Origin of the sequence: Pseudotamlana haliotis (assembly GCF_008806375.1) — a bacterium.
GTDB lineage: Bacteria > Bacteroidota > Bacteroidia > Flavobacteriales > Flavobacteriaceae > Pseudotamlana > Pseudotamlana haliotis.
Window position 1 is genome coordinate 1 of the sequence record NZ_WAAT01000041.1, and the last position, 42,999, is coordinate 42,999.

General features: G+C 34.9%; 27 protein-coding genes and 1 tRNA gene. 2 read left to right on the forward strand and 26 right to left on the reverse strand.

The features are described 5' to 3' along the window. Nucleotides 1–274 precede the first annotated feature (274 nt). The 22 genes from F6U93_RS07700 to F6U93_RS07805 all read right to left on the reverse strand — a co-directional run bounded on the left by F6U93_RS07700 (nucleotide 275) and on the right by F6U93_RS07805 (nucleotide 36,040). Nucleotides 275–1,039, reverse strand: a complete 765-nt coding sequence (locus F6U93_RS07700; RefSeq protein WP_150938492.1) for an SDR family NAD(P)-dependent oxidoreductase — start codon at nucleotides 1,037–1,039, stop codon at nucleotides 275–277. A 33-nt stretch (nucleotides 1,040–1,072) separates the two neighbouring features. Beyond that, on the reverse strand, nucleotides 1,073–2,362 hold the full coding sequence (locus F6U93_RS07705) for an MFS transporter (protein WP_150938494.1): 1,290 nt from the start codon (nucleotides 2,360–2,362) through the stop codon (nucleotides 1,073–1,075). A 187-nt stretch (nucleotides 2,363–2,549) separates the two neighbouring features. After that, a complete protein-coding gene (locus F6U93_RS07710) occupies nucleotides 2,550–3,257 on the reverse strand; it encodes a FadR/GntR family transcriptional regulator (protein ID WP_150938496.1) in 708 nt (235 codons plus the stop codon). 171 nt (nucleotides 3,258–3,428) lie between these two features. After that, the gene (locus F6U93_RS07715; protein WP_150938498.1) at nucleotides 3,429–4,355 is read right to left on the reverse strand and encodes a polysaccharide lyase family 7 protein; all 927 of its coding nucleotides are present in this window, start codon (nucleotides 4,353–4,355) and stop codon (nucleotides 3,429–3,431) included. Between the two features lie 41 nt (nucleotides 4,356–4,396). Further along, nucleotides 4,397–5,884 carry a PKD domain-containing protein gene (locus F6U93_RS07720; protein ID WP_150938500.1) on the reverse strand — a complete coding sequence of 496 codons (1,488 nt, stop codon included), beginning with the start codon at nucleotides 5,882–5,884 and terminating at the stop codon, nucleotides 4,397–4,399. A gap of 11 nt (nucleotides 5,885–5,895) precedes the next feature. Then, on the reverse strand, nucleotides 5,896–7,095 hold the full coding sequence (locus tag F6U93_RS07725) for a hypothetical protein (protein WP_225312613.1): 1,200 nt from the start codon (nucleotides 7,093–7,095) through the stop codon (nucleotides 5,896–5,898). Between the two features lie 13 nt (nucleotides 7,096–7,108). Next, nucleotides 7,109–8,653 carry a RagB/SusD family nutrient uptake outer membrane protein gene (locus F6U93_RS07730; RefSeq protein ID WP_150938504.1) on the reverse strand — a complete coding sequence of 515 codons (1,545 nt, stop codon included), beginning with the start codon at nucleotides 8,651–8,653 and terminating at the stop codon, nucleotides 7,109–7,111. Between the two features lie 7 nt (nucleotides 8,654–8,660). Next, a complete protein-coding gene (locus F6U93_RS07735; protein ID WP_150938505.1) occupies nucleotides 8,661–11,891 on the reverse strand; it encodes a SusC/RagA family TonB-linked outer membrane protein in 3,231 nt (1,076 codons plus the stop codon). A gap of 713 nt (nucleotides 11,892–12,604) precedes the next feature. After that, nucleotides 12,605–14,887, reverse strand: a complete 2,283-nt coding sequence (locus F6U93_RS07740; RefSeq protein ID WP_150938507.1) for an alginate lyase family protein — start codon at nucleotides 14,885–14,887, stop codon at nucleotides 12,605–12,607. A gap of 309 nt (nucleotides 14,888–15,196) precedes the next feature. Next, a complete protein-coding gene (locus F6U93_RS07745) occupies nucleotides 15,197–17,434 on the reverse strand; it encodes a heparinase II/III family protein (RefSeq protein ID WP_150938509.1) in 2,238 nt (745 codons plus the stop codon). Nucleotides 17,435–17,444: 10 nt separating this feature from the next. Beyond that, nucleotides 17,445–19,805: a chondroitinase-B domain-containing protein gene (locus F6U93_RS07750; protein ID WP_225312615.1), complete on the reverse strand. Its 2,361-nt coding sequence runs from the start codon at nucleotides 19,803–19,805 to the stop codon at nucleotides 17,445–17,447. 221 nt (nucleotides 19,806–20,026) lie between these two features. Then, nucleotides 20,027–20,944 carry a T9SS type A sorting domain-containing protein gene (locus F6U93_RS07755; protein WP_150938511.1) on the reverse strand — a complete coding sequence of 306 codons (918 nt, stop codon included), beginning with the start codon at nucleotides 20,942–20,944 and terminating at the stop codon, nucleotides 20,027–20,029. A 310-nt stretch (nucleotides 20,945–21,254) separates the two neighbouring features. Beyond that, nucleotides 21,255–23,924 carry a chondroitinase-B domain-containing protein gene (locus tag F6U93_RS07760; RefSeq protein WP_225312616.1) on the reverse strand — a complete coding sequence of 890 codons (2,670 nt, stop codon included), beginning with the start codon at nucleotides 23,922–23,924 and terminating at the stop codon, nucleotides 21,255–21,257. A 133-nt stretch (nucleotides 23,925–24,057) separates the two neighbouring features. Continuing rightward, entirely contained in the window at nucleotides 24,058–26,595 is a 2,538-nt protein-coding gene (locus tag F6U93_RS07765) for a chondroitinase-B domain-containing protein (RefSeq protein ID WP_150938513.1), read from the reverse strand. 322 nt (nucleotides 26,596–26,917) lie between these two features. Continuing rightward, nucleotides 26,918–27,160, reverse strand: a complete 243-nt coding sequence (locus F6U93_RS07770) for an MliC family protein (protein WP_150938514.1) — start codon at nucleotides 27,158–27,160, stop codon at nucleotides 26,918–26,920. Nucleotides 27,161–27,229: 69 nt separating this feature from the next. After that, nucleotides 27,230–28,603, reverse strand: coding sequence for a magnesium transporter (gene mgtE / locus F6U93_RS07775; protein ID WP_150938516.1), 1,374 nt, complete (start codon nucleotides 28,601–28,603; stop codon nucleotides 27,230–27,232). 21 nt (nucleotides 28,604–28,624) lie between these two features. Continuing rightward, nucleotides 28,625–29,419 carry a 16S rRNA (adenine(1518)-N(6)/adenine(1519)-N(6))-dimethyltransferase RsmA gene (rsmA, locus tag F6U93_RS07780; RefSeq protein WP_150938519.1) on the reverse strand — a complete coding sequence of 265 codons (795 nt, stop codon included), beginning with the start codon at nucleotides 29,417–29,419 and terminating at the stop codon, nucleotides 28,625–28,627. 54 nt (nucleotides 29,420–29,473) lie between these two features. Further along, nucleotides 29,474–29,797 (reverse strand): DUF4286 family protein, encoded by a 324-nt coding sequence (locus F6U93_RS07785; RefSeq protein WP_150938521.1) that lies wholly within the window; start codon nucleotides 29,795–29,797, stop codon nucleotides 29,474–29,476. Nucleotides 29,798–29,846: 49 nt separating this feature from the next. Further along, complete coding sequence (locus tag F6U93_RS07790; protein ID WP_150938523.1) at nucleotides 29,847–31,622, reverse strand: tetratricopeptide repeat protein; 1,776 nt, start codon at nucleotides 31,620–31,622, stop codon at nucleotides 29,847–29,849. An 833-nt stretch (nucleotides 31,623–32,455) separates the two neighbouring features. Continuing rightward, nucleotides 32,456–33,727 (reverse strand): serine--tRNA ligase, encoded by a 1,272-nt coding sequence (serS, locus tag F6U93_RS07795; RefSeq protein WP_150938526.1) that lies wholly within the window; start codon nucleotides 33,725–33,727, stop codon nucleotides 32,456–32,458. A 74-nt stretch (nucleotides 33,728–33,801) separates the two neighbouring features. After that, nucleotides 33,802–35,112, reverse strand: coding sequence for an HTTM domain-containing protein (locus F6U93_RS07800; protein ID WP_150938528.1), 1,311 nt, complete (start codon nucleotides 35,110–35,112; stop codon nucleotides 33,802–33,804). Beyond that, nucleotides 35,102–36,040 (reverse strand): bifunctional riboflavin kinase/FAD synthetase, encoded by a 939-nt coding sequence (locus F6U93_RS07805; protein ID WP_150938530.1) that lies wholly within the window; start codon nucleotides 36,038–36,040, stop codon nucleotides 35,102–35,104. Before F6U93_RS07805 ends, F6U93_RS07800 begins: the two co-directional genes overlap by 11 nt. A 69-nt stretch (nucleotides 36,041–36,109) precedes the next feature. On the opposite strand from F6U93_RS07805, the gene F6U93_RS07810 reads away from it, so the two are divergent. Then, complete coding sequence (locus F6U93_RS07810; RefSeq protein WP_150938532.1) at nucleotides 36,110–38,806, forward strand: zinc-dependent metalloprotease; 2,697 nt, start codon at nucleotides 36,110–36,112, stop codon at nucleotides 38,804–38,806. A 12-nt stretch (nucleotides 38,807–38,818) separates the two neighbouring features. Here the strand turns inward: F6U93_RS07810 and pth are convergent, their stop codons facing one another. The 3 genes from pth to F6U93_RS07825 all read right to left on the reverse strand — a co-directional run bounded on the left by pth (nucleotide 38,819) and on the right by F6U93_RS07825 (nucleotide 41,325). After that, nucleotides 38,819–39,385, reverse strand: a complete 567-nt coding sequence (gene pth / locus F6U93_RS07815) for an aminoacyl-tRNA hydrolase (protein ID WP_150938534.1) — start codon at nucleotides 39,383–39,385, stop codon at nucleotides 38,819–38,821. Nucleotides 39,386–39,693: 308 nt separating this feature from the next. After that, nucleotides 39,694–40,320, reverse strand: a complete 627-nt coding sequence (locus F6U93_RS07820; RefSeq protein WP_150938536.1) for a 50S ribosomal protein L25/general stress protein Ctc — start codon at nucleotides 40,318–40,320, stop codon at nucleotides 39,694–39,696. Nucleotides 40,321–40,383: 63 nt separating this feature from the next. Continuing rightward, nucleotides 40,384–41,325: a ribose-phosphate pyrophosphokinase gene (locus F6U93_RS07825; protein ID WP_150938538.1), complete on the reverse strand. Its 942-nt coding sequence runs from the start codon at nucleotides 41,323–41,325 to the stop codon at nucleotides 40,384–40,386. Between the two features lie 143 nt (nucleotides 41,326–41,468). Here F6U93_RS07825 and F6U93_RS07830 point away from each other — a divergent pair. After that, nucleotides 41,469–41,548 (forward strand) — tRNA-Leu (locus F6U93_RS07830). 442 nt (nucleotides 41,549–41,990) lie between these two features. Here the strand turns inward: F6U93_RS07830 and F6U93_RS07840 are convergent. Then, nucleotides 41,991–42,377, reverse strand: coding sequence for a hypothetical protein (locus F6U93_RS07840; RefSeq protein ID WP_150938540.1), 387 nt, complete (start codon nucleotides 42,375–42,377; stop codon nucleotides 41,991–41,993). Nucleotides 42,378–42,999: the final 622 nt, after the last annotated feature.

Genomic DNA, 42,999 nt, shown 5'->3' on the forward strand with positions numbered 1-42,999 from the left:
ATAAGGGACTTTTTACCAACCATTTTGTCTATTACATCGAAATATACTATTAAGGGTCCTACCATATTAGATACTCAACCTCTAAAACAATACTTAAGTCTCCCGAACGAATCGATTTATACGAGTTCTTTAATTTTCGTTAGACTAAATTAGAAATAGATTTGACAACCTATAATCATAAAAGCACTTATAGTTAGTGATATACCACTGAAAAGAATCGCATAAAAAAAGGCCACCATTTCTGGTAGCCTTCTTTAATAAACTTAATACTGAATTAGATACCTAATCCTTGTCCACCTGTAACTTGAATAGTTTCAGCTGTTAAGAAAGAAGCGTCTTTGCTCGCTAAGAAAGAAACCACAGAAGCAACTTCTTCTGGTTTTCCTAGTTCACCTAATAAGATATTATTTTTCCAAGAAGCAAAAACTTCTGGCTTAGTAGATTTAATTTGAGCGTGGAAAGGTGTATCAATTGTACCAGGAGATACAGCATTTACTCTAATTCCGTACTCAGCTAAATCTTTAGCTAAAGCTCTTGTAATTGCTTGTACACCTGCTTTAGAAGTACCGTATACTCCAGCTCCAGGTCCACCAGCATTCCATCCTGCAATAGATGTATAGTTGATGATAGATGCGTTATCAGACTTCTTTAAGAAAGGGATAGCCGCTCTTGAAGCGAAAAATGTAGAATCAAGGTTTAAAGCCATAACAAATCTGTAAAATTCAGTTGTCATATCTTCAAATCTAGATCTTCCACCTAAACCACCTGCATTGTTTACAAGCACATCAATTTTACCGTACTTCTCACCAATTTTAGTGATGTTAGAAGTTACTTCTTCTTCTTTTGTTACATCAAAGCCATAGTACTCTGCAGTAATTCCCTCTGCAGTTAGTTCTTTAATTCTTTCAGCTCCAGCCTCATCTTCAATACCGTTTAATACAACAGTATATCCGTCTTGACCTAGACGTTTTGCTACTTGAAATCCAATTCCTCCAGTAGCACCAGTGATAACAGCTACTTTATCGTTAACATTTCCCATTTTTACTATATTTAAAATTTTAATTAGTTCTAATTATTCTTCTACTGATTTAATTGTTCTTGCAAAATAGTAGATCGCACCCACACCTAGTGGCACAAATACGGCAATCGCAATAAAGATTGGGGTATATGAAAATTTCTCTTGTACAATAGGAACTAAGAAGTTCATAAGTATCACAGAAAATACACCAACCATACCAGCTAATCCAGCTAATGATCCTACAGATTTACCACTAAATAAATCACTAGGTAAGGTTTGTACGTTGCCAATTGCGAATTGGAAACCAAATAATACAAAGAAAACAATAGCAACAAAACGTTCTGGAGTATCACCAAACATAATGGTAGCAACTAAACCTAAGAACATAATGATACCTCCAATAAGGATTGTAAGTTTTCTACCTCTATCAATAGAATGTGTTTTTGCAATAATTCTACCGGCGAAAGACCCTCCAGCAATACTACCTAAGGCAGCCCCAACATAAGGTACCCACGCAAACATACCTACTTCTTTTACATCAAATCCGTAAACATCGGCTAAGTAAAGTGGCATCCAACCTACGAATAACCACCAAATTGGTTCAAGGAAGAAACGACCAATAACAATAGCCCATGATTCTTTATGAGATAAAATTTCAGAAAGCGATAAACCTTTTGTATCAGCAGTAGCTTCTTGATCGGCTTTACTCTGACCTTCTAAAATATATTTTCTTTCTTCTTCAGAAATCCAAGGGTGCGTTTTAGGACCTGATTTATTAATGATTAACCAAGGAATAATCCAAAGGATCCCAAAAGAACCAATCACCATAAAAGTTGTTCTCCATCCAAAAGCAACGAAAAGCGTTGCGATAAAAGGCGGAGCAATTACAGAACCAATAGAAGCACCTGCGTTAAACAAACCTTGTGCAAAGGCACGTTCTTTAATCGGGAACCATTCGGCGTTACTTTTAACCCCACCTGGCCAGTTACCAGCTTCTGAAATACCAAGTGTACTTCTAAAAAATGTAAGTCCAACCAAACCACGAACAGTAGAGTGTAAGAATGAAGATAATCCCCAAACACCAATACTAATTACGTATCCAATTCTAGTACCAACTTTATCAAATAACTTACCTGAAAATAATTGACCAAGTGCGTAGAACACCATAAAGATATTAAGGATCAACCCATAGTCATTCTTATCAAGACCTAACGATCCCGAAATAGAGTCAGCCTGTTCAGGGCTACCCCACATAATTGCTAAAGCACTCCTATCAATATAATTGATAACTGTTGCTAAAAAGATCAGTCCAATAATGAACCAACGTAAACCTTTTACTTTCATATTTTTGTTTATTTATAAATATTAACACCCTTATTTGGACTCGTAACAGCCTGTAAAGAGCAGCACCAATACAATCTGTATTAGCTTAATAAAATTTTATACAAAGAAATCTAAATAAACGACTTCTTTAGTTTACTACATTTTTAAACCCCTAATTTCATCTAAGTAAAACGAGCGATATAATGTTCTATTCTGTACTATAACAATACTGATACAAGAAATTAAAATGTTTTTTCATTTTTTCTCTTGCTTCAGCAGAGTTGTGACTTTTTATAGCATCATAAATAGCCCTATGTTCTTCAATACCTTGAACCGATTGATCTTTATCACAAACGTGATATTTCTCAAAATCCATAATAATTTGAGGAATAATAGTTAACATGAACATATTCATGGTGGCATTACCACTAGCCTTCGCAATAGCTAAATGAAACAGTAAATCTTCTTGAACAGCATCTTCGCCATTTCTAGCTTTTATCTCATAAGCATCTAATGCTATCTCAATATTCCTCAAATCTTTTTCTGTTCTTCTTAAAGAAGCCAGACTCACCGTTTTTAACTCTAGAAGAATTCTTGTTTCTACTAACGACTTAAAATCTGGCGATTCCAATATTAAAATATCATCTATCATCCCATTCATTGCAACAACCCCAATATTTGCAACAAATGTTCCACTCTGTGGAATGGATTTCAACAAACCGTAAAACTCTAACTTCTGGATGGTTTCGCGAATATTACTTCGTGTTACACCAAACTTTTCTGAAAGCATTCTTTCAGATGGTAGTTTATCACCAGGTTCTAAATTCTTATAATTTATTAATTCTTTAATTTGGCTAATGATAGCCTTTTGTGCTTTATTGTTGTTGTCATTGACAGTAAATACGTCTAATTTCATCTTCTAATGGGGTTTTAAATCACCTAGTTAACCTTATTAACACCTACAAATTCATCGTTATTAAAGAATATATTGTTGATTTTGTTACGGTTCCAGGTAACCATAAAATTTGGCAAAAATTAATATTAAACAACAACTCAAACAAATCTTAATTTTATTTCATAAAAAGTATTAATGGCTTACTTCAAGATCATAAAATTTAACTTTAGCAAATGCGTCATCATCTCTAGACTGAAAATAGTTTCCAGCTTTAAAATAATTCTCAAACACACCCCAACGTTGCATATGAATTCCCTCGTAAACTTTATACTCATTTCCATTTAAAACAATAACCATTTTCCCTTCAGAAATTTTAACCTCCAAAGTAAATTTTCTAAATCCAACTTCTTGCTCAAAGTAGAAACCATCATCATCTACCCAGGCATTTTCATGAAGAATCTCTTCATTAGAAGCAGATATGTCTTTTAAAACTTTTGTTTTAACTCTTACTTTACCATTTTGCCAGTAAATTTTAAGAATTGGAGGTGCATTATTATCATCTTCACCAATTAAGTCACGCTGTTCATTTGATAAACGTCCGTGGATTTGCATGATAATAACCTTATGATATTTACCATTAGAATCTTTTGACACCTGATCCATGGCTAAAGTCCCCTTCATGATTCCACCGTCCTTAAAACTCCAGTTTACATTATTTTTACCGGGTACCATTTGCTCTCTTAACTCAGATCTAGTATACTTAGTATTTTTAGTTGTTGATTTTGTAGGCATCGCATGAAAAACAATAGAGCCGTCTGTAGAATCAATATACATGTAAGGCCTAGCAATTTCATTGCTTGCAAAATCTAATATTTCAGGAGGATCGATCTCATAAGGACGCCCTTTCTCGTTTTGCACTGGTAAAGTGACTTTCCAGTGGCTTAAATCGATATCAGGTAACCTAACCTTACCTCTTTTTTTTCTTTTCTTCTTTTTAGACTTTTTCTCAGTCTTTGCTTTAGTATCTGAATCGCTACTTGTCTTTTCTTGACAAGTAGCGCTTACAGATATAAAAACTATAAGTAATAATCCTAAAATTTCTTTTCGAAAATTTTTCATATTTACTTTAATATTATAGTTGTATACACTCAATAAATTAATTAAAATCCAGGAGTGTTGATATCAATGTTATCAAAGAACACTTCGTTTGAACTATCAACAGCATCTAATGCTCTTACATAGATCACGATAAAATCACCCGAAGCTTCAAAAAGGAAGGTATTCGTAGTAAAAGTATCATTCCCTGCTGATGGTTTATCAGCATTGAAATCATTTGTAATCTCATAATAAGCATCCGATTCAGATAATGGGTCTGCGTCAATACCAGCTTCAGTAGTAATCTCATTATTAAGGATGAAAATCTCAGTGTTAAGACCTGCCACTTCTGAACGTGATTCAATAGTAAACTCATATTGAACACCTGGCTCAACCTTAACTTTTTGATATAAACGACGTGATGAGTTATAAAGCTTAACACCTCTAGTTTTAACACCATTCACATAATTACCATCACTAGTAGAACCCGGTTGTTCATTAGTACCATAAGTGGCATCGATATAATCGTTTAATGCTGAATTATTCCAAAGTGCAGCATATGGGCTAGGAATTTCACCTTGAACATCATCAATAACAGTACTATTAGGAGTCATATCCCAAGCATCTGCATTATCTCCTGTAGATGTTTGATACTCATCACCTGTACCATTTAAAACAATTGCTTTAAAAGTTGGTTTAACAGCTCCAACTGGAACAAATTGCGTAATACTTTTAGCAACACCTGCATCATTTGTTGTTGTTAGAGTAACTTCATAAGTATCGGCAACAGCATAAGTATGTGTTGGGTTAAGGTCTGTAGATGTATTACCATCACCAAAATCCCATGAATGAGATACAGCTAAAGTAGAAGCATCTGTAAATTCTGCAACTAAACCATTAACGTCAAACGTAAAATCTGGAATTGTAGAAAGCACTAATCCATCAATTTCTTGAGTAACTTCATACTCATCACCCGTAAAATTAGTAACCGTTAACGTTGCCTGATAAGGTCCAACATCTTTGTAAGTATGCACAGGGCTAAAATTAGCGTGTTGATCGCCATCTTCAGCGGCCCATTCTAAAACGGTATCATCTCCAAAATCCCATACTAAAGAACTAGCACCAGAACTTAAGTTATTAAAAGTAACTTCTGAATCAACAGTAGTATAATCATAATCTACTAATAAAGGTCCAACCTGAGTTGAATCAACGGCTTTTAAACCATCAGAACTTACGGTTGTTAATTTTACATCATACAACCCTCCATCAGCATAAACATAGTTAGGATTTGCTTCAGATGATGTATTACCATCACCAAAATCCCATGAATAAGAAGCAGCATCTGTTGAATAACTTCTAAATACAACCGCCAGTGTATTATCAGGATCTAAACTCGTAGTAAACTGAGTATTAGGTTGAATACCATTAATATTACCTGTTGGTGGCTCGTATGGTTCATAACCATCATCATAACATGACACTAGCCCCAAAAACATCACAAGTAAAGCAAAGCTACTTATCGGTTGGTTTTTAATTAATTTATAAATCTTCATAATTAGTTTTTTTATTGTTTAACTGATATCTGGAATGCATCTAATCTACCTTCAGCACCAGGAGAATTAGTAAGTAAAATAATTACTGACTCTAAGTTTCCTGCTTCAAAAGTGATCGCATTATTTGTGAAAACATCTTGAATAGTTTCAGTATTATCTGTTGTTCTAGAAGCTATGATATTAGCAGGTAATTGTGCTTCAGTTAAATCATTTGCAGCAGGATTGATAATAGAAACAGTGATATCACCGTAACTAGCACCAGGGTTTACAGTACTGAAATAAGTTAACACATAAGTGGCTCCAGGAGTTACTTCAATTTCTTGATATCCAACACGTGTTCCATCTGGTGGGAATTTCGCTGCCTGAAGACCATCAGGTAACACTCCTAAATCAGATTTAGAGTTAATTTGAAATACACTTCCCCATCTAGAACTACTAGGCGATCTCCAAGAATCTCTACCATCACCAGATCCATCAAATAAATCACCATCTTCAAATCCAGATTCACCAATTTCTGGTACTGGAATTGTTGGTACGGCTTGGTTTATAGTTATACCTCTTTCGGTAGAAGCGAATTTACCAAGGTTATCAGTAACTTTTAAACCAACATCATAACTACCTGGCTTAGGGAACCCGAAAATAACTTCTTGATCTTCTAATGACCCTGGAGGTAGCGCAGCAATTTGTGCCTCAAGATCAGCTATGGTCGCGATCGTTTCTGGCGTACGTGCCGCTTCAGCAGCCGCTAAAGCCACTTTAAGATCATCCACTTCCTTTTGCATCACCGCAACTTTAGCTGGATCAGTTTCACAAGGTATTTTAAATTCAATTTTATCTATTTCTGATTGAATAGCTACAACAGTAGCATCTGCATTCGCAATAGATTGTTCAAGAATAGGTAAATCTTTATTAATTATTTCAATATTATTTACATCTATATTTGGATCCTGAGATGATATAGTCCAATCATACATTGTACCATTAACTGCTAAATTAGATCCAGCTTGATAGAAATAATCATAATTAGCAGAAAGTTCATTATCATCACAGTCAAATTCCGAAGTAGATACATCACTGTAGCTATAAAACGGGTTTGGCCCAGTAAAATCTTCTAAATCACCTACATCTGGTAGATCATCGCTCACACAAGAGGCTAAGGACACTAATGCGCCTACAGCCACATACTTTAAATTAAACAAATTGTTTTTCATAATTTTATAAGTTTTAGTATCCATTATTTTGTTTATAGAAACCTGGTAGGTTGTCTAATTCTCTCTGAGGAAAAGGCAAGTATTTCTTTTCGTTCGTATAAAACAAACTGTTATTGTTAGAAAACTCTTGTAATACGCGATCAGCCTCTCCAAATCTAATTAAATCATATAAACGTTGGTTTTCATAAACAAACTCCATACGACGTTCATCTAATAAAATTTGTTTAGTCACATTAGCCTCATCATTAAGGCCAGCTCTTTTTCTCACTTGATTAAAAGCATCAACAGCTCTAGAATCAGTCGTACTATCACCACCAGCTAAAATCGCTTCAGTATAAAGTAATAAAACATCAGCATACCTTAATACAATCCAGTCATTATCTCCAATCTCACCAGGAGTTGGGAACTTGGCATTAAACGTATCGTTAGTTGGAATAGAAGGATTATAAGAAATCGCATCAATACTCGCGTAAAAACGAACTGGTTGTAACGCAGGAGTCATATAATCTAAGAAATCAAGAGATGCAATATTAACACCATTTGAAGGCCCTTGTAAAGTCATAGCGAAACTATGAGACTCTGAATCAGTTTGCACTTGATCACCTAAAGAACTATCACTTGTCACGTATTCATCACTACTCGCTAAGTCATAAGAAATTGAGAAGATTACTTCTTCATTAATTTCGAAACCATCATTGTTTGACCAAGATCCATCAGGAACCCCATCAGTAAAAGAACCAGAGATCTCGTTTCCAAATACACCACCATAATCTTGAATTAAGTTTGCAAAGTGTTCAGCATTTGAATTACTTCCTTGGTCACTAGCTAATAAACTAAATCCATAAGCATCATTATTATCAATAACTGAGGCTAATAAAAGTTCAGCTTCTGTATAATCAGGACTAGGCTGACTTAAATAAGCTTTGGCTGCTAAACAAATGGCAGCACCTGCAGATGGACGGTATCTATTTAATTCTACACCATCTAAATAAGCGATAGAAGTTTTAAAATCTTCGATGATTTTAGCATATACTTCAGCTTCCGGTAATTGCGGATAATCTTCAGCCTCATCATTAGTTACATCTAAAATTTTATCAACATAAGGTATGTTTTGATAAGCTCTTACTAAGTTAAAATGACATAAAGCACGCATGAAGTAAGCCTCACCAATAGTGTATTGTTGGCTTTCTGGGGCTAAAAATCGGTTATCAATAAGAGTATTAGCTACCTTTATAGTAGACATATTATTAGAATAATATGTTGCTACATCTCCATTATTAGGATCAATATTATAAGCATTAAAGTCAGGGTAGTTACCATTTTCAGAATTGGCTCTTACATTATCTGATCTTAATTCAGTTAATAAAAATTCATTTGCTGGAACTTTTTGGTAAGCATCAAGCACACCATTAGACAACAATATAAATCCATTGTTGGTTTGCAGCAACTCCTCAATTGAAAGTGCTGTTGGGTTATCAAGGTCAAGTTCTTCGGCACAGCCAGTAAGTAGGGCTGCCGCTGAAAAACAAACTATAATATTTTTATATATCTTTTTCATAATTTAATTAGAATTGAAAGTTAAGACCCGCTGAAATTGTTCTTACTACTGGACCATCACCTCTTTGGTAACCTGCAGTTAACGGCGTATTCGCATTAGATGAAGTTTGACCAGCAGCTTCTGGGTTAAACCCTTCGTAATCTGCAGCAGTAATGAAAATTAAGTTTTCACCAGTTACGTAAAATCTAAGTCTATCAATATTATACTTAGAAGTAAATGACTCTGGAATCGTATAACCAAACGTAAGGTTTCTCATAGTCACATAAGAAGCATCTTGAATATGATCATCAGTATATCTTCTGTGAACTAATAAATCTCTATCAACAAAACTAGGAACAGCATTAACAGCAGACTCACTAGCGTAGTACAACTGATCTAAATCAGCAACACGTACTTCAGCACCGTGAGAACCTTGCCATTGGAAACCAAAATCAAAGTTTTTATAAGTAAAATCAGAATTGAATCCCCAAGTAAAATCAGGATAAGGATTACCTAATTCAGTTCTATCTTCACCATCAATAATACCATCACCATTTAAATCTTTTACATAAACGTGAGCATAATCATTGTTAAACCTATTAAAAGGATTATCAACATATTCTAAAGGCATTTCTTTTTCGTAAACCCAACCGTAGAAAGATGTAATTGGCTGACCTACTCTTGCGATAAATTCTGTTGGTCTAGTATCTTGATCAATTCTAGAAAGAATTTGATCATTACGTCCTAAACTTACAACTTCATTTCTATTTAAAGCGAAGTTACCAGAAGCTTTCCAACTCATGTTTTCAGTAGTATAAATTCTAGAACTTACTTCAACTTCAACACCCTCATTCTTAACTTCACCAATGTTTTGTAACCAGTTATCAGCTCCATAAACACCAGATACTGGTGCGAAAAGAATTAAATCTTTACTACTTCTTGTATAGTAATCAACACCTAAGGTAAATAAACTTCTACCAAAGGTCATATCTAAACCAGGGTTAAACTCTACCAATTGCTCCCATCCTAAATCTTGGTTTGCTAAAGTAATGGCTTTTACACCGCTTAAACCTTGGTAACTAATTGTACTAAAAGATTCTTGGAATCTGTAAAGTGAATTAAATACATTATTATCAATTTCATTAGAACCAGAGATACCATAACTCGCTCTTAATTTTAAGAAGCTAATAACATCACTATTTGCTAAGAAATCTTCATTAGACATAATCCAACCAACAGATGCTGCCGGGAAAAACCCAAATCTTGTGTTTGTTCCAAATCTTGTACTACCATCAGTACGCGCAGACACTTGAACTAAATACTTTTCGTCAAAGCTATAATCAACTCTACCAAAATAAGACACTAACTTATCAGTACCATTATCTGTAAAAGTTGTACCACCATCAGCAAGTGCTATATTATTGTTAAAGTCATCTGTGTAACCTACATTTTCAGTTTCTTGAGTATAAAAATCTCTTTGAGTGAACTCAAAACCAAATACAGAATTAAAACTGTGCTTACCAAAACTTCTGTTGTATTTAAGAAGTGATTCAAACGCATATTGGTTTAATTCATCTCTTGATTCTAAACGAAATGATTCTTGATCTCTATTCTCTTGACCATATAAGTAATCAGCGTTATTATCTTTACTGTGTCTAAATACACCAGAAATAGATTGTCTAAAACTAAGTCCTTTTGCTAATTTGAAATCAATATAAGCAGAAGTGTTTAAGTTTAATTTCTTCTTCAATCTTTCTCTTTCTAAATAGTGTACTAAAGGGTGTACGTTTTTAGTAGTAGATAAGGTTAAACCACCTGAAGTTAAATCACTAGCTAAAGGTAAACCTGTACTAGGATCCATTGCGATTGTTCTAGGATTGTTAGGATCTTGTGTAAACACGTGATCAAAAGCTCTAGAGAAACCATAACTTCCTACACCAAGATTTTCAAATAATTTACCAGCATCAGTTGACACACCAACTTCTCTTGAGAAATTAGTAACATATGGCATATGTTCTTCAGTTAAATAAAGTGGTAAGTGACCATATTGTCTTAAAGGATCGGTAAATCTTGTTGGTACTCTAACTTGATCGTTATAGTTCACACTAATATTTGTACCAAACTTAATTTTCTTGTTTTTTGATTTACTATCAACTTTAATTCTAGCATTTATCTTTCTGAAGTTATCTGTTAAAACCACACCTTCATCTTCTAAGTAACCTATAGAAGCCGTGTAATTTGTTAACTCAGTACCTCCTCTAGCAGCAAATGAGTGACTTGTAATCACACCACCATTGAAGATTTCATCTTGCCAATTAGTTTCACCTCCATTTAATGACGCAAGAAAATCCATAGCATCAAGTTCAGCAAAAGCTGAATCGTAATATCTATTGATATCATCATATCTAGCATTACTTGGATCAATAGCAGCAACCTCATCTGAAAGACTATTTAATCTTGCTCTTTCATCAGCGATTGTTGTATTGAAGTTATCATTGTTTTTAGTAAACTTATACCCTGTAAATGTATTATACGAGAATTTAGTTTGACCAGAAACACCTTCTTTAAGCGTTACTAAGATAACACCATTTGCACCACGAGAACCGTAGATAGCAACCGAAGAAGCATCTTTTAAAACACTTAAAGATGCAATATTATTATTATCAATAGAACCTAAGATATCTGGATCTGTACCCAACACAACGCCATCAACAACAATAAGTGGTGCCGAAGAACCTGTAATAGATCCTGGCCCCCTTAATGTGATTTTAGGATCACCACCAGCCTCAGAAGAAACGGTTTGGATTCTTAAACCAGCAACTCGACCTTGAAGAGCGTCCTCCACACGAGCTACAGAGTAATCTTGAATATCTTTAGAATCTACTTTTGTTAAGGCACTAGTGATATCTTTTTCCTTTTGATCACCATAACCAATAACGACAACTTCATCAAGTTGCGAAACATCTTCAGTTAATGAAATGTTTAATGATGCATCTCCAGAATATAATTTTGTTTGAGACACATACCCTAGATAAGAGAACTGAATAGCCTCTCCTTCTTCAACGGAAATTTGATAATTACCATCGAAATCTGTAGTCGTACCTCTAGTCGTACCTACTACAATTACGTTTACACCAGGAATAGGAATACCATCCTCAGAAGACACCACGGTCCCTTTCAGAACAGATCCACTCTGCGCAAACGTTGTAATGCTTAACAGCATAGCAACAAATAGTGCTAATTTATTTTTTAAATTCATAATTGGTTTTTTTATGTTTAAAATAGTATAGTTAACAACAACTCAGACACATAACCATCAAAGCTGCATATTTTCACAAACACTTAGTTAAAATTATTTTTTTCCACTTCACTAAGTATTGAATGTTAATTCTGATTTTACTTCCCTCCTAAAAGAAGTAAACTTTTAAAAACGACAGATAAACACCTGTATTTTTACAATAAACTCATGCTAATAATAGTTTTAAGAAAAGGTTACACATTTAATTTAGTTATTTTAAACCTATTTGGTTGACCAAACTGGTTGACCAAATATATGTTAAAATAAACTTAACACAAAATATTTTCTTAAATTAACATGTTTACCTATTAAACCTTAACAAATTAGAAGAAATAAAATCGACGAATGGAACTTGTTTTTTTAAAACCACTTTGATAATTGCAAAGTTAAAATCAAACAAACAATTCATTTACCTCATACTAGGCCTTCATAAAATAATAGTATAATAGGTGATCAATAATACAATTACTTGAGAGATATGAAAGTGTCTATAGTTTTAAATATGAACACCTCCACTGTGAACTCTATTTGATCACAGATTTGACCTGACTTTCAAGCCTTTCTAATTTACATGGTACTCGTATACCAGATTTTGCGCGTCGAAGTCCATCATCTAACAGGAACCCTCTACTTACTCCTAATGTTTTCATCATACTCTTCTTTTTTTATTCTACTTATTTAAAATCATAGCTTCCTGTCCATTGAACAGTATTGCCATTTACCTCTATTTCATGTTTAGCATCCTTAGACGTATTGCTGTTACAAACAACAAATAGCTTAGTCTTACCTTGTAAATCTTTAATATTTACAGCTGTATAATCAACATCATTATACACAACTTCTAATTCAGCAATATTACTATGTGAATTCACAGCGTTTTCCGAAACCGGACTATAACTACCATGAGACTCAATGATTGAAGCAAAAACAGCATCTTTTGCCTTAGACTTTCTAAGCATCAAGGCCGGCTCTTTACGCAAGTTGAATTCCGGGTCATCAGCACCAATACGTGTTAATAAAACATCATCCTCAGCACCAGCAACCGTAGTCAACGTATGGAAACGTCCAGCATTCATCCAAGACAGTTTAATATTCTGTTGATTAGCCTGTCCTCTACCCTCAACGAACAGGTGTTGATAACCATGCTTTGTACCTAATGGTTCTAACATTTTTGGCGTTGTATACTCGAAGTTTGTTTCCATAATTTGCCCTAAGTAGTAATAAGGGAAATCATACTGATTAGCTTTATCTGAAGTTACACGCATTAAATCTAACACGAAAGGCTTCTCAAAATCGTCATCAGAAATCACGGCCATAGTACGTGTTAATACAGTACCTGGATAGGCATTTGCTTCATGAGCACTTACCACTTTAATGTTTTCCTTAGAAAAATCATAGAAATCTAATTCAGAATGATGTTTTGATCCAATCGAATACTTTCCTTGAAAATGACTACTCTCATTTTGGATCACCGTATTATGAGCGATAGTTTGCTTCGCCCAAGTTTTGTTCTCTTTAAGATAATTACCACCGCCTTTTTGCTCAATATTAACAAAACGTGCTAAACCATAGTCTTGAATCACTTCCTGACCATCTTCATACAATGAAAACGACAATTTATCATAATGGCCATGACTTAAACCTTGTGCAGCATATTTAAAAACCACTTCAATACCTTCATTACGTAGCACTGCAACACCACCTTGCTCCCCATTAGGTCCATCAGATAGGTTTATCGACTCTTTCTTAAATGGTTTAGTTTCACCATTTTTAATACCTAAGGCAATAGCTAAACCTGAATCATCTAACAATACACGATTTTGTTTTTTAGCAATACTTAATAAACCAGGATCTCTTCCGCCGTGTAAGTAAGCGATATCTACAGCTGTCACTAATTCTTTTGAATAGTAAGACATCCCTTTTTGCCCATCATTTAAAGGAAAGAAATCACCATCAGCATCTGAAAGATTTAATAAAGCATTTACCGCCTTTAAAAGCACACCATCTTTATGTTCAAAAATCTTAAGCTCAGGTTTTGCATTATTTAAAGCTTCAGAAAAAATTAAAAATGGATACATGGCATATCGCTGGTAATATGGCCCTTCAGTATAATAACCATCTGGAGAAAAAGGCTCCTCTAAGTTAGCTAAGAATCCAGCTCTACCTTCAGGATCTTTTATAAACCCACCGTCATTATCTTTTTCATTTGGATCTAAGCCGTCATTTTCAATACCGTAAAGTGCACGCTGTAACAATTCGTCATCATCCATCACCAAAGCAATCATACCTACCGCAGCATTACCCCAGGTACTATGATTGTGAACACGGTTATAGAATTTTGGATTTCCAATTGAAATATAATCAGCAAATGGTCTAAATAAATCAGCCTCAAGAGTTTCACGTTCTTCAGGAGTTAAATACTCATAAATACAGTCATAACCTTGACTCGCATAAACCAACCAGTTAGAATCATTTAAACATTGCCAAAATAACTTCCCTCTAGCATAAGAACGTGTTTGAGGGTGCACTGGTAAATCTTTATACATAGCTGCATACTGAAAGAACATGTCTTTCACATACTTCGCATATTTTTCATCATCTAATATTTGATAAAGCAAACCAGCTTTTTCAAGCATAAAAAAGTTACGCTTATGACGAACGTGCGTGTAACCACCAGAAAAGTCTTTTGGAATTGGCGTATCAATTCCTGCTGCAATTTCAGCATCAACCTCTTCTTTTGCCATTTGAAGTGAGGCATCAAAAATTGGAATATTACCTAAATTTTTTCGGATTTCTTCTACACCCGCTTTGGTAATAATAAGTTTTGGATGTCCATCAGATGAACTCTCTACCTCTTTTTTACTTGTAGTTTCGTTTTGAGCTTTACAAGAAAGCATACTTCCTAACATTAACACACTAAGAAACAGTCCGATAATCGTTTTTTTATTTAACGTCATTCGTTTAATTCGAATTTATTTATTAAGTTTAGGTTCTGAATAAACCAGTTTGGTTTACCAGATTGGTTTCCCAAAGATAGGTATATTTACGACTCACACCAAACATGATGCCTTAAATTGTTAATTTTAACACAATTACATTGTCAATTACATAATTTAATAGCCTTTATTTACGATTTATTTACATATTTCGTAACGATAAGCAATTTTTAGTTAAAATATTTCAACAAATTAGTCGAGTTTTATGCTAATAATTCTTGCTTATTTAGAAAAACCAAGAATTAGCATCATAAACACAGCAATCTTAGCTTAAAAACTTAGCTTAAAAGTAGCGCCTGGCTTGAGCAAAATACGCTTTGACTCTTTATCTCGTTCAAATTCACAGGACACCTGATTCTTTGATAACAACTGAACGCTTAAACCTTCCTTAGTTTTAACAACAAAAACATCTGAAGCAGATGAAAACTCAAGCACCTTCCCCGCTTGTTTTAAGCTCTGAACCGAGAAAAACAATGATTTAGCATCTTGTGACAGACTCAACACGTCTTCACCCTTAGCGTTCCACTTTGAATTATTTATTTGCCACCCCTTAAGCTTAGGTTGTTTCTGCATTTCATCAACACGATTATCATAACCTTTATAAGGATATAGTACTGTAATGAAATTATATGATTTTTGATCTTTCTTAGAAACCACCGACCATTGCTTACCGCGTTTCCCGGAAACGGCAACCTCATCAACCTGTTGCAGTTGATAAATATCTAAACCAGAAGCATCACTAAATGTAGCACGTAACATGTTTGGCGCTAATTCCTGACTGTAATGGCCTTGCCATACTTGCTTATAGTCGTGAGGTATTGCAGATGAAAAATTATCTTTGACAATCCAGAAATCATCTCTTAAATAAATAACTTGTCTGAAATAATCAACAGCTATATTTTTAAAGCCATCATGTGAACCAACAAATAAATCTAAATTATCATTGGTTTCCCAAGCGATAGTCTTAGGCTGAGGCAGCTTTTTGAATTTTCCGAAGCCACTCCCGCCCTTATTAGAGGTATATTGTTTACCCTGCAATTCATCATCAACTAAGGCAACATTTTTAGTCATCGAATTTTTAAACAGTTCTAAGTCTTCAAGCGAATAACGCACTTGATAATTAGGCAGCATAGGTTTTCCATAGGCCATAAACTGAATCCCTAACATATCACCATGTTGGTGGTCTGGTTTATCTTTATCTAATCCTGCCGTAATCACCATAGTTTTATCATCAGGGTTCCAACCCTCACGCACCACATAAATTCCAGTTGTTGGAAAACTAACCGACTTCATCATAGGCGCTTCAGAAGTAATGTTGTCTAGCATGTTTAACTGCTCATCAGTAACAAACCAAAACATTTTAGATTGCACTGTGCTGTTAGCAAAATAACCGAATTCAGGATCATCAAATAGCAAATATCCTAAAGTTAAGGCTCCAGAAATATTATTGGTTTCCCCCCAAGGGTTATCAGTGTCATCTGAAAGGACCGGTGCCGACTTATCGGGATAGGCGATTTTCGTTAACGAGCCAAATAAAGAATTCAACTTATTCGTCCAAAAATCATTAACGGTATAACCACTCAGCTGTGCCAATTGACACACATAATAGTAGTTACCAATATCACTCATATGATAATGAACAGTACGTTCAAACTGAAAGCCATCATCATTTATTTCCTTAGCCAAATGTTGTTCAAGCAAACTCATGGCATGTTCATACCATATATCAGTCCCTTCAAAATCCCTTAGTAAAATAGAAATCATCGCTAAAGCGGAAAGACCTCGCGTTTGGTGATTCCCCGGATGAAATTCAGGGTTATCTTGATACAAATGCGCGCCATGCTGAAGCAAAGTAGCAATGGTCGTTAGTTGGTCTGCATCGGTATATGCTTCTTCCCCAAGAAACATATTATGAATTTGCAACCAGTTTAAAACACGATAGCCTGAACGGAAGGCTTCATAAACCCCATTACCATCTTTAATTTTTTCATACTTACCAGCTTCAAGTGCCACATTTAGTGATTGCAACTGATTTTTAAAGTAGTTTAAATACTGTACATCTTTATTTTGATAAAAGTAATAGTAAGCAATATCTACCATTTTATGCTGACGCGCCAAGTGCCTTAAAGCATAGGCATTCACAGGCTCACCGTTTTGATAATTAAACGGCAAAGCCCACTGTGTAGCATCGGGATATTTATTTAAATGATCTAAAGCACGTTCAGTATGTTTAGCTTCAGCCTCTGGATATAAGTTATTATACGTTTCAAAGCGGCTGTCTATATTTTTCCAGTTGAAGTAATAGCGTTCGGAAAATTTTGTTCGGAAATAAGCAGCTAACTCCGCTTCTGAAATAGCGTTTTTTCCCAGTTCTTTTTTAACCTTTTTAGATAAATACTCCGGAAGCTCATCAATTGAAAGTACTCGATAGGCAGGTATATTTTGCGAAAAAAGGTTTTGCATTAGTCCGAAGACTAACACAAAACCTAATTGTTTTATTAATTTCATGTTGTATCTATTAATACATCAATGTCATTTCTAAATTCTCTTGTACTTTAATTTCACCAGAGTGAGAAATCGTATTATTTGAATGCTCATTGTTTTTAGCACCCCATAAAACTGATACAAATTTCACTGGATTGTTCTTAAAGGTATTGTCTTTAATGTTCACATTAACAATCCCTCTATGGTTTAATAAAGTTTTATTCTTTTCATGACCACCAGAATTTGTAAATGTGCTGTTAGCAATTAACAAGTTACCACCTATAGTAGACTCATCATAACCACCTCTATAGTAATCAACCACATTTTGTTTAATGTTGTTGAATGTACAATCTGTAATGGTTAAGTATTCTGTGTTATAATCTCCTTTATCAAGCGTTTCTTCAGAAAGTTCTAAACCATTTTCACAGTTATCAAATGCTGTTTTAGTAAACGTAATTTTTTCAGCGTAAGCTTCTCTATACACACGAAGTGCATAAGCAAAATCACTCACATCACAGTTTGAAACTGTTAATCCGAAATGATTAGACATGTTTTCTTTTAAAGTTGCAAAAGCATAATTCTCACCATTACCTTTTAATACAACCCCATTTAAAGTAAGTAAGCCTTTAGGATTTAATTCAAATACTGGCGTCTCCACAGCTCCAGAAAAAACAATTTGAGCTCTATCATCTGCAGCCGATTGAATGGTGATGGTTTTATTAATTTTTAAAGATTTATCTAATTCATAAACCCCAGTTGCTAAGCTAATGATATCTCCAGAAGCTGCAGCGTCAATTTTTTGTTGTAATTCACTAACAGAAGCCACAGCATGTGTTGTTGGCTCTTTAGTCTCAACTACATTTGAATACCAATCAGCACCATATTTAGTTTTATCTAAAATATTAGGATTAGGTACATCAGCTTTTAAAGTCGCACCAATCATATTGTTATTGGCTCTAGAATTTCCAAATAAATCTTTAGTGATTGTATTGAAATCAAAACCTTCATAAGGCTCAACTGAACTAGGTACACCCGTTGGCAGCATAATGTTTTTAGAGATTTCTTTAAGCTCTAAAGAAGCTACCTGAATACCACCATCAAAATCTTTAAAAGCCACACCTTGATTATTTATGACGTTACTTTTGAAAAGCACACCATCAGCTTTATCATGCTCAAAAACTGGCGAAGGATCACCAACTTCGTTATAAATCACATTATTAGCTACCGTAGTACGTATAGGTCTTGCTGATCTGATCTCAGATTTAGGTAACACATCTTTTTGATCGATGTTTGTACCCACACCAAATTGCCAAGGCGACACACAATCAACATAAGTATTATAAGCTACAACCACATCAGTTACTTGATTGTATCTGTTTTGTGGTGATTTTGGAATACCGTTCATTACCGCTAAAGCAGATCTAAATTTCTCACCTTTAATGTTGAAAAAATAGTTGTTTATTACCCAGTGTCCTGAGTTTACAATTCTAATACCACCAACATTTGTGTTGTTGCTATCATTAATGAAATAGTTACCGTCAATTGTACAGTAGTTACCGTGTCTTGTTACTAAAGACCCTTCACTGTTATAAAATACGTTACCTCTAAATTCATTAAAGTTTGTTTTACTAGAAATAATTTCTACTTCACCATTACATTCTTCAAAAAGGTTATTTTCCACCATGGTATAACTCGGTGCCATAGAGGTAAAACTATTTCCTATTTGAATGGTTTCAGCACTAGCTCCACCTTTTCTAGGACGTGGACCAAAGTGATTATTTACAATCTGGTGGTAGTTATTCATACTCTCAATACCTTCTAAGTTTACACGAACTGTTGGTCCTCGATTGGTTTTTCCAGCAATATAAGAGTTACTTAAGGTATTATGTCTACCCCAGAATTGCACCCATAAATCAGTTTCATCACGGTGCATTTGGTTAAAGTCTTCAATAACACAGTTTGTAACCGTACAGTTAAAGGCAATTTCATCTTCACTAATTCTAAAATCAATAACAGATTTTGAAGGTGTATGACCATTTTTAAAATGTAAATCTTCAGCAACTAAATATTCACCTGCAAATTTCAAATAAGAAGCGCCTTCTATAGACACACCGCCAGCGGTTTCAGCTTTTAAAATAATAGGTTGATCTTTTGTTCCTTTAGCTCTAAATTTTATTTCAACATCTTTCCAAACACCGTTTGACATGACAATAACATCTCCTGGCTCGGCTTTTTTAATTGCTGCATTTAGCCCTTCTGCATTTGCAACAGTGGATGAAGCCATTGATTTAGCCGCTTTTTCCTTACACCCAACACTTAAAAACAAAACAGTTAATAATAAGGCTGCTTTAGTCATTAAACGACGTTGAACACTTTTCTTCTGAATTTTATTCATTGCACTATTAATTAAGATTATTCGCATCTAAAGTTATAACTAATTAGCTACTATTTAGTCAATCATTTACAACTATCTGCAATTGGATAGCTTTAAGATTTATAAAAGCAAACTATAAAACGACAAATGATCATTTTACGGTTTGCTTTTGGTTTGGTTTTTCTTAAAATAGAAAAAAGCCTTTTATTTTACTAAAAGGCTTTTAATAACTAAACAACTACTTATTGAACTACTAATTTTTTACTAAAAGTACGTCCACTAGCTTCAATTTTCACGAAGTAAACTCCTTTATTGATGCCAGACAAATCAATTATGCTACCACTAAATTGATTGTTTTGATAAACACTTTGCCCTAACAAACTGTAAATGCTTACAGATGAAATTTCAAGGTTTTTAGATTTTATATTTAAAATATCGTTAGCTGGATTTGGATAGATAGAAAAATCACTTGCAGTTGCTTCTTCTATAGATGCAGTATTAGCCTCAACAAGTACGAAGTTATCATAAAACACTTCATTTGAACTATCAACAGCTTGAAGCGCTCTACCATAAATTACAACAAAGTCATCTGATGCCGTAAACGTTATTGAATTATTTGTAAAAGTATTAGTTGTTTCATCACCTTTACTAGAATTATAATCATTTGTAATATGTAAATACCCATCTACCATAGCACCATCATGAGCAAGCTCATCCTCATCTAAAATTTCTTCATTTAACATAAAGAATTCTGTTGTTACGTTTTCAGCTTCAGATCTTGAATCTACTGAGAAAGTATATTGAAGCCCTTGAGTTACTGGTACTTTTTGATATAAACGACGACTAGCTTCACCCAATTTCACACCTCTAGTTTTATTTCCTGAAGCATCAAAAGTCCCATCACTAGTAGAACCAGGCTGCTCACTATTATCACCATAAAAACCCTCCAGCCACGCATCTAAATCACCATTATCCCATACAGCTTTATACGGACTATCAGCGTTATCATCTACATTACTAGGTGGTGTCATATCAAATGTATCTGCATTATCATTTACATCAAATGTGTGCGTATCTAAATCGCCATTCTGAACAAGGTTTGTTTGAGCAAAGCCAAACGATGCAGTAAATAATGCTGCTAAAAGTAATTTTGTTTTCATATTATATTAGTTTAAAATTAGTACTCAGTTTAAATTCAGGTTAAGTTTGATATGGCAAACCAAATTGGTTTACCACATTGGTTGTCCAAATATAGTTATTATTGTGAATAAACCAAATTTTACTTTGTTAAAATTCACATTAAACAATTAAAGTTCCTTAGAAATACAGATTAACTAGCCGCTGCATTGATCTTCTTACAGCAGTTATACTATAAAACTGAGAAGTATTAAGACATAAAAAGCCAGCAATTTAACACTGCTGACTTTCATATTAATAAACGTTTAACAAAACGCTACCTCAATTGATCATTTAATGAGAAACCACTATCATACGAGATTCATTTAATCCGTTTGAATTGGTAAATCTTATCACATAAGTACCATTTGATAAACCAGAAGTGTTTAAGCTGACCCCTGAAGTTGAATTATCAATAGTTTTATTCAAGATCAATCTTCCGTCTAAACCATAAACACTAATGTTATTAACAACAACATCTTTAGTGTTAATATTTAAAAACTCGTTAGCCGGTATAGGATACATTTTTAATTGCTTTGAAAACACTTGCTCTTCAGTAGACAGAGGTGCATTTAATTCACCGTAAAATTCAAGTTCGGTAATAGAGGTCCAATCACTTCCGCTTCCGTTTGGTTGTCCGAAACCAAGAATCTTCACATACCTCGCTCCCGTAGCTACTGACGGCAGCACAAAGCTTTTAAAAGTATTATCACTACTACTTACTAAATTACCTGTTCCGAAGGGATCAGTAAAATCAACATCATCAACACCAGTAGAAGACACCCTCACTTGAAAATCGTAAGTTTTTCCGTTAGTAGAAGCGAAATCAATGACTTCTAAGTCATAGTAAGCCCCTAAATCAATAATAATAAACGAATCACCACCTGTTGTTCCGTCTGAAGACCAGTTTGTCCCTTGATCTTTATCTAAAACGTTAATCGCATAATTTGACTTGGATGAAGTTACTTCTTCCATAGAGAAAGAATGCACCACGACACCATCATTACCATCTCCTTGATCATTAATAAGTGTTGCTAAATCGGTTGGACTTGGCGCTTCTTGGGTAACGGTTAAAGTTCTAACAATATCATCCCCTCCTGGGTCTTGAGTAAAAGTTACCGTTCCTGTTCTTTCAGCTGCACCGGTATGTTTTTCAACAGACACTAACACTGTAGCATCTCCAGAACCCGCATTTGTATTAATAGATATCCAAGAATCATCTGGTGCAGCAGTCCAACTAACATTAGCTGTTACATTTACGGCACTACTCCCTGCTTCATAACCGAAGGCTGGTAAAGTGCTCACTAATAATGACTCCTGAATCACAATGGCACAATCACCATTAATAATTTTAGCACCTGCACTATCTAAGAAACAAGCTCCAATCCCTTGACCTACTTTAGCATCAGTAGCTGGTTCGTAAGCCCCCATATCGGCACCTTTCCCTGTAGCTCCTGAGAAGGTGAAAATTTCACCATCTGGGGTTGCTGTAATACCTGATTCTAAAGAAAAACCATCACCTGTATTGGCATCAGACTCTCCTAAAGCCGTTCCTGCATATACATTTCCTGAATAGCTTAAACTCTGACCAATTTCACTAAAAGCCATTGCTGTTTCTCCAACAATCACATCAGACAAATTTACATTTCCTGAACTAAAATAAATAAGGTTATTTGCAACAGTTCCTGTAACCGCCCCATCACCTTTATCGATATTATAAAACAAAGGTGCGTTAGTATTAACAATAGTGTTGTTAGAAAGGTTAATATCCTTTGACTCTTGATAACCACTTGAAGTTTTTGTCGCAGAACAATCAAGACTAGACTCTTCACCACCAATAAAGGTAATGCCGTTATTCCATTTGGCTTGATTTACAACTGCAATACAGTCCTGGATGTAGTTGTTGGTGATACTATGGTTGCTATCTACAATTCGAATGCCACCAGTACCATCAATATTATTTCCTAAAAAGAAATTCCCATCTACAGTTGCATTAGAACCATGACGTAACACTAATGATCCTTTACATTCTCTAAAGGTATTGTTGATATACGAGTTTCCTTTACTTTTATTAGTAATGATTTCATTTTCACCATCAGCTTTAACGAAATAGTTATTATTAACCACACAGTTGGTATTAACCATTTGACCACCACTCACACCAATACGGATAGTTTCACTGTCTCCCGCGTTAGTTAAAGTAGGATCTATCTTCTCAAAATTGTAAAAATAATTATTGCTTATTGTATGCCCTACCTCATCACATTGAATGTTTGGCGAACCATCTTCTCTGTCAATATTATAATAAAGCTCTACCAAAATTAAAGCACCCGCATTAGTCTTATTCATAAATGAACAATTAATAACACTGTTATAACTTCCGTACATCTTCACCCAGTTATGCTTTTTACTTTCACCAACCTCTTGGTCATCTGGATCAACAGTTAACCCATCCATGGCACAATTTTGAAGCACACTATTATAAGCTAAATCGCTACTATCTCTAAACTCAATAACAGCACTTGCGCCGTAGCCGCCTTTCCAATAAAATCCATCAACAACCACATAATCACCACTAATACTTAAACGCGCACCGTTAGTAAAAGTCACCCCACCTGGAGTTTGGGCTCTGAAAATAATAGGGTTATCTTTCGTTCCATTAGCTCCGAATCGCATGCGACCTGAATTGTTATACACCCCATCTTTAAGCTCCACAATATCCCCTGGAACCAATGTTGAGGATAAACCCCTAATTTCTTCAGGGTCGTCAATCAGATAAACTTGTTGCGCTAGAGTAAATTGAGAACTTAATAAAAACAGAGTTAATAAATAGAATGCTGTTCGTGTCTTTCCACAGCACGACCGCATAATAAGAGTAGATTTTCTTACCATTTTAATTAGATTTAGATTAGTATTGGTATATTTTGTTGAAAATAAAACTGGTTTTCCAAACTGGTTTTCCAAAAATACGTTTTTTTTTCAAAAAAATCAAGAAGCAAGTGGATCTACCTATGGGCCAGAGGTCAAAATTCTACAAAAAAAAGAGGCTGCCCATCAAGACAACCTCTTCTAAATATCATAATATAAATACTAAAACCTAGTTTGAAATAACTATTTTATTAACTAAGCTACTTCTTCCGTTAGTTACTTCAACGAAATAAATACCCTGAGAAATCGCAGAAACATCAATAGATTCCTTTTGTACAGCAGAATTTAATTTTACATTTAAAATGGTTTTACCCGAAATATCATAAATTCTTAAATCACTAAGATCTAAGTTTTGTTTACTTAAATACAACACCCCTTGAGCTACTGGATTTGGATACAATTTCACATCATCTTTTGCAAATTCATCATTTGAAAATGACTGACTTGTATAAAATTCAATTTCATGAATAGATGTATAATTACTTCCTGCCGGCTGTCCGTCACCAATAATTTTCACATATTTAACTCCTGAAATTGTTGAAGAAGGAATAAAAGGTTGCATATCACCATCACTAGTCGTTACAATATCTCCAAAAACATTGGTAAAATCGGCATCATCAACCCCTGTAGTTGACACCCAAATTTGCAGGTTATACGTTTTTCCTGAAGACGTCGCGATATCAATCAAGTCTAAATCAAAAGTGCCTTCTAAATCGTAAATAATAATAGATTTACCACTTCCCGCTGGATCTTTTGTTCTATCACTAGCCCAGTAGGTTCCGAAGTTTTTATCTAAACTATGTACCGCTTGATTGTCTTTATTCTTACTTGCATCTACTTCTTGATTCGTATATGAATACACAGACACATCGTTAGCTGTTGGGTTAATTAAGTTTAAGTTAGCACGAGGATCGGCCATTTCTTGAGAAACTGTAAGTGTTCTAACAATACCTGAATCTCCAGAAGTTTGCTCAAAAGTTACGGTTCCTGTTCTCTCTGAACTCAATGTGTTTTCTGTTACAGTCACAGAAATAGTCGCATCTCCAGTACCAGATGTCTGACTAACAGAAATCCAGTTATCATTTACTGTTGCAGACCAACTTACGTTAGCACTAACATCAACATCGTAGCTCCCTGCAGTGTAAGCCACAGTAGATAATCCACCTACAGTTAAAGATTCTAATACTTGAATGGTACAGTCACCATCCATAATAACATTACCTGCATTATCTAAAAAACAAGCTCCTATTTCATGACCTACCATATCATCAGTTGTTGGTTGATAAGCCCCCATATCGGCACCTTTATCACCTGAGAATGTAAAAATCTCGCCATTAGCAGTAGCCGTAATACTGTTATCTTCAGCAAAACCAGCATTTGTACCTCCTAGACTTGTACCCGTATAAACGTTTCCGGTATAAGTTAAACCTGTACCCATGTCATTGTATGCATCTACAGAATCACCTGTTAGTACATCAGTTACATTAGCATTTCCTGAAGCAAAATAAACCAAGTTATTTAAAACACTTCCTCCTGGGTCATTTGATCCTTTATCTTCATTATAAAATAATGGTGCATTGGTGTTTACTATTGAGTTGTTACTTACATTTATTCTTTCAGTTTTTTGGTAACCATTTGAAACACTCGTTGAACTACAGTCTACAGCATTGCTATCACCACCTCCTATAAAGGTGATCCCGTTATTCCATTTTGCCTGCTCATTTACATTAATACAATCTTGAATATAATTGTTAGTAATGGTATGATCACTATCTACAATACGAATACCTCCAGTGCCTTCAACATTTTCTCCAAGGAAATAGTTTCCATCCACTAAAGCCCCAGAACCATGACGCAGCACTAAAGATCCTCTACATCTTCTAAAAGTATTATTCGTATAGATGTTGCCTTTACTTTTATTGGTAATGATTTCATTTTCACCATCAGCTTCTACAAAATAATTATTACTCACGGTAACTTCACTATTCACATTTTGGTATTCACTGGTACCAATACGAATTGTTTCACTATCTCCAGAGTTACTTAATGTAGGATCCATCTTCTCATACTTATAAAAGTAATTATTGCTAATCGTATGCCCTACAACATTACAACGTGTATTTGTCGTGCCATCATCTGGAGATGCATTATATTCCATTTCTGCTAAAACTAAAGCACCTGCGGTCTTTTTATTCATAAAAGAACAGTTAATTACTGTATTATAAGTACCATATAATACTATCCATCGGTGTTTCGTAATTGAACCATCAGCTATGTTGTCGGCAACATCATCAGGGTCAACCACTAAACCATCAATAGCACAATTTTGAATGGTGCTATAATTAGCATAGCTGGAACCATCTCTAAATTCAATAAAGTTACTAGCTCCAATACCACCTTTCCAGTAGAAGCCATCAACAATAACGTGATCTCCACCAATACTCATTTTTAAACCTTTTGTAAATATCACACCACCTGGGGTTTCAGGACGAAAAGTAATAGGTTCAGCTGTTGTTCCTGTGGTGGGTGAAAATTTAATTCGCGCATCTGAAGTGTACGTTCCATCCGCCAATACAACAATATCACCAGCTTGTAAGGTTGCAGATAATGCTGTTAGTTGTTCAGGGTCAGTAATGTTGTGTGTAACCCCTTGACCTATTGCTGATATTGAAAACAGCAACAGGAAATAAAAAGTAATTTTACTCATTTTAATAATTAGTTTAGTAAAAACTTAAGTTAACAGCATTTAAGCGGTTTTACTTTAGCTTTTGTTAGTTTTATCCAGAAAATCGTTCTGGTTAACCAAATTGGTTTTCCAAAGATAAGCCTAAATAACTAATTACCAAAAAAACAACACGATTCTTACTATATAAACAGTAGAGTGCTTTACATTTTAAGAAAGCAGTGAAAAGTGCTTTTTATAACATATCATTTAAAGTGAACACTGATAAAGTAATGAAGTGTTAGTACCTACAGAAGTTAATTAGAGAAGTGAAAAACACTTATTGGTAACCTCATATGGGAGCATGTTAATTCTCAAAAACAACCACTCCATCTTTTTTCATGGTCATATGATTGCCCTTTCCGCGTAGGTTGTACGTCTTATTTTTATACCAAAACCCTGAACCTGTGCGTTCGCTTTTTAACACGGCAATATCTCCCTCAAAATCTATGGTAACATTGCCTTTAGTATTATTAAAAATCAAATAAAGTATTTTACCGTTAGCGTCGGTTGCTTCTGTTTCTATAATGTCATCTGTCCTTATCTCCACAGGCTCTGCTTTGGATGTATTTGAAGATGATTTTTTACAAGACTAGGGGCGTGTAGAAGTTTGTTAGGGTTAAAATCCCAAAATAAGTTTCGCAATTAAAAAATAAATAAAAATACCAAACACATCATTGCTTGTTGTGATAAATGGTCCTGTAGCAACGGCAGCATCTATACCTCTTTTATCAAGGAAAATAGGAATGAAGGTTCCTATTAACGCAGCCATTATAATTACTGTAATTAAGGCTACGCAAATGGTTATAGATTCTAAATATGTGGTGTGGAAAGCAAAATGGCTAATAACTAATACGATGGCTGCAATAGCTATTCCGTTTACTAAGCCTAAGGCAAATTCTTTAAGTAATCGGCTAAATATTTTACCATCAATGCTGTTGTTTGCGAGTCCTTGAACAACGATTGCCGAAGACTGTACACCCACATTTCCTGCTGTGGCTTGTATTAAAGGAATAAACATTAATAAGGCTGGGAATTTTAGCATGGCATCACTAAACCCATTAATAATACTAGCGGCTCCAATACCGCCAAACATACCAATTAAAAGCCAAGGTAATCGGGCTTTGGTAAGTTCCCAGATGCTATCATCATGTTCTACGTCACTGGTAATACCCGCAGCTAAGAGGTAATCTTCTTCAGCTTCTTCCTTCATGACATCTACGATATCATCAATTGTAATACGCCCTAGTAAGGTGAAATTATCATCGACTACGGGAATGGCTTCCAAATCATATTTTTGCATGATTTTTACAACTTCTTCAGCTTCTTCATGCACATTAACATAATCTACATTTGAAATATAGATGTCTGCAATTTTTTGGTCATTCTTTGCAACAATAAGATCTTTTAGCGATAAGCGACCAACTAATTTATCTTGTTTGTCAACCACGTAAACCGAGTGTACTCGAGTGACTTCTTCGGCTTGACCGCGAATACGTCGTAAACAACCAGCAACCGTCCAAGTTTCATAAACTTTAACAAGCTCCTTCGCCATTAATCCACCGGCAGTATCTTCATCATAAGCTAAAAGCTCACGAATTTCTGCTTGATGCTCAATGTCTTCAATGTTTGAAATAACCTCTTGCCTACGATCTAGTGGAAGTTCAGCAATAATATCGGCAGCATCATCGGTATCAAGTTCTTCAACCTCTTCTGCAATTTCTTTAGCTGAAAGGTTTTTTAAAACTTTCTCACGGTTGTCTTCATCCAATTCCATGATGATATCGGAAGTGGTTTCAGAATCCAGAAGTTTGATCACATACATGGCGTCTTCCAGATTCAATTCATCTAGAATTTCGGCGATATCAGCGTAGTGAAAGTTGTCTAAAACAGTTTGTAGCTCTTTGTTGTTTTGTTGTTCAACAAGACCTTCTACCTGCTCTATAAGTTCATCGGTGAGCTGAAACGGTATGTTTTCGTTTTCTTCTGCCAAAGGGAAAGTTTTTTTTATGGTTTATGCGTCCTTTTCAATTAATTGTGTAAGCTCAATAAAAGCCTCTACACTTAACTGTTCTGGTCGTTTGCCAAAGATAGGGTTTGCTTTTAAATTATCAGACAAATCGAATGTTTTTAAACTGTTACGAAGTGTCTTTCGGCGTTGTTGAAAAGCTGTTTTTACGGTTCTAAAAAAGAGTTTTTCATCACAAGGTAAACTGTAATCTGTTTTTCTGATGAGTCTTAGAACACCCGAATCTACTTTTGGTGGCGGATTAAACACATTGGGCGGCACCGTAAATAAATATTCGGCATCGTAAAAGGCTTGGGTTAAAACCGAAAGAATGCCGTAAACCTTACTACCTTCTTTAGAGCAAATACGCTGGGCTACTTCTTTTTGAAACATGCCTGAAAACTCCGGAATTTGATCACGCATTTCTAATGTTTTAAAAACAATTTGCGTTGAGATGTTATACGGAAAGTTTCCTATAATGGCAAAAGGCTCACCTTTGAAAACCTCGTTTAAATCGTATTTTAAAAAGTCTTTTTCAATAATACGTGGTGCGAGGTTAAGATAATTGGCTTGTAAATATTCAACTGATTCGGTATCAATTTCAACCACATAAGTCGTCAAGTCCTTTTTTAGTAAATATTTGGTAAGCACGCCCATACCTGGGCCTATCTCTAAAACAGTTTTGTAGTTCTTTAGGGTTAGGGTGTCGGCAATTTGTTCGGCAACAGATTCATCATTTAAAAAATGCTGTCCTAAATACTTTTTAGCCTTTACTTGATGCTGGTTTTGATGGTTTGCCACGAATTCGGGTTTATAATTAATAAAAAGCCTGTATGGCTTGGGTACAAAGCTACACTATTTAAAGTTTACCGTAAACTCGTTTACGATTTGTAGTTCTGTTTTAAAAGTTAGCATTCTATCTCCAAACTGTTTTAAAGCTTCAAGCTGAAATTTTTCGGCGTCATCACGATAAAAGACGTCTAAAGCCTCACGGGAGTAAGAACGGTATTGTACCGAATAGGTTTGTCCGCCCATTTCTTCTTCCACCATAACTTTAGTAAGTGTGGCTTTTTCAAATTTTCCTGTGCCTAGCACTTTTGGAATGTGTGCTTTAATCCAGATAAGCCATTCGTCGTGAACGGCATCATCAACATTCATCGTTTCGTTATATATGTACATGTGTAATAGTTGTTGCGTTATTTATAAATTCTTGTGTGTCTAGAACCCCTTAATTTATGGCGTCACCACGTAAGGCTCTAAAGTGTTTTCTTGACTCTACAAAGTAGATGCTATCGGCGTGATTGAAAATGATTTTTTCATATAAACCTTTAGCCTTTTCTGTGTCTTTGAGGTGATACTCGTAAATTTGAGCGAGGTGAAAATAAGCGTCGTCAATTAAAATACCATCGCGGTAATTTTCAATAATGGCTTGGTAATTATCACGTGCTTTTTCATATTGTGCTGCCTTTTCATACAGTTCGGCCTGTTTGAATAAGGTTTGAGCGATAATGGGCTCGGTTTTGTGATCTTCTAAAATTTTATCGAGCAGAATTATGGCCTCCCCATCTCTGTTTTGAAAGGCTAACAAATCAGCTTTGGCATAAAGTTTTAAAGCGGTTTGCAGCGAATCTTCATACTTATTATCGGTGATTAATAATTTTAAATCTAATGCATCATTGGCCGTAAGTTGTGAGGTAGAAGATTTTAAAATCTTAAGTTGTGATTCGGCCCATTTGAAGTCCCCTTTATAATAGCTGGCTTTTGCTACTTTAAATCGGGCTTCCTGAGACAGCGTACTGTTTTTTAGGTTACGTTGTATTTGGGTATAGTAAATTAGGGCTTTGTTGAATTTTTCCTGTACAACCAAGATATCACCAAGTTTAAGTTTTACCTGAGCTTGTTCAATTTTGTTTAATGGAGCTTTTAAGGTGTTTTCTAAAAAATCAACAGCCTCATCGGTTTCATTGAGATGAAAAGCTAAAAAATTGGCGTAAGCAATACGTAATTCCAGGGTTTTACCTTCATTAGGATATTGAGATATAAGTTCTAAAAAGCGTTGTTTGATCTGCGGATAGTTTTTTTTATTACTTAATTTAATATCCAGTTCAAGTCTATTGTAATAAGCTTCAAGCTTGGTGTTGCTGCTTTTCGTGGTTTCAATAATATAATCATAGATGGTTTTAGCTAACTCTGTTTCGTTTTCGCTTGCAGCAATTTCGGCGAGCTCAAAAATAGTATATAAATTACGTTGCTCTCTGTTGTAAATGGCTTTCTCTTGAATAAACGCTTTGTTGTATTCTTTTTGTTGAATGAATAACCAGCTTAAAATTGAGTTCCAGAGCGTTTTGGGGTCTTGCTGCATTTTTTTAAGCAGAATCTTTCTGAATAAAATATTGTTTTCGTTGGTCTTGTCTTCGCTAATGAAATCACTTATGGCACGTTTAACATCACTAAGCACTGAAGAATTAGACTCGGCGTAGTTGATATAACTGGTAAACATTTTTTCAATTTGGCCTTGTTCTCCATAAATTTGAGCTAGTTGCACGCTAAAATTGAAATTCGGATTTAAAACCATGGCCTTTTCATAGGCTGTAGCCGCTTTGTTTAGAAGAGAATGGGCTTGAAAAGCTCGTGCGATTGCATATACATGTGTTGGGCGTGCCTCTAAGGCATCAAGGGCCTTTTGATAATAGTCTTCGGCTGCTTCTTGGTTGCCACTAAGCTGGTAATTATAGCCTATTTCTACATTAAAAGCCGGGTATTGCACACGTTTCATAATGGATTCCAGAAAGGTGTTAGCTTCGGTATACTGTTCTAACTGTTGTTGCGTGCTTACAATTTGATTGATGTAGTTTATGTTTGAAGGCGATGTATCATAAAGCTTTTTATAGGCTACTAGGGCTTTTTCATAGTCACCATTTTTATAGTATTCCTTGGCTAAGATGTCTTCTTGAGCCCATAAGGAATGGCCGATTATTAAGAAAAGAATGAGGAGACGCTTCATGGAAGCAAAGATACTAAATGTAGTACACGAAATTTATGGGCTTTATTACTTTCTAAAGATTAGCTTAGTATAGTTATAAAAAAAAAGCAGCGGTTTAAAAGAATTTATCTTTTAAACCGCTGCTTTTTGGACAAAATAATACCCCGTTTAACTATTGCATTAAAACGATGTACATCATCATCAGGATTCCTGAAATTGCACCAGTATAGAATCCGTAGTTAAATTGTTTGTCTTTGTCTGCTAAAATTTCTTTTAGTTTGTTCATTGTTATTGATTTAATAGTGGTTGTGAGGCGCAAATATATATAAATATCTAATATTAGAAAGCAGAATATAGCTCAAAATGATATTTTAACATTTTTCATCACTATAAATTCCTAATATGACAAAAAATGCCCGAATAAAATTCGGGCATAGACCAATCAAAATAATTTGTATTGCTACTATTAAATTAAACACTCGATTGGGGACAATCTTCAGTTTTCTATTGAAGAAGACTGTTTTTTATATTTATGGTATTAAAAGATATTTATTATTGAATCATTCTTTTTTACAGAGGCGCTCGTGTTAGTTTCCGTTTTAAAAAATTCAAAATCTGGAGACAAAACTTGACTTGCAAAATATATAAGTGCAATTAATAGCCCAAGACGTATTAGGTTTTTCATGTTAGATAGTTTTGGGGGATTATACTCGCTAACTTGGAGAATAAATTTGTAAAACGCAAAAAAACCACATATTTATCGTTAAACGACTTAGTAAATATGTGGTTTGTCGATTTTATATAAAAAACCCTATTTAAATTGTAATATTTTACATCTTGTTAAGAACGGTGTTCTAATCAATAATTTTAAAACCGGTATAAGGTTGTAAGATTTCTGGAACAACAATACCATCTTCAGTTTGATAGTTTTCAATAATTCCAGCTAAAACACGAGGTAAGGCTAAAGAACTTCCGTTTAAGGTATGTGCCAATTCATTTTTACCATCGCTATTTTTAAAACGTAATTTTAAGCGATTGGCTTGAAAGGTTTCAAAGTTTGATACCGAAGAAATTTCTAACCAGCGGTCTTGAGCGGTTGAAAACAATTCAAAGTCATAGGTTAAAGCTGAAGTAAATCCTAAATCGCCACCACATAAACGTAAGATACGGTATGGTAATTTAAGTTCGTCTAGAATCCCTTTTACATGGCTAACCATGCCATCAAGAGCTTCGTAAGATTTGCTTGGGTGTTCCACTCTAATAATTTCAACTTTATCAAATTGGTGTAATCTGTTTAATCCTCTAACGTGGGCACCGTAACTTCCCGCTTCACGACGGAAACAAGGTGTATATCCTGTAATGGTTACAGGGAGTTCACTTTCATTCAAAACTACATCTCTAAAAATGTTGGTTCCAGGAACTTCAGCAGTTGGGATTAAATATAAGTTGTCTTCAGTGATGTGATACATTTGCCCTTCTTTATCTGGCAATTGCCCAGTACCAAAACCTGAAGCCTCGTTTACCACATGAGGTAGTTGGTATTCGGTATAACCGGCAGCAGTGTTTTTATCTAAAAAGTAAGCAATTAAAGCACGTTGTAAACGGGCCCCTTTACCTTTATAAACCGGAAAACCTGCACCTGCAATTTTGTTTCCTAATTCGAAATCAATGATATCGTATTTTTTGGCTAATTCCCAGTGAGGTAAAGCGCCTTGGTGTAAAGTTGGTACTTCTCCCGCTTTGAAAATCTCTTCATTATCGTTTTCAGAAACGCCTTGTGGTACTATTTCATTTGGGACATTCGGGATTTTATATAGCAATTCGTTTAAGGCTTCCGATTTAGCGTTCAGCAAGTCAGAAAGGTCTTTTGACGTTTCTTTTAATAGACTGGTTTTCGCTTTTAATTCGTTAGCTTTTTCAACTTGCCCTGATTTAAATAAGTTACCAATTTCTTTAGAAAGCGTGTTGGATTCAGCTAAGGTGTTGTCTAATTCTGCTTGAAGACGTCTGCGGTCTTCATCAAAAGTAACTACATCTTCTACCAGTTGAACCGCATTAAGGTTTCTTTTTGCTAAGCGTTCAACTACCAATTCTTTGTTCTCTCTAATAAATGCAACTTGTAACATGTCGTGATAAAATTTAAGGGCAAATTTAGGGAATTACAAAGAAATCTAACCGAAACAATTCACGAATTTTACGATTACTTAGTAGGAATCAACCACGGACTGTGTTTAAAAACATGCCATGGCACACTAGCGATGTCAATATCAGGGTTAATAAGGGTTTGGTAAGGTCTGCCGTTAACACTCACTTTACAATCTAAGTACACGGCAATGTCCATGCCATTGGCTTTGTAATGGTCTTTTAAACGTTGTGAAAATTGCCAAATAACATCAGGTTTAGCACTTGCCGAACGCACTTGTTTTTTAGTTAAATGCTCACGCAGTTTAAGTCTAAAACGTTTACCATTGGCTTTGTTTTCAATCCAGTAAGTAGTTCTAGCGGTTTTTGATCGCAACATCATACGCCATGATAGACGATGGCCTTCTTCAGTCCACAGCACATCGCCAGGGATAAAATGGTGACGTAGCGGTAAGGCAATTTGTATGATGAAATAGATGAAAAATACGCTTACAAAAAGATTTCTGGTCTTCGGAATGATGATTTCACAAGTATCATAATGTGTTTTCTTTTTAAGAAATAGTTTCTGAATAACTTCGGAAGGAAAAAAGAATAAGGTAAAGGCCAGCGATAAATACGGAAAAATTCCAATTTGAAACACAAACGAGTTGAATAAGTGAAACACAATGGAAGCCGCAAAAGCATATTTTCGTGTGGGTTTGTAAAGTAGTAATGGAACAATTAAACCATCAAATAGAATACCGCCATAAGCCAAAAAATACTGTAACCATTTTTCCTGAAGAAGCTCACCAACAAGAAAATAATTCTTTTTACCACGCATTAAAGTCTCCATAACATTGGTGTTTAACCAATCAGGATACAATTTGGCCTTTGCAGCGTAAGTGTAAACAATAAAGAGTTGTAAAATAATCACAATGCGACACCATTGAGGCATGGCATTGCTTTTAATTTCAGGGTGAATTTTGGCATCAACTGAGGCATAGCGGTTAGCAGGAAGAAATATCATAAGCGCACTAAGCAACATCAATAAATAATAGTGATTGTTGTAAGAGGACTTTTGCATTAAATAGGTGCCAGACCACATGAGCGTGAAGGCGATCATGCTCAGGCGGTATTTATAACCTACCATGATGAGCAATCCGAAAAAGCTCATAACCGCATAGTAATAGTACATGCCATCACCGGGAAGCGGTTGCAACCACTCAAATCCAATAAAATTAAAAGTGAAATTGGGTTCAACAAGCGTGCGTCTTATCCAACCTGTGAAAATAGCGCCAGCAGCTTCTAAAAAACATAAAGCCCCAAAAATGATTCGGAAAACAATTAAGGCTGAATTGTCAATATGTTTAAAAAACCACTTATTCAACATGGTGTTTAGAAATATAATCTAAAGCAGTGGTCTTATCTTTTTGAAGTTGTTCGGTTAAAGCTTCAACCGAATCAAATTTCTCTTCATCGCGTAAACGTTGTAAGAATTCAATTTTTAGAGTGTCGTCGTAAAGGTCTTTGTTGAAATCAAAAAAGTGCACTTCAATACTTTGCTTGCTTCCGTTTACGGTAGGATTGATACCAATATTCATCATACCAAAAACAGTTTGCCCATCAATTCTAGTTTGTACAATGTATGAACCACGCTTTGGAATTATTTTATAATCTTCGTTAATCTTGAGGTTTGCTGTGGGGAAGTTAAGTTGTTTGCCTAAACCTTTACCTTTACTCACCACGCCCGAAAGCATAAAGTTATACCCTAGAAAAGCATTGGCTTTTGTAATATCACCGTTGTCTAAGGCTTTTCTAATTTTCGTGGAGCTAACTGAGACATCATTAATGTCTTGAGCCGAAATTTCTTCAACTTCAAAACCATAAGTTTTTCCAAAAACCTTCAAATCATTAATATCGGCATTTCGGTTTCTTCCAAAACGATGATCGTAACCAATAATCACTTTTTTGGCATTAATTTTATCAACTAAAATATCTTTAACAAAATCTTCAGCAGAAATTCTAGAGAAATCTTGGGTGAATTTTTTAATCATGAGATAATCTAGGCCTAGGGCGTCTAAAATATCATGACGTTCTTCAATGGTATTAATTAATTTGATGTTGGCATCTTTTTGTAAAACCATTCTTGGATGCGGAAAAAAAGTAAGAATTACAGATTTTAAGCCCTCTTGATGCCCTGTATTGATTAAGCGCTTTATGATCTTTTGATGTCCAATATGTACGCCATCAAAGGTGCCAATGGTGACTACTGCAGGTTCAACAGATTTGTAAGTTTCTATATTTTTTACTTTTCGCATGTATCGAATTAAAACTTAATACTTATAGTTTTGCTATATTTGAAGTTAATAATAGCTCCTAAATTGTTTATGAAAGCAAAACTACATTATGTTTTAACAACTGCAATGCTTTTGTTTGCATTTTCAGCCTTCGCACAGGCTAATTTTTTTGTTAAAGTTAATGAGAGTCAGACCTTGCAGAAAAGTGGGCTAAGTAAAACGCCAACTAAAGGCGTGTATTATCAGTTTGACTATGATGCCTTGTCTGAAACTTTATCTAGTGTTTCTAAAAAGTCAACAGTCACAAAAACGGCACGATTAGTCTTGAGTTTTCCTCGTAATAATGGGGAGATGGAGCGTTTTGAAGTTTTAGAATCTCCAGTAATGCATCCAGCTTTACAAGCTAAATATCCAGAAAATAAATCGTTTATTGCACATAGTTTAGAGCGTCCATCGGTGCGTATGCGCTTTAGTTTATCGCCTGATCACGGACTTTCAGCCATGGTTTTAGGCGGAGGAAAAACCTTGGTTTATCAACCTGTAAAAGATCAGCCCAATGAAATATTAGTCACTTCAAAATCGCATCTTACTGAAAACGTTATTTTAAATTGTGCTAGCTTGGAAGCTGAATTAGGACAAACTGCTAAAACGTTTGAAACAAAAAATGCCGATGACGGTAAACATCGTAAATACCGAATTGCTATTTCGGTAACCGGTGAGTATGCGCAAGCTAATGGAGGAACTCTAGCTTCAGTGAATGCGGCAATCAATGCGACACTAACTAATCTTAATATGGTTTTCGAAAATGATTTTAATGTGTCTTTAGAGTTGATTCCATCAAACGATGCGGTTATTTATTTAAATGCTAACACAGATCCTTATACGGGTTTAGCGAATTATAATCAACAATTGGCTAATACTTTAGATAATGAAATTGGTCAAGCCAATTATGATATCGGCCATCTTTTTGCGGGTATCAATGATGCTAACGGAAACGGTACCGGCGACTCGGGTTGTTTGGGTTGTGTTTGTAGTAGCGGAGGCTCTTATACAGCAAAAACACATAAGGGGGCTGGGTATTCTACCAGCGCAACACCTTATGGTATTAATTTCGATATTAATTATGTAGCGCATGAAGTGGCACATCAATTTGGAGCGACTCATACTTGGACACACAATGAAGGTGAAGGTTTTGGTTCGCAAATGGAACCGGGGAGTGGTTCGACTATTTTAGGCTATGCTGGTATTACAGGGTCGTATAATTTACAATTAAATAGTGATCCCTATTTTCATGCCATTTCTATTGAACAGGTTACAGATTTTGTAAAAGGAACAACTTGTGCTACAGTGACCGATACGGGAAATACAACTCCCAGTGTTGATGCTGGTGAAGATTTGGTGTTACCTATTGGTACGGCCTTTAAACTTGAGGGACTTGCAAGTGATCCTGATGGTGATGTGCTAACCTATGCCTGGGAACAGTTTGATGAAAATAATGCAGCAACCACTTATCCTGATGCTAATTCATCTAGTTCAGATGCGGTATTGTTTCGCTCGTATTTACCTGTTGAAAATAATATCAGATACTTTCCAAATTTATCTGATTTAAGATTTGGATTGAATTCAGGCCAATGGGAAAAAGTTCCCAATGTTGGGCGTTCGGCAGACTTTAGATTGACCGTTAGAGATAATCTATTAGGCGGCGGGGCAAATAATCATGATGACTTGCGCGTGACTTTTAATGCGAGCTATGGGCCTTTTGAAGTGACCTCTCAAAACAGAGAAGGGATTACTTGGGTTAGCGGCACCACAGAAACCGTGACTTGGCGTGTAAATAGTACCAATAATCTAGAAGGGGCTTCGCATGTTAATATTTTATTATCTGTAGATGGTGGTATGAACTATACAGAAGTTTTAGCTTCAAACATACCTAATAATGGTGCTTATACTTTAGTGGTTCCTGAAACACCAGCGCCTTATTGTCGCCTTATGGTGGTTCCAACTGATAATCATTTCTTCAGCATCAACAGTCATGATTTTTCTATAAATTATACCGTAGATACGAACTGTACAACTTATGCTTCTAGTTCTAATTTGGGTATTGGAATTACAGATAATGGTAAAGCCTTTACCCAAAGTCACACGATAAACGTAGGGGATTCAGCAACGATTGAGGATATTAATATTGGGGTTAATATTAGCCATGAATACATTGGCGATTTAGAATTTGCTGTGGTGAGTCCGAGCGGTACTGAAGTGAAATTAAAATATCATGAAGACTGCAGCAGCGAGGTAGATATCTTAGGAGTTTTTGACGATGAAGCTGAACGCTATAATTGTTTTAATTCAGCTGCAGGTATAGCATGGGAACCTTTAAATGAATTGTTGTCGCAATTTGATGGCGAAAATGTATCGGGAGATTGGACCATCCGTTTGGGAGATTATGAAGCTGGAGATGCAGGAACGTTGAACTCCTGGTTTATTGAAATTTGTAATACCACAGAAACAAATTTAGATAATCCTGATAACCCTAATAAAGATGAGAATTTGGTGGTTTTTCCAAACCCGAGCGAAGGTGATTTTATTCTGAAAATGTACAACCCTTCAAATAACGATATTCATATTCGAGTTTTAGATATTAATAACCGCTTGATCTATGAAGAAACAAAAGTGGGACTTACCAATTTAGAGGAAACCTTAAGTTTAAGGCAAGCACTGTCAGGTATGTATATTTTATACGTGAACAATGGTGTAAAAACCTTTACTAAGAAAATTGTAATTCGATAGCTGAAGGAAGGGTTATTTTCCGTTGAAGCTGTTCATGGTGTTGTTAATCCCAGCTAATCCAAAGGATTTAATAAGTTCCATTGATTTTTCAAGGCGTTCAGAAAGTTTGTCGTTTTCTTCAGGGGTCCATTCTCCTAAAACGTAATCTACTTGGCGTCCTTTGCTAAAAGCATCGCTAATACCAAATCTAAAACGGTTGTATTTAGAAGTGTTTAGTTTGTCTTGCGTGTCTTTTAATCCGTTATGTCCACCATCACTGCCTTTAGTTTTAACACGAATACTTCCGAAGGGTAAGTTTAAATCGTCTGTAATGACCAGTAAATTTTCCAAAGGAATTTTCTCTTTCGTCAACCAATACAGAATCGCTTTTCCGCTTAAATTCATGAAGGTGTTGGGTTTTAAAAAGATAAAGGTTCGTCCTTTTAATTTATAGGTAGCCACGTCACCTAATTTTTGAGTTTCAAAAGTGAGGTTTTCTTTATCAGCAAAGAAATCGAGCACCTTAAAACCAATGTTATGGCGTGTGTTTTCATATTTAGGGCCAATATTTCCTAAGCCAACGATTAAATATTTTTTCATAGGATTTTGTTCCTCTACAAGGGGTTTATACCAATTATAACCTAAAATGAGCCCTATAATTTGTTTCTATTAAACACATATTTCAATAAAAAATAAAACCGTAGCGCTGCTATGTTTTGATTTTGTATTTCATATGAATTCAATATATTCCAAATTATTTAGCGCGCCTTTTAAATCATAATTGGTATTATTTTAAAAAAGCGGACTAAAAATGACCACATAGTTGCGTTTTTTATAAAAATAAAAAAGCATCCTAAATCCCGATAGTTATCGGGACAGGATGCTTTTTATATATTGAAGAATAAAATTTATTCTTGAGTTGCTTCAGCAGCTGCTTCAGCACCTTCTGCTGCTCCTTCTTCTTCTTCGTCTTCATCATCAGCGATTGCTGTTCTAGATGTTCTAACTTGACAAACTACAGTGTTGTCTGTATGTAAGAAAGAATATTTTTCATTTGTAAGATCAGCTACAGCTACTTTATCACCAATTTTAAGTGGTGTAATGTCGATTTCGATAAAATCTGGTAAGTTAGCTGGAAGTGCTTTAATACGTAATTTACGGTTGTTTCTTCTTAAAACACCACCGTTTTTAACACCTCTAGAGTTACCTACTAAACGTACAGGAATATTTAAAGCGATTTCTTTATCTTCAAATAATTGATAGAAATCGATGTGTAAAATTTTGTCTGTTACTGGGTGAAATTGAATGTCTTGTAATACAGCATTTAAAGTTTCACCATTGTCTAAATTAATCACAACTGTATGCGCATTAGGCGTGTATACTAGTTTAGAGAAGGCTAATTCTGGTGCTGCAAAGTGCACTGGCTTATCTCCTCCGTATAATACGCAAGGAACCTGACCAGCATTACGTAAGGCTTTTGTTGCTTTTTTGCCCACGCTTTCTCTTTGAGATCCGTCGATTGTAATTGATTTCATTGTTATATATATTAAATTAAAATTCTTTGTTGCGTTCTTGATCCTTTACGGAAGTAGAACGGTTTACATCACAAAATTTGAGCTGATCGATTGGTTGTTGTGAACCTTCTCCATAACCTGTGCAAATAAATCGGCACAGCTTAATACTCTAATTTTATCACTTAATGGTTTTACAGGAATAGAATCGGTAACAATTAACTCTTCTAATTTTGAATTGTTAATATTCTCGTATGCTTTTCCAGATAAAATCGGGTGGGTACAAATGGCTCTAACACTTAAAGCACCACGTTCCATCATTAGGTCGGCTGCTTTGGTTAGTGTTCCAGCGGTATCTACCATATCGTCAACTAAAACAACGTTTTTACCTGTAACATCACCAATAAGTTCCATGTGAGAAATGATATTGGCTTTAGCTCGTTGCTTGTAACAAATCACTACATCACTAGATAAAGCTTTAGAATAAGCATAAGCACGTTTTGAACCACCCATATCTGGCGATGCAATAGTTAAGTTATCTAAATTCAAACTCTTTAAGTATGGTAAAAATATTGTTGAAGCAAATAAATGATCTACAGGTTTTTCAAAGAAACCTTGAATTTGATCGGCATGTAAATCCATTGTGATAATACGTGTTGCCCCTGCTGCTTCTAGCATTTTAGCAACTAATTTTGCTGCAATTGGTACACGTGGTTTATCTTTTCTGTCTTGTCTTGCCCAACCAAAATAAGGTAACACAGCGGTAATATGTCTTGCTGATGCACGTTTGGCAGCATCAATCATTAAGAGCATTTCCATTAGGTTTTCAGGTCCTGGATTGGTAGAACCAATAATGAAAATTCTTGTACCACGAATAGATTCTTCAAAAGATGGCTGGAATTCACCATCACTGTAAGTTGATGTAATAACATTTCCTAAATCTGCACCAAAGGCTTTAGCAATTTTTTCTCCTAAAACTTTACTTTGGGTACACGCAAAAATTTTCGCTTCTGTGATTACGATTGGCATAGTTAACTTGTTGTTTTAGAGCACCTAAACAGGAGCTTCTTTTAACGAGCTGCAAATTTATGGATTTATTTTAACCTAAAAAGCATATTGCTAGGTATTTTTATGATTAATATTAAAAAAATATATATTTTTGCAGTCCATTTGCTCAAGTGGTGGAATTGGTAGACACGTCGGATTCAAAATCCGATTCTTCGGAGTGCGGGTTCGATTCCCGCCTTGAGTACTTAAAGCCTTGTTAATCGTTTGATTTTCAAGGCTTTTCATTTTACGCAAGGTTGTTTTTGCCAACTATTTGCCAACCATTTTTTAAAAGCTAACCTTTATCTGTTATTTAATAGCATCTTCTTTTTTGGTTGAATGAAGGTTTGAGTATGGTTTTGAAAACGGTACAGATTATTCAGAGGTTGCGGTCAAAAATGACCATAACTCAAAAGGAGGATGAATCCTTCTTATTGAATACGCTTTAACTCTCGATACGGCAAAAGAAATATCAATACTTCAAAGGTCAGAAAAAGGCAAAGAAGTGAGTTTCGGTCTCTCCGATTCCACGTTAAAAACACCTAGCTAGTTATTTTTTTATAAGTAAACATTTAGCCAACAATACTGAGAAGTGTAATTTTTAATATTTTTTTTATGTGTATTGAACTCACTCAACTTTTTGCTTTTTATTGTAAATGAGACATGCCATCAACAATTTTTCTAATTCGGTGTTCTATTTGTTCTCTATCTATATAAGAAGGTGAGATGGCTAAATCTTCTCCTTTTTTGTTTAATAATTTAAACTTTATGGGTTTACTATAAAAAAGTTCAAAATTTTTATTCTCTCCATTTTGTTCTTTGTTTTTTTTATACATTTTTTTAGAAGTATAAAATCTAAGATAGGCACGAAAATAAGCAGTTGAATCATTCTTTGATTTCATGGTTTCACTTTTTTCTAAAACTTCTGTGATTCCAGTATATAAAGACTTTTCTTTTACAACTTCGATATATTCATATTTTTGATCACACGAAAAGCATAATAATAATAATAATAGTACAAATATTTTTTTCATATTCTTGTTTTTATAATACTAAGGTCAAATACAAACTTAGTTAATATCTCAATACATGAGCATAAAGTTGCATTGCTTTAGTTCTCTATCATTGAAAAACTTTTGATTAATCAAGTTTTATCAAAATGATCCAAGTTCGCGAAACAGACACCAATGATGTTATAATGTTCCTTTTTTTATATGTTCAGAAACCTATCTTGTTTAGTGTAGACATTAAGTAAAATAATTAAAGCTATGGGTGTGCACGCACGCGAACAGATAGTAACAAAGTTTTTATTATTTCTTTTTTTTGTATGTGTAAAAACCTAATTTGTTACCGTTGTTTTAATGAGTTACACACACGATCGAACAGGCGCCTATGTTGTTGTATTATTCCCTTTTTTTTATATGTCCGATAAAACGGGGGTCTTTTTGTATCCATTATCTTAATGAATTATACGCGCGCGTAGAGATAGTCCCGAAGTTTTTATTATTCTTTTTTTGTATGTCCATAAACCTGCCTGTTTTGTAGCGAATAACCTTGAAAAAGTATAGAATAATCAATTACCTTCTTGCATGCGCGACAGATAGGGAAACATCTTAAGCTATTATTATTATTATTATTATTATTATTATTATTATT

Bases quoted from the DNA above. Each gene is read 5' to 3' on its own strand.
- F6U93_RS07700 (WP_150938492.1), bottom strand. From the start codon at position 1,039: ATGGGAAATGTTAACGATAAAGTAGCTGTTATCACTGGTGCTACTGGA.
- F6U93_RS07705 (WP_150938494.1), bottom strand. From the start codon at position 2,362: ATGAAAGTAAAAGGTTTACGTTGGTTCATTATTGGACTGATCTTTTTA.
- F6U93_RS07710 (WP_150938496.1), bottom strand. From the start codon at position 3,257: ATGAAATTAGACGTATTTACTGTCAATGACAACAACAATAAAGCACAA.
- F6U93_RS07715 (WP_150938498.1), bottom strand. From the start codon at position 4,355: ATGAAAAATTTTCGAAAAGAAATTTTAGGATTATTACTTATAGTTTTT.
- F6U93_RS07720 (WP_150938500.1), bottom strand. From the start codon at position 5,884: ATGAAGATTTATAAATTAATTAAAAACCAACCGATAAGTAGCTTTGCT.
- F6U93_RS07725 (WP_225312613.1), bottom strand. From the start codon at position 7,095: ATGAAAAACAATTTGTTTAATTTAAAGTATGTGGCTGTAGGCGCATTA.
- F6U93_RS07730 (WP_150938504.1), bottom strand. From the start codon at position 8,653: ATGAAAAAGATATATAAAAATATTATAGTTTGTTTTTCAGCGGCAGCC.
- F6U93_RS07735 (WP_150938505.1), bottom strand. From the start codon at position 11,891: ATGAATTTAAAAAATAAATTAGCACTATTTGTTGCTATGCTGTTAAGC.
- F6U93_RS07740 (WP_150938507.1), bottom strand. From the start codon at position 14,887: ATGACGTTAAATAAAAAAACGATTATCGGACTGTTTCTTAGTGTGTTA.
- F6U93_RS07745 (WP_150938509.1), bottom strand. From the start codon at position 17,434: ATGAAATTAATAAAACAATTAGGTTTTGTGTTAGTCTTCGGACTAATG.
- F6U93_RS07750 (WP_225312615.1), bottom strand. From the start codon at position 19,805: ATGAATAAAATTCAGAAGAAAAGTGTTCAACGTCGTTTAATGACTAAA.
- F6U93_RS07755 (WP_150938511.1), bottom strand. From the start codon at position 20,944: ATGAAAACAAAATTACTTTTAGCAGCATTATTTACTGCATCGTTTGGC.
- F6U93_RS07765 (WP_150938513.1), bottom strand. From the start codon at position 26,595: ATGAGTAAAATTACTTTTTATTTCCTGTTGCTGTTTTCAATATCAGCA.
- F6U93_RS07785 (WP_150938521.1), bottom strand. From the start codon at position 29,797: ATGTACATATATAACGAAACGATGAATGTTGATGATGCCGTTCACGAC.
- F6U93_RS07790 (WP_150938523.1), bottom strand. From the start codon at position 31,622: ATGAAGCGTCTCCTCATTCTTTTCTTAATAATCGGCCATTCCTTATGG.
- serS (WP_150938526.1), bottom strand. From the start codon at position 33,727: ATGTTACAAGTTGCATTTATTAGAGAGAACAAAGAATTGGTAGTTGAA.
- F6U93_RS07800 (WP_150938528.1), bottom strand. From the start codon at position 35,112: ATGTTGAATAAGTGGTTTTTTAAACATATTGACAATTCAGCCTTAATT.
- F6U93_RS07805 (WP_150938530.1), bottom strand. From the start codon at position 36,040: ATGCGAAAAGTAAAAAATATAGAAACTTACAAATCTGTTGAACCTGCA.
- F6U93_RS07810 (WP_150938532.1), top strand. From the start codon at position 36,110: ATGAAAGCAAAACTACATTATGTTTTAACAACTGCAATGCTTTTGTTT.
- pth (WP_150938534.1), bottom strand. From the start codon at position 39,385: ATGAAAAAATATTTAATCGTTGGCTTAGGAAATATTGGCCCTAAATAT.
- F6U93_RS07820 (WP_150938536.1), bottom strand. From the start codon at position 40,320: ATGAAATCAATTACAATCGACGGATCTCAAAGAGAAAGCGTGGGCAAA.
- F6U93_RS07825 (WP_150938538.1), bottom strand. From the start codon at position 41,325: ATGCCAATCGTAATCACAGAAGCGAAAATTTTTGCGTGTACCCAAAGT.
- F6U93_RS07840 (WP_150938540.1), bottom strand. From the start codon at position 42,377: ATGAAAAAAATATTTGTACTATTATTATTATTATTATGCTTTTCGTGT.